The organism is Streptomyces lasiicapitis, from assembly GCF_014646335.1.
Lineage (GTDB): Bacteria > Actinomycetota > Actinomycetes > Streptomycetales > Streptomycetaceae > Streptomyces > Streptomyces lasiicapitis.
The window spans coordinates 1-56,358 of record NZ_BMNG01000024.1 but is presented as its reverse complement, the minus strand read 5'-3'; the positions used below and the strand labels follow the sequence as shown (position 1 = coordinate 56,358).

Here is a 56,358-nt window from a genome sequence, read left to right as displayed (position 1 = left end):
GAACAGAGCCGTCACGGGAGTGAGCGCGACCCGCGGCTTGTCGCTGAGGAGTTCGACGGGTACCACCCCCCAGCGCTCGAAGTAGGCCCGCTGCGCGGCGATGAGCGCGTCGCCGGTGCCGTAGGCCGGGTTGAGCCCCGAGCCGGGGGAGATCAGGAAGACCACGCAGCACGCGACGATCAGCGCGTACGTCACCGGAGCCGCCTGTTGCCTGACCTTCCGGGCCGCCGCCGGGACCCACGCAGTGATCATGGACAGAGCATGACGTAACGACGGCGGTCGGCCCGGACCGCCTCGCCCGCTGGTGTGCGTACGGAGCCCCTTACCCAGGCCTTAGGGTTACGGGCAATACGCACCACGGTTCCCGAAGGAAAGCGAACGTCACGATGCCGGTTCCCCTGCCGACCGACACCACCCGATGGCGCTGCGCCCTCTGTGGCAACCTCACGCGCTTCGACGTGACCCGTTCGTCGAAGGTCGTGGAGTACGTGCATCTCGACCTGGCCGGAGCGCCCAAGGTCGAGGAACGCGAGGTGGTGAGTGAGACCATCGAGTCGGTCCGCTGCCGCTGGTGCAACGCGGTGGACCAGGTGGAACTCGTGGACAGGCCCGGGGCCGACTCCTGAAGGGGAGCGGCCCCGCACAGCTAGTGGGGTGACCGATGGTGGAGAGCGCGGGCGGAGCGCCGGAGGACGGCGCCGCTGAGGTGCTCGACCGTCCGCTGCCCGACGGCGTGCGGCGGGCGGTCGTGCAGATCGTGTCGGACGGCTTCGGCGGCCTCACGGTCGCGGAACTGCCGCCGCAGTTGCGCCAGTACGCGCGCTTCACCCCCAGCAGGCGGGTGAAGTTCGCGGCCAACGCCATGGCCGCCGCCCTGGAGAGCGACCCCCTCTTCCGCCAGCGCATCGGCGAACGCCTCCGCGAGGCTCAGCCCGAGCTGGCCGGGGCCCTCGACGCCGGCACCCCGCCGCCCGCCGCCGACCCCCTCGACGTGGCGGCAGCCGCCTATGTGCTGCGCCCGCTCGGCTGGGTGAAGCTGGTCACCGCGGCCGGCGAGGAGGCCCAGCGCGCGGACGCCGAGCGGGCCGACGAGGAGACCCGGGCCGAACTGGAGCGCCTGCGCGCCGAACTGACCGCGGCCCGCGGCCACACCAAGGCCGAGACCGAGCGCCTGCGCGCCGAGCTGGAAACGGCGAAGAAGGAGGCCGAGTCGGCGCACCGCAAGCTGCGCGGCGCCCTCAGCGACATCAAGCGCGGCGAGGCGGCGCTGCGCAAGGCCGCCGCCGAGAGCGAGGCCGCGCGCGCCGAGAGCCAGGCCCAGCTCTCCGCCGCCGACAGCGAGGCACGCCGCCTCAAGGCCCGGCTCGGGGAGGCCGAGGCCGCCCTGGAGGCCACCCGCAGGGCCGCCCGCGAGGGCCGCAGCGTCGAGGACATGCGGGTGCGCCTGCTGCTCGACACGGTGCTCGAGGCCGCCCAGGGGCTGCGCCGCGAACTCGCCCTGCCGCCGGTGTCGGTGCGGCCCGCCGAGACCGTCGACGCGGTCGAGCCGGGGCGGATGACGCCGAAGGACATCGCCGCCCGCGCGCTGTCGGAGAACGATCCGGCCATTCTCGACCAGTTGCTCGCGCTGCCGCAGGCCCATCTGGTCGTGGACGGCTACAACGTCACCAAGACCGGCTATCCCACGATGCCCCTGGAGAAGCAGCGGCTGCGGCTCCTCGGCTCGCTCTCGCAGCTCGCGCTGCAGACCGGGGCCGAGGTGACGTGTGTCTTCGACGGCGCCGAGCTGGCCGCGCCGGTGCTGCTCGCGCCGCCGCGCGGGGTCCGGGTGCTGTTCTCCAAGGCCGGTGTGACGGCGGACGAACTGATCCGTCAGCTGGTGCGCGCCGAGCCGCCGGGCCGCCCCGTCATCGTCGTGTCGACCGACCGCGAGGTGGCCGACGGGATCGCGAAGGCGGGGGCGCGTCCGGTGGCGTCCGCGGTGCTCCTGAAGCGGCTTTCGCGGGGCTGAGCGCCGCTCCGACCCCATCCGTAACTCCCGTACCGTATGCCCGAATTAGGTCATGCGTGCGCGGGACGGAGCGTCAATTGACCGCTACCGCGCGTCGATTCTTCGTAAAGAAAACGCTTGGCGGCCGACTTTTTCATGGTCAGGATTTGATCTGATCATCGGCAGGTCACTAGGGTCACGCCCAGACCTCCGCTCTGTTGATCACTCATCGAAGGAGCCGCCTTCGTGGCGTCACACCGTCGACCCAAGCAGCCGGGCCGTGCCCGTGTGACCGTGCTGACCGCGACCGCCGCCGCGGCCGTCGCGCTCACCTCACAGGCCGCGAACGCCGCGCCGAGCGAGAAGCCGAGCAAGGACGAGGTCAAGTCCAAGGTCGACAAGCTCTACGAAGAGGCCGAGAAGGCGACCGAGAAGTACAACGGCGCCAAGGAGAAGCAGCAGAAGCTGGAGAAGCAGGTCGACACCCTGCAGGACAAGGTCGCCCGCGGCCAGGACGACCTCAACGAGCTGCGCAGCGGCGTCGGTTCGCTCGCCAGCGCGCAGTACCGCTCCGGCGGCATCGACCCCTCGCTGCAGCTCTTCCTCTCCTCCGACCCGGACAACTACCTCGACAAGGCCTCCGCGCTCGACCAGTTGAGCACTAAGCAGGCCGAGTCCCTGAAGAAGATCCAGGCCAAGCAGCGCACGCTCGCCCAGCAGCGCAAGGAGGCCGCGGACAAGCTCGACGACCTGGCCACCACGCGCACGGAGCTCGGCAAGAAGAAGCGCGAGGTGCAGGGCAAGCTCGGTGAGGCGCAGCGCCTCCTGAACTCCCTCTCCGCCAAGGAGCGCGCCGCCCTGAAGGCCAAGGAGGACCGCGCCTCGCGCGCCTCCGAGCGCCAGGCCCTCGACAAGTCGGACAAGCCCGACACCTCGACGGGCACCGCCCCCAAGGGTTCGGGCCGCTCCACGTCCGCGTACGCCGCCGCGCAGAGCAAGATCGGCTCGCCGTACGTCTACGGCGCCACGGGCCCGAGCTCCTTCGACTGCTCCGGCCTCACCTCCTGGGCCTACGCCCAGGCCGGCATGACCATCCCGCGCACCTCGCAGGCCCAGGCCAACGCGGGCACGCGGATCTCCTCGCAGAGCGACCTGCGCGTCGGCGACCTCGTCATCTTCTACGGCGACCTGCACCACGTCGGCTTCTACGCGGGCAACGGCCAGGTCCTGCACGCCCCGCGCAGCGGCACCGTCGTCCGCTACGAGTCGATCAACAACATGCCGTTCCAGTTCGGCGTCCGCATCTGACCCGAGTGGCGTCCGCCGCACCGTCCGATCGGGCGAATTCCAGTAACTTCCGCTGACCCCGCGCCCCGCCGATGACCTGCGTCAGAGGCGGGGCGTCACCGTGCGTAGGCGCCGAGGGTCTTTGGCCGCGACGTGATCACGCCGCTACTGTCGCGCGCGTTCCCCGACATCCGGGGAGCGGCCCCCGCCCGTTCGCGGGGGACCGGCAGTCCTCCGCCTCGCGCGGGGGTCACGTTCCAGCGGAAGGGAGAGCGGCTTCCCGTGGGATCCCATCGCCGTCCCGCAGCACCCACCGGTCCCGACCGGTGCGTACGCACCGCCACCATCACCGTCCTGTCCGCCGCGGCCACCGCGGCCGCCCTGGCCGCGGCGCCCGCGGGCGCCGCCCCGCAGGAACCGCGGGCCGACACCAAGGCCAAGGTGGACCGCCTGTACGAGCAGGCCGAGCAGGCAACGGAGGCGTACAACAAGGCGGATGAACGCGCGGACACCCTGCGCGGCCAGGTCGACCGGGCCAAGGACAGGGTCGCCCGCGGCCAGGAGCGCATCAACACCATGCGCGGCGCCCTCGGTTCGCTGGCCGGAGCCCAGTACCGCGCGGGCGGCATCGACCCCGCGCTCGCCCTGATGCTGTCCTCCGACCCGGACGGCTACCTCGACAAGGCCTCGGCCCTGAGCCGCCTCAGCGCCCGGCAGAGCGGCGAACTCACCAAGCTGCAGCAGGCCCAGCGCGCCCTCGCCCAGGAACGCGCGGAGGCCACCCGCAAGCTCACCGAGCTGGAGAAGAGCCGCAAGACCGTCGCCCGGCACAAGCGCACCGTCGAGAGCAAGCTCGCCAAGGCCCGGCAACTGCTCAACTCGCTGCCGGAGGAGGAGCGCGACGCGGACGGCAGGTCCTCGCGCTCCGGCCGGGGCGAGCTGCCCGACCTCGCGGGCGCGGGCGCCCCGGCGTCGTCCCGCGCGGCGGCCGCGATCGCCGCGGCCCGCTCGGCGGTCGGCAAGCCGTACGTGTGGGGCGCCAACGGGCCCTCCGGGTTCGACTGTTCGGGCCTGACCCAGTGGTCGTACTCCCGCGCGGGCGTCGGTCTGCCGCGCACCTCCCAGGCGCAGGCGGGCGCGGGCCGGCAGGTGCCGCTCTCCCAGGCCCAGCCCGGCGACCTCGTCGCCTACCGCGACGACGCCAGCCACATCGGGATGTACGTCGGCAACGGCCAGGTGGTGCACGCGCCCTACCCCGGCGCCGCCGTGCGCTACGACCCGGTGGGGATGATGCCGGTGTCGTCGGTGACGCGGGTCTGACGGACGCCCGCGCCGTCCTGCCCCCGTACGATCGTCGATGTGGCTGGTCGAGGGCAGGGGCGCGGGCGTGACGGACGGGTGGCGGCGGTGGGCGCGGCGGTGTGCCTCGCGGTGCTCGCGCCCGTGGCGCTCGCCGGCTGCGTCGACGGGGACCGGGCGGACGCCGCGCCCGGCGACGTACGACGGCTGCTCGAACGGCGCGCGGAGGCCGTCCTGGAGCGCGACGCGCGGGCGTACCGGGCGACCGGCGGACCCCGCGCGGGCTACGACAACCTGCGCGACGTCCCCCTGAAGTCCTGGACGTACCGCCTCAAGGACTTCGACCGCGACGGCACGCGGGCCACCGCGACCGCCGACCTCGACTACCGCGTCGCGGGCTACGACCGCGCGCCCCTGACCGCCGAGCGGTCGCTGTCGCTGCAACGGCGCGACGGGCGCTGGTACGTCACCGCCGAGGGCCCCGCGGAGAAGGCCGCCGAACAGCTCTGGGACCAGGGCCGCGTCGACGCCGTGCGCGGCACCCACAGCCTGGTGCTCGGCGTCGGCCGTGAACGCGCGGACCTGCGCCGGTACGCCGAACTCGCCGACCGCGCGGTGCCCGCCGTGCGGGACGCCTGGCGCGCCCCGTGGCCGGGCAAGGTCGTCGTCCTGGTCCCGAAGTCCCTGGACGGCATGGCGGATCTGCTCGGCGCGCCCGCGTCCGGCTACCAGGGCATCGCCGCGGTGACCACGGGCGAGGCGGGCGGCTCCGGCAAGGCGCCCGCGGACCGCATCGTCATCAACCCCGAGGCGTACGGCGTCCTCGGCGAGCTGGGCAAGCAGGTCGTCCTCACCCACGAGACGACCCACGTCGCCACCCGCGCCGTCACCTCACGGGCGACCCCGCTGTGGCTCTCCGAGGGCTTCGCGGACTGGGTCGGCTACCGCGGCACGGACCGTGCCCCCGAGCAGGCCGCCCCGGAGCTGCGCCGCGCGGTCCTGGAGGGCCGCCTGCCCGCGACGCTGCCCGAGGACGACGACTTCGGCTTCAGCGGCGACGCCGGGGGCCTGGCGCGGGCGTACGAGGGCGCGTGGCTGGCCTGCCGGATGATCGCGGAGGACCGGGGCGAGGGGAAGCTCAGGGAGTTCTACGAGTCCGTGGGGCGGCACGGGCGCCGGGCGGGCGCGGTCGAGGGCGCGCTGCGGGACGTACTCGGCACGACGGAGGAGGAGTTCACGGCGCGGTGGCGGCAGTATCTGCGGGACGAGCTGATGTGAGCGGCGCGGGCGAGTCCGGGCCCGTCGCGGCCTTCGCCACGGTCTCGGTGACCGTCTGCCGCCACAGCACACGGCACGCGAGCACGGTGGCGGCGACGAGCAGGCCGTTGCGTACGACGAGGAGCGCCACCCCCAGCGGGTCACTCGCCACCACCTGCGCGAACCACACCGGGAACTCGAGGAACGTGACGAATGTGGCCGCGAGGACGAGCCAGGCCGGCCACACCATCAGGCTGCCGCGATAGGCAACGCACACCGCGGCCACCCCGACCAGCCACACCATGTACTGCGGGCTGATCACCCGGCTCGTCGTGGTGAACAGGAGCACCGCCGCGAACGCCGCGTCCGCGGGCGTCGTCGCCGCCCAGGCGCGGGCCCGCACCCGCCACAGCACGAGCCACCCGAAGGCGGCCACCGAAAGCGCCTGCGCCACCGCGCTCACCAGCGGGACGTACGGCCCGAGGAACTCCACCGAGCCGTAGTTGAGCCGCACCGTCCCCGACCAGCCGAGATGGCGTGCCGCATGGAAGACGAGCGCGCCCAGCGACTCGACCTCCGTGCCCCGGTCCCGCTGGAAGGTGAGGAACGCGAGCGCCCCCGGCATCGCCGCCACGAACAGCAGTGTCACGGCGCCCGCCGTCACCGCCGCCGCGCCCCACGAACGCCGCGTCGCCCGCGCCCGCGGCGTGCCCACGAGCAGCAGCACCGGCCACACCTTCACCACCGCGCCGAACCCCGCGAGCACCCCCATCGCACGCGCGCGCCCCGCCCCGGCCAGCAGCGCGGCGACGGCGAGCGCCGTCACCATCAGGTCGTAGCGGGCGTACGCGGTCGGCCCGAGCAGCGCCACCCCCGCCGTCCACACCCAGGCCCCCCGCACGGTCCGGCCCGGCCGCCCGCCCGCGTACAGCAGCAGCCCCGTCACCACCGCGTCGGCCAGGAACGACAGCAGGAAGAACGCGGCGGGGTAGCTCAGGAACGGCAGCGCGGCCGGGCCGAGGACGGCGAGCGCGGCGGCGGGCGGGTACTGCCAGGTGACGTCGTCGAGCGGGAACGTGCCGGTGCGCAGGACCTCGTACCAGCCCTGGTAGATGTCCGAGACGTCGTTGGTGACGTCCGGGCCGGGGATGACGACGACGTGGAAGACGCAGAGGAGGAGCAGGGCGCGGGTGGGGGCCCAGAGGGCGAGGAGGCGGAGCTCGGGCGGGGTGGAGGTCCTGGCGGGTGGCGTGCGCGTGCCGGTGCCCGCTTCTGCCTCCGCGGCCGTGTCCGTCATGTGCACCTCGCCTGTTATGTACGTATTTGAGTGGAGTTCGGAAAGTCATGATGCCGGGAGGGGCTGCGTGAGGGGACGAGGCGGGGCCGGTACTGTCTGCGGCGATGCACAAGACCCTGGTCGTCACGAACGACTTTCCGCCCAGGCCCGGAGGCATCCAGGCGTTCCTGCACAACATGGCGCTGCGCCTGGACCCGTCCGAGATCGTCGTCTACGCCTCGACCTGGAAGCGCGGCGCCGAAGGCGCCGAGGCCACCGCCGCCTTCGACGCCGAGCAGCCTTATCCGGTCGTCCGCGACCCCACCACGATGCTGCTCCCCACGCCCCGCGTCACCCGCCGCGCCGTCTCACTCCTTCGCGAACACGGCTGTACGTCCGTGTGGTTCGGGGCGGCCGCGCCGCTCGGCCTCATGGCGCCCGCGCTGCGCAGGGCCGGGGCACGGCGGCTCGTGGCGACCACGCACGGGCACGAGGCCGGGTGGGCCCAGTTGCCCGCGTCCCGCCAACTCCTGCGCAGGATCGGCGAGTCGACCGACACGATCACCTATCTCGGTGAGTACACGCGGTCCCGCATCGCCGCCGCGCTCACGCCCGCCGCGGCCGGGCGCATGGTCCAACTTCCGCCCGGGGTCGACGAGAAGACCTTCCACCCCGGCTCCGGCGGCGACGCCGTACGGGCCAGGCTCGGGCTCACCGACCGGCCGGTGATCGTGTGCGTCTCGCGGCTCGTGCCGCGCAAGGGGCAGGACACGCTCATCCTCGCCATGCCGCGGATTCTGGCTCGGGAGCCTGACGCGGTGCTGCTCGTCGTGGGGGGCGGGCCCTACGAGAAGGAGCTGCGCAGGCTCGCCGCGGAGACGCGTGTCGCTGACTCCGTGGTGTTCACCGGGGCCGTGCCGTGGGCCGAGTTGCCCGCCCATTACGGGGCCGGGGACGTCTTCGCCATGCCTTGCCGTACGCGGCGTGGCGGGCTCGACGTCGAGGGGCTCGGCATCGTCTACCTGGAGGCTTCCGCCACCGGGTTGCCCGTCGTCGCCGGGGACTCCGGCGGCGCCCCGGATGCCGTCCTCGACGGGGAGACCGGGTGGGTCGTGCGGGGTGGCTCCGCGGAGGATTCCGCCGACCGGATTCTCGCTCTGCTCGGTGATGCCGAGTTGCGGGAGCGGATGGGGGAGCGGGGGCGGTTGTGGGTGGAGGAGCGGTGGCGGTGGGACTTGCTGGCGGAGAGGCTGCGGGAGCTGTTGTAGGCCGCGTGGGTACGCCCCGGTCCCGCCCCTTCCCGTAACCAGGGGCTGCCGCCCCTGGACCCCGCTATCGGCGCTTCGCGCCTCGTCCTCAAACGCCGGACGGGCTGGATCTGGCTGGGTACAGCCCCTCCGGCGTTTGAGGAGCGGGGGTCTGGGGGCAGGGCCCCCAGTTTCGGGAAGGGGTGCCCGCGCGCGGAGCGCGCTATTGGACGCAGCGGGGAGCCCCCGGCAGGGAACCGACCTCAGCCCCGGTAAAGCGCCTCGATCTCGTCCGCATAGTCCTTGGCGACCACGTTCCGCTTCAGCTTCAGCGAAGGCGTAAGGTGCCCCGACTCCTCGGTGAACTGGGCGGGCAGCACACGGAACTTGCGGACGGACTCGGCCTTGGAGACCGCCGCGTTCCCGTCGTCGACAGCCTGCTGCACGGCGGCGAGAAGGTCGGCGTCCTCCCGCAGGGAGGCGGCGGAGGCCCCGGCCGGCTTCCCGTGCTCGGCGGCCCACCGCACGAGGAACTCCTCGTCGATGGTGACGAGCGCCCCGACGAACGGCCGCCCGTCCCCGACGACCATGCACTCGGCGACGAGCGCGTGCGCGCGGATGCGGTCCTCGATGACGGCGGGAGCGACGTTCTTGCCGCCCGCCGTCACGATGATCTCCTTCTTGCGGCCGGTGATCCGCAGATACCCGTCCTCGTCGAGGGTGCCGATGTCCCCGGTGTGGAACCACCCGTCGGCGAGGGCCTCCTCGGTGGCGCCCTCGTTGTTCCAGTACTCCTTGAACAGGTGCTCGCCGTGCAGCAGCACCTCGCCGTCGTCGGCGATGCGGACGACGGAGCCGGGCAGCGGCTGTCCGACGGTGCCGATCTTCTGCCGGTCCCAGGGGTTGAAGGCGGTGGCGGCGCAGGACTCGGTCAGGCCGTAGCCCTCGAGGACGGTGAAGCCGATGCCGCGGAAGAAGTGGCCGAGGCGCTCGCCGAGCGGCGCGCCGCCGGAGATGGCGTACTCGCCGCGCCCGCCGAGGACGGCGCGCAGCTTGCTGAAGACCAGCTTGTCGAAGACCTTGTGCTTGACGCGCAGGCCGATCGAGGGACCGCCCGGGGAGTCGAGGGCGCGGCTGTACGCGATCGCCGTGTCCGCGGCCTTGTCGAAGATCTTGCCCTTGCCGTCGGCCTGCGCCTTGGCGCGCGCCCCGTTGTAGACCTTCTCGAAGACGCGCGGCACACCGAGGATCAACGTCGGCCGGAACGCGGCCAGTTCGTCCGTCAGGTGCTTGATGTCGGGCGCGTGGCCGAGCTTGATGGGGGCCATCAGGGCGGCCACCTCCACCAGGCGGCCGAAGACGTGCGCGACGGGCAGGAAGAGCAGGACCGAGCACTCGCCGGTGCGGAACAGCGGCTTCAGGCGCTCCACCACGTTGCCGCACTCCGCGAAGAAGCTGCGGTGGGTGAGGACACAGCCCTTGGGGCGGCCCGTGGTGCCCGAGGTGTAGACGATCGTCGCCGGGTCGTCGGCGCCCGCGACCCCGCCGCGCTCGTCCACGGTCGCGTCGGAGACCTCGGCGCCCGCCAGGTTCAGCTCCTCGACGCCGCCCTTGTCGATCTGCCACACATGGGTGAGGGCCGGCAGGCGGTCGCGCACCGACTCGACGGCCGCGGCGTGCGCGTCGGACTCCACGACGCAGGCCACCGCGCCGGAGTCGCCCAGGATCCACTGGATCTGCTCGGCCGAGCTGGTCTCGTACACGGGCACGCTCACCGCGCCCGCGCTCCAGATCGCGAAGTCGAACAGCGTCCACTCGTAGCGCGTACGCGACATCAGACCCACCCGGTCGCCCGGCTGGACGCCCGCCGCGATCAGGCCCTTCGCGGCGGCGCGCACCTCGGCGAGGAACGCCGTCGCCGTGACGTCCTGCCAACTGCCGTTCACCTTGCGGCCGATGACCGCCACATCCGGATGCTGCGCGGCGTTTCTGCGGACGATGTCGGTCAGATTGCCGTCCGCGGGGACCTCGTACAGGGCCGGAAGGCTGAACTCGCGCAAGACTGCTGCTCCTACATAGGGCGCCGACGCCACGACGTTGTGCGATGCGACGGTGCGGTCCAAGGTCGGGCAGGTGCTCAGTCGGGGGGTTCGGGGGATCCTCAGGGTTTCGTTGAGGGGCTGAGCACTACTGGACTGCCCGGACGTTACCCATCGGTATGGCTGGTTCGGTAGGGGGGCCGGGCCAGATGTTCTGTGCGTCACACGACGTTGTGGTCTGAACCGCACAGTACGCCACGCCCTTCCTGACTCGGAAGTAACCGCGGACGTCTGTGCAGGTCCACGTCCCGCACCCGACCGGGCCCGCCCGATCACCCCGCCCTGGTCGGCCCGGGGCCCGCCGTCTTAAGGTGACCGGCATGCGAGGTTTCCGGGTCCATGTGGTCAGTGACGTGCACGGCAACGCCAAGGACCTGGCCCGCGCGGGCGACGGCGCCGACGCCTTGATCTGCCTGGGTGACCTGGTGCTCTTCCTCGACTACGCGGATCACGCGCGCGGCATCTTCCCCGATCTGTTCGGCAAGGAGAACGCCACCCGGCTCGTCGAACTGCGCACCGCCCGCCGCTTCGAGGAGGCCCGCGCCTTCGGCGCCTCGCTCTGGGCCGGCCTGGACCGCGGCCCCGCGGTGGAGAGCGCGGTCCGCAAGCAGTACGCCGAGCTGTTCGCCGCCTTCCCCACCCCTACGTACGCCACGTACGGCAATGTCGACATGCCGGACCTCTGGCGTGAATACGCCGGTGCGGGCACGACCGTCCTCGACGGCGAGCGCGTCGAGATCGGCGGCCGCGTCTTCGGCTTCGTCGGCGGCGGCCTCAGGACCCCGATGCGTACGCCGTACGAGATCAGCGACGAGGAGTACGCCGCCAAGATCGAGGCCGTCGGCGAGGTCGACGTGCTGTGCACGCACATCCCGCCGGAGGTGCCGGACCTCGTGTACGACACCGTGGCGCGCCGCTTCGAGCGGGGCAGCCGCGCGCTGCTCGACGCGATCCGGCGCACCCGGCCGCGGTACGCCCTCTTCGGGCATGTGCACCAGCCCCTTGTGAGCCGGATGCGGATCGGGTCGACCGAGTGCGTGAACGTCGGGCACTTCGCGGGGTCGGGGCGGCCCTTCGCGCTGGAGTGGACGAGCGCGGCGCCTGGGGAGAGCGCGGGGGTGAGGACGGGGTGAGTGGCGCAGGTCGCGTGCGCGGTAGCCTTCAGCGGGCACGCACAAGCGCCCGCACCGGACCGCATCTGGAGGAGCCACCGCGATGGCGGAATACACCAGCTCGAGCATCACGATCGAGGCGGCACCGGCCGACGTCATGGACGTGATCGCCGACTTCGCCCGCTATCCGCAGTGGACCGGCGAGGTCAAGGAGGCCGAGGTCCTCGCGACCGACGACGCCGGCCGCGCCGAACAGGTCCGGCTCGTCATGGACGCCGGGGCGATCAAGGACGACCAGACCCTCGCGTACACCTGGAGCGGCGAGCACGAGGTGTCCTGGACCCTCGTCAAGTCCCAGATGCTGCGCTCCCTGGACGGCTCCTACCTCCTGAAGCCGTCCGGCACCGGCACCGAGGTCACCTACCAGCTCACGGTCGACGTCAAGATCCCCATGCTCGGCATGATCAAGCGCAAGGCGGAGAAGGTCATCATCGACCGCGCCCTGGCAGGCCTCAAGAAGCGAGTCGAGACCGACCCCAAGGCCTGAGCCCGCCCCAGGAAGGCCTGAGCTCGCCCCTCAAGGCAGCCCAGTCCGGCGAGGGCCCCGCATCCGCCCCCAACGTAGAGTCCACCCGCATGCGCACCCTCCTCGTCACCGGCCCCGGCGGAGCCGGCCGCACCACCCTCGCGGCGGCCACCGCCCTCACCGCCGCCCGCGAGGGCACCCGCACCCTGCTGATCTCGGCCGACCGCCAGGACACCCTCGGCGCCGCCCTCGGCACCCCCACGGGCCCCCGCCCGAAAGAGGTGGAGCCGGGCCTGACGGCCGTGCGCCCCGACCCGGACACCGGCTTCCGCACCGGCCTGCTCGCCCTCCAGGAGCACGCCCGCCCGGCCCTGGACCTGCTGGGCGCGGGCCGCCTCGACGACGAGGAACTCACCCCTCTCCCGGGAGCCGACGACCTCGCCCTCCTGGGCGCCATCGGCGCGGCCGCGCACACGCAGACGTACGACACCGTCGTCGTCGACCTCCCCGCCGCCCCCGGCGCCCTCGCCCTCCTCGCCCTGCCCGGACAACTCCGCCGCTACCTGCGCCGCCTGCTGCCCCCGGAACGCCAGGCGGCCCGCGCCCTGCGCCCCGTCCTCGGCCGCCTCGCGGGCGTCCCCGTCCCGGCCGGTTCGCTGTACGAGGCCGCCGCCCGCTGGGAGGAGCGGCTCGCCGCCGCGCAGGCCGTGATCGAGGCCCCGGGCACCAGCGTCCGCCTGGTCGCCGAGCCGGGACCGGCGGGCGCCGACGCCGTCGCCCGCACCGCCACCGGCCTCGCCCTGGGCGCCCTCGCCCTCGACGCCGTCGTCGCCAACCGCGTCCTGCCGACGCCCCACGACGACACCCCCTGGCTCGCCGCGCTCCGCGCCCAGCAGCACAAGACCCTCGCCGAGTGGACGCAGACGTACCCCACCCACGAGGTCACCCACCGCGGCCAGGACCCCCGCGGCACCGACGACCTCGCCGCCCTCCGCGCACCGGCGCCGGGACGGGCGCCGGACCCCGTCGACTGGCCCGTCACCGACACCCTCGCCACGGACTCCCTGCTGATCTGGTCCGTCCCGCTGCCCGGCGTCGTACGCGAGGACCTGGACCTGATCCGGCGCGGCGACGAACTGGTCGTCACCGCGGGCCCGTTCCGGCGGATCGTCACGCTGCCCTCCGCGCTGCGCCGCTGCGCCGTCACGGGTGCGGGCCTGCGCGAGGGCACCCTGCGGATCCGCTTCGCGCCGGACCCCGACCTCTGGCCGCAGAACCGCTGAGGCCCGGCCACAGGACCGCTCAGGTCCGGCCACAGAGCCGCCGGACCGGAGGCCGCGCCTCCCACGGGGCCCGGAGACCCGGTGAACGGTCTGCCGCCATTCGGGTAACGTCGAGAGTACGAATTCATCGGCCCTGCGCAGGAGTCAGCCCTCATGAGCGATGCCATCGAGCGCGACGCGTCCGAGCCGGATCGCGACAGGTCCGAGCCGGAGCCCGCCGCCCGCCCCGAACCCGCAGCGACGGACGCCGACGCGTGGGCCACGGCCTGCGCCGAGGACCTCGCGGCGGAGAAGGCCCGCCGCCGTGCCGAGTACGGGCCGCCGCCCGGCTCCGCGGCCGAGGAGCTGCGCAAACTCGTCGACGCGGTCTCGGACAAGCTCGCGGGACTGCAGTCGCCGCTGCTCGGCGCGGTCGCCCAGGGCGCTGTGCAGGAGACGGTGCAGCAGGTCGTCCGGCAGGCGAAGGCCGCCGTCGAGCCCGTCATCGAGCGCAACCCGGACGTCTTCGACCACCTCGCGGCGGCCGGCTCCGAACTGCTCGCCGCCTACCGCAGCGCGGTCACCCGGCAGGAGGGCCGCTGGACGCGCGACGACGCCGGACCCACCCCTGCGAGCGGCTCCGATCCCCGCGACGAGGGCCCCGAACCGGGGGAACGCATCGATCTGGACTGACCCCCCTCGGGTACGGTGGGCCGTAGCGGGGCTCGATCGAACTGAGGGATTCATGGGACTCACCATCGGCGTCGACATCGGCGGCACGAAGATCGCGGCCGGAGTGGTCGACGAGGACGGTCACATCCTGTCGACGTTCAAGGTGCCCACCCCCGGCACCTCCGAGGCCATCGTCGACGCGATCGCCTCCGCGGTGGAGGGGGCACGGGCCGGGCACGAGATCGTCGGCGTCGGCATCGGCGCCGCCGGGTACGTCAACCGGCAGCGCTCCACGGTGTACTTCGCACCGAACATCGACTGGCGCCAGGAGCCGCTGAAGGACGAGGTCGAGCGGCGCGTGGGCCTGCCGGTCGTCGTCGAGAACGACGCCAACGCGGCCGCCTGGGGCGAGTACAAGTTCGGCGGCGGCAAGGGCCACCGCAACGCCATCTGCATCACGCTCGGCACCGGCCTCGGCGGCGGCATCATCATCGGCAACAAGCTGCGCCGCGGCCACTTCGGCGTCGCCGCCGAGTTCGGCCACATCCGGATGGTCCCGGACGGCCTGCTGTGCGGCTGCGGCAGCCAGGGCTGCTGGGAGCAGTACGCGTCGGGGCGCGCCCTCGTGCGGTACGCCAAGCAGCGCGCCAACGCCACGCCGGAGAACGCCGATTACCTGCTCTCGCTGGGCGACGGCACCCCCGACGGCATCGAGGGCAAGCACATCTCCATGGCCGCCCGCCAGGGCGACCTCGTGGCCGTGGACTCCTACCGCGAGCTGGCCCGCTGGGTCGGCGCCGGACTCGCCGACCTGGCCTCGCTGTTCGACCCGTCGGCGTTCATCGTCGGCGGCGGCCTTTCGGACGAGGGCGAGCTCGTGCTCGACCCGATCCGCAAGTCCTTCAAACGGTGGCTCGTCGGGGCGCAGTGGCGGCCCCAGGCGGAAGTGATCGCCGCGCAGCTGGGCAACAAGGCGGGCATGGTCGGCGCGGCCGACCTGGCCCGGGAGCCCGACCCCATCATGTGAGCCAGGTGCACACGTGACCCCCGGCGCAGGGGGGAAACCCCGGGCGGGCTGGAATTCTCCAGCCCGCCCGGGGTTTCCCGTATCTTGATCGCCATGTCGACCGACCCGACGCGTACGCTGCCCAACTCCCGCACCGAACCCGACGGTTCGGCCGTCGTCCGGGTGCTCAGCTACAACATCCGCTCGATGCGCGACGACAACGACGCGCTCGCCCGCGTCATCGCCGCGTGTGCGCCCGATCTCGTCCTCGTGCAGGAGGCGCCGCGGTTCTTCCGCTGGCGCAAGAAGCTGGCGCGCCTCGCCCGCGCGGCCGATCTGGTGATGCTCTCCGGCGGCGGTACGGCGGCCGGGCCCGCGCTGCTCTGCTCGCTCAGGGCGACCGTGGAGCGCACCGAGGACGTGCTGCTCCCGCTGACGCCCGGACAGCACCGGCGCGGCTTCGCTACGGCCGTGGTGCGCTTCGGCGGCGCCCGGCTCGGCGTACTGAGCTGCCACTTGAGCCTGCAGAACCGGGAGCGGTACGAGCAGGGCGGGATGCTGCTCGACCGGCTCGCCGCGATGGACGTGCCGCACGCGGTCGCGGGCGGCGACCTCAACGACCGCCCCGACGGGCGTACGTTCCGCCGCGTCGCGGGCGGACTCCAGGACTGCTGGGCCACCGAGCCCTGGGGCGGCGAGTACACGTCGACCCCCGCGAACCCGCACCAGCGCATCGACGGCATCTTCGCCACCGAGGGCGTCGAAGTCCTCGGCTGCGGCGTCCCGTTGGACTGTCCGGGCGTGACGGACAGCGACCTGCGGGCGGCCACGGACCACCTGCCGGTGCTGGCGGCGGTCCGCGTACCCGCGTAAGGCGAAGGTCAGACGACGGCCCCGCGCCCGGGGTCGTCGTCCTCCTCGTCGTCCCCCTTCATGCGGACGACCAGCGTCGCGAACCCGCCCAGGAAGCCGCCGATGCCGAGCGTCGTCAGCCACCACGTCATCTGCCAGCCGAGCAGCACCGCGAGCAGCAGCAGCACGGGGCCGCCGATGACGGCGAGCCAGGCGAACCTGGCGGTGACGTCGCCGTCCGGCAGGGGCGGCGGCTCGGGCGGCACGAAGTGGCCCTCGTCGCCCTCGTCGAAGTCGTCCTCGGAGGCCTCGGCCGCGCCGTAGTCACGCGGGCCCGCGCCGCCCACGCCCGGCGCGAAGGACACGGAGCTGCCGAGCGGCTTCGCCGGGGCGTCGCCGTCGGACGGCTTGCCGTCGCGGTCGGCCTTGGCGCCCTTGTCCGTCAGGGTGTCGCCCGCGTCGCCGTCGGCCGGGCCGTTGGTCTCCGTCTCGAGCAGCGCCAGATCCTCGACGGACTTGAACGGCTTGGCGCCCGGCGGGTCCGCGGGCTCCTCGCCGTACCCGGCGACGATGGCGCGCCACGCGGCGTCCTCGTCGATCGGAACGGCCTGCTCCGCCGACTCGGGACCGCCGTCGTCGCGAGACTCCTCGCGGTCGGGCTCCGACTTGTCCTGCTGCTCAGCCACCGGTGGTCGTCCCTTCCTTGCCTGCGCTGGGGGCGAGCCGGCCGATGAACGCGAGGCTCTCGTCGAAGATCCGGTCCGCGTCGTGGTCCAACGTCGCGACGTGGTAGCTCTGTTCCAGGAGGATCTCCGTGACGTCCGTGGACGACACCCGGCCGAGCACACGGGCGGAGTCGACGGGCGGCACCACGTGGTCCTGCGGGCTGTGCAGGACCAGGAGCGGCTGCGTGACCTGCGGCAGCTCGGCGTCGACGAGACGGAAGAACTGGCGCAGCGAGTGCGCCGCGTGCAGCGGCACCCTGTCGTACCCGAGCTCGGCGGAGCCCGGCTTGGCGATGTCGCTGGCGATGCCCTTGGTGGAGGGCACCAGGAAGCGGGCCACGGGCAGGGCGAACGCCGCCCGGTCGTGCATCTTGTTCGCGGGGTTGACCACGACCACGCCGCGCACCGCGTCGCCGTACCGCGCCGCGAGCCGCAGCGCGAGGGCGCCGCCCATGGACAGGCCGAAGACGAACACCTCCGTGCAGCGCTCGGTGAGGGCGCGCAGCTCGCGGTCCACCTCCGCGTACCAGTCCTGCCAGCCCGTGACCTGCATGTCCTGCCAGCGTGTGCCGTGGCCGGGCAGCAGCGGCAGCGAGACCGTCAGGCCGTGCTCCGCCAGGCGCTCGGCCCAGGGGCGCAGCGACTGCGGGGATCCGGTGAAGCCGTGACAGAGCAGGACGCCGACCTCGCCGCCCTCGTGGCGGTACGGCTCGGCTCCGGAGAGGACCGGCACCTTCGGTCTCCTTCGTGGGATGAGTACTTCGGGTGGGACGAGTACTTCGGGTACGGGGGGTACTTCACCGTACGCGACCGGACTGACACCGACCAGGGCCGTCACCCATACCGGACGGGGCCCGCGACGGCCGCGGGCGGGGGCCGCCGGCCCAGCTCCGGAAGGAGCGCGGGCCCCGCTCGGGTTATGGTCTGATCCACAGACACAGGAGGCACTCGGTTTGATCTACGGCGCAATGAAGCTTTCCATCGGAGGGCCCCTGAAGCTCGCCTTCAGGCCCTGGGTGGAAGGCCTCGAGAACATTCCCGCCGAGGGCCCCGCCATCCTGGCCAGCAACCACCTGTCCTTCTCGGACTCCTTCTTCCTGCCCGCGGTCCTCGACCGCAAGGTCACCTTCATCGCCAAGGCCGAGTACTTCACGACGCCCGGCGTGAAGGGCCGCATGACGGCCGCCTTCTTCAAGGGCGTCGGCCAGCTCCCGGTGGACCGTTCGGGCGCGCGCGGCGCGGGTGAGGCCGCCGTCAAGAGCGGCATCGACGTCCTGGAGCGCGGCGAGCTGTTCGGCATCTATCCCGAGGGCACGCGCTCTCCCGACGGGCGGCTCTACCGGGGCAAGCCCGGCGGCCTCGCGCGCGTGGCGCTCGCCACCGGCGCGCCCGTCATCCCCGTCGCGATGATCGACACCGAGAAGATCCAGCCGCCCGGCAAGGTGATGCCGAAGCTGATGCGTCCCGGCATCCGCATCGGCAAGCCCCTGGACTTCTCCCGCTACCAGGGCATGGAGCACGACCGTTTCGTGCTGCGGGCGGTGACCGACGAGGTCATGTACGAAATCATGAAGCTCTCCGGCCAGGAGTACGTCGACATCTACGCGACCGCCGCGAAGCGCCAGCTCACCGAGGCGGCCAAGGCGGAGAAGGAAGCCGCGAAGGAGGCGGCGAAGAAGGAAGAGGCGGCCAAGAAGGAAGCGGCCGCCAAGCAGGCCGCCGCGGCCGCCAGGGGGATGGTCGAGGGCGGCACCGTCCCGGACGGCAAGCTGGACGACGACGAGCGGGACGACGCGGCGGACGCCGACCGCCCCGGCAAGGAACGGTCCGGCTCCTAGCCGCGTCGGTGTGAGAGGGGCGCACGAGCGCGCCCTGTGGGGTGGGGTTCGTGGCTAAGCGCGAGAGAGTCATGCGGATGTCGGTCGAGCAGCCGCTCTGGCGTGCCCTCACCGCGTATCGCCTCCTGACCATGCTGTACGCCATCGGCCTCTTCGTGGCCGCGTACGAAACCTTCGCCCGTCCCTGGCTCGCCATCGGCTACTACGCGGTGCTCGCCGCCTGGACCCTCGCCACCCTGCCCAAGGTCGCGGGCGCCGTGAGCTGCACCAAGCGGTTCCTCGCGGTCGACCTCGGGGTCGCGCTCACCGGCATCCTCCTGACGCCGGTCGCGGTCGAGCACTGGCGGGTCGTCGACGGCGGGCCGACGCTGCCGTCCATATGGACGGCCGGTTCGGTGCTCGCCTTCGCGATCAAGGGCGGCTGGCGCTGGGCGGCCTTCGCCTCGCTGCTCGTGGGCGTCGCGAACGTGGTGCAGCGCGGCGCGTTCAGCCGCGACACCGTCCACAACGTCCTGCTCGTGTGCATCGCCTCCATCGCCATCGGATACGTCGTGGAGGTCGCCCGCGCCTCGGAGCGCACCCTCGCCCGCGCCCTGGAGATCGAGGCCGCGACCCGCGAGCGGGAGCGCCTGGCCCGCGACATCCACGACAGCGTCCTCCAGGTCCTCGCCATGGTGCAGCGGCGCGGCACCGCCATCGGCGGCGAGGCGGCCGAGCTCGGCCGGATGGCGGGCGAGCAGGAGGTCGCCCTGCGCACCCTGGTCGCCGGCGGCCTGGTCCGCACCTCGTACGCGTCCGAGGACGTCTCCCAGGGCGCCGTCGTCCGCGCCGTCGAGGAAGCCGACGACCCCGACCTGACCGGGAGCGCGACGTGCGACCTGCGCGCCCTGCTCGCGCCGTACGCCGGGGCGCTCGTCACCCTGTCGGAGCCCGGCGCCGTGGTGTCGGTCGCGCCGCGCGCGGCCAGGGAGCTCACGGCCGCCGTCGGCGCCGCCCTGGACAATGTCCGCAGGCACGCCGGGGCGGAGGCGCGGGCGTGGATCCTGGTCGAGGACGAGCCGGACGCCGTCATCGTGACGGTGCGTGACGACGGCCCCGGCATTCCGGAGGGGCGGCTCGCGCAGGCCGAGGGCGAGGGGCGGCTCGGTGTCGCGCTGTCCATCCGGGGCCGGCTCCGGGACATCGGGGGCACGGCCGAGCTGATCTCGGTGCCGGGCCAGGGCACGGAAGTGGAACTGAGAGTGCCGCGCGCCGCGCGGGACGTACGGGGGAAGGCGGAAGCGGACCGATGAGTAGCGAGCGCAGCCAGCGCAGCGAACGCAACGAACAGAGCGCGGCGGGACCGGACGGGTCGACAGGCGATGCCGCCGCCGCGCCCCTCAAGGTGATGGTCGTCGACGACCACCCGATGTGGCGCGACGCCGTCGCCCGGGACCTGGCCGAGTCCGGCTTCGACGTGGTGGCGACCGCGGGCGACGGCGAGCAGGCGGTGCGCCGCGCGCAGGCCGCCGCCCCGGACGTCCTCGTCCTGGACCTCAACCTGCCGCTGAAGCCCGGCGTGCAGGTCTGCAAGGAACTCGTCGGCGCCAACCCCGCGCTGCGCGTCCTCGTCCTGTCGGCCAGCGGCGAGCACGCGGACGTCCTGGAGGCGGTCAAGTCCGGCGCCACCGGGTACCTCCTGAAGTCCGCGTCCACCGCCGAGCTGATCGACGCCGTGGGCCGCACGGCCGTCGGCGACGCCGTCTTCACGCCCGGACTCGCGGGCCTGGTCCTCGGCGAGTTCCGGCGCCTGGCCTCCGAGCCCGCGCCCGCGACCCCCGACGAGCCGGGCGCCCCGCGCCTGACCGACCGCGAGACCGAGGTGCTCCGCCTGGTCGCGAAGGGCCTCAGCTACAAGCAGATCGCCGAGCGCCTGGTCATCTCGCACCGCACGGTGCAGAACCACGTCCAGAACACCCTCGGCAAGCTCCAGTTGCACAACCGCGTCGAGCTCGTGCGGTACGCGATCGAGCGCGGCCTCGACACCGACGAGACCGCCGGGGCGTGATCCTGCGGGCCTTCGCGCGGCCCGGGGCGTGACCTCCTTCGGGTGAACCGGACCCGCCCTCTCCACTACAACTCCCTCACCGCGTCCCGGAATTCACGGTTCGTCCCATGCCGGAGTGACGCGGATCACCATTAGCGTGGCCCGCGTCAGGCAACTGTGGCGAAGGGACTTTTCCATGCGGGTCGGAGTACTGACCGGAGGCGGCGACTGCCCCGGGCTCAACGCCGTCATCCGGGGCGTCGTCCGCAAGGGCGTACAGGAGTACGCGTACGACTTCGTGGGCTTCCGCGACGGCTGGCGCGGACCGCTCGAAGGTGACACCGTCCAGCTCGACATTCCGGCCGTCCGCGGCATCCTGCCCCGCGGCGGCACCATCCTCGGCTCCTCGCGCACCAACCCCCTCAAGGTTGAGAACGGCATCCGGCGCATCAAGGAGAACCTCGCCAAACTGGAGGTCGAGGCGCTCATCGCCATCGGTGGCGAGGACACCCTCGGCGTCGCCGCGCGCCTTACCGACGAGTACGGCGTGCCCGTCGTCGGCGTACCGAAGACCATCGACAACGACCTGTCCGCCACGGACTACACCTTCGGCTTCGACACCGCCGTCGGCATCGCCACGGAGGCCATCGACCGCCTCCACACCACCGCCGAGTCGCACATGCGCGTCCTCGTCGTCGAGGTCATGGGCCGCCACGCCGGGTGGATCGCGCTGCACTCCGGGCTCGCCGGCGGCGCCAACGTCATCCTCATCCCGGAGCAGCGCTTCGACGTCGAGCAGGTGTGCGCCTGGGTCACCTCGCGCTTCAAGGCCTCGTACGCGCCCATCGTCGTCGTCGCCGAAGGGGCGATGCCCAAGGACGGCGAGATGGTCCTCAAGGACGGCACGCTCGACTCCTTCGGGCATGTGCGGCTTTCCGGGGTGGGGGAGTGGCTGGCCAAGGAGGTCGAGCGGCGCACCGGCAAGGAGGCGCGTACGACCGTCCTCGGTCACGTCCAGCGCGGTGGCACCCCCAGCGCCTTCGACCGCTGGCTCGCCACGCGCTTCGGCCTGCACGCGATCGAGGCCGTCCGGGACGGCGACTTCGGCAAGATGGTCGCCCTGCGTGGCACGGACATCGTCCGCGTCCCCATCGCCGACGCCACCGCGAGGCTCAAGACGGTCGACCCCGCGCTCTACAAGGAGGTGGGCGTCTTCTTCGGCTGACCCGCGCTCTTCGGCCGACCCGCGCGGCCGGCGCCTTCGCCGGTCACTTGCCGTCCCGCGCCGTCGGGCGGCGGGTACGGCGGCGGGACCGTATATTCGGCGGCGCGGGGGCAACGTACGCGAGACCGGGAGCAGACCGTGGAGATCCTCGCCTTCGGCGTCCAGGCGGACGAGCGCCCCCTCGTGGAGAAGGCCTTCGCCCCGCACCACGACGTCCGCTGCCTGGACGTCTTCCTGAGCGAGGACACCGCCCCCATCGCCGCCGGCTACGAGATCATCTCGACCAGCGTCAACGCCAGCCTGAACAACCGCGTCCTGCAGACCCTCGCCGCCGGCGGCACCCAGATGATCGCCCAGCGCTCCACCGGCTTCAACAACATCGACCTCCAGGTGGCCGAGCGCCTGGGCCTGACGGTCGCCCGGGTCTCCTACTACTCGCCGTACTCCGTCGCCGAGTTCGCCTGGACCCTGGCGATGGCCGTCAACCGCCGCATCGTCCGCGCCAGCAACCGCACCCGCGACTTCGACTTCCGCCTCGACGGCCTGATGGGCCGCGACCTGCGCGGCCGCACCGCCGGCGTCCTCGGCACCGGCAAGATCGGCGAGGCCTTCACCCGCATCGCGCACGGCTTCGGGATGAACCTCCTCGGCTGGGACGTCGCCGAGAACCCCGAGTGCGTCGCGCTCGGCATGAAGTACGTGGACAAGGACCGGCTGTTCGCCGAGTCCGACCTGATCAGCCTGCACGTACCGCTGCTCCCCGCGACCCAGCACATCATCGACGAGAGCGCCCTGCGCGCCATGAAGGACGACGCGATCCTGGTGAACTCCAGCCGCGGCGGCCTGATCGACACCGACGCGCTCGTCCGCGAACTGCGCGCGGGCCGCTTCACGGGCGTCGGCCTCGACGTGTACGAGGCCGAGGCCGGGCTGTTCTTCCTCGACAAGTCCCTGGAGGTCGTCGAGGACGACACCCTGGCCCGGCTCGTCACCTTCCCGAACGTCGTGGTCACCTCCCACCAGGCGTACTACACCGTCGACGCCGTCAGCCAGATCATCGAGACCACCGTCCAGAACGTCCTCGACTATCAGGCGGGCCGCCGCTCCGAGAACGTCCTGGTCCCCGCCGCCCCCGCCAGCTGACCGAGCAGCTCGCGCACGATCCCCGCCCCGCGCAGCGAGAGCACCGACTCCGGGTGGAACTGCACTCCGGAGAAGCCAGGCCCCCGCAACGCGTGCACCTCACCCGTCACCCGGTCCCGGCTCACCTCGATCCCGTGCGCCGCCAGCTCCCGCTCCGCCTCGTCGTCGCAGCGCGCCACGAAACTGTTGTAGAAGCCGACGGTCTCCGTCCGCCCGAAGAGATCGACGTCCGTCTGCGCGCCTTGGTACGGGACCTCCTTGCGTACGATCTCCAGGCCCAGCTCGGCCGCGATCAGCTCGTGGCCCAGGCACACCCCGAGCACCGGGTGCCGATGCCCGCGGATCAGCTCCGCCGCGAGCGCCCGCAGGAACCGCATCTTCGCGTCGCCGGTGTCCGAGGGGTCGCCGGGGCCGGGGCCGAGCACGATCGGGCCCTCGTGCCCCAACGCCGCGTCCGCGAGCCCCACTTCGTCGTACCGCCGCACGCTCACGGTCAGACCCGACGAGCGCAGCACATGCGCGAGCATCGCCGTGAACGTGTCCTCCCCGTCGATCACGAGCGCGTGCCCGGACAGCTCGTCCGCCTGCTCCTGCATCCGCAGCCAGAACGGCGCGAGCCCGGCCCGCCGCCCGTCCAGGGCCGCCCGCACCCGCGGATCGTCGGCGAGCGCCGGCCGCGCGCTCTCGTGCCGCGGGCGGCCGGGCCGGGCACCGAGCGCGGCGAGGACGCCCGCCGCCTTCGCGTGCGTCTCCGCCACCTCGCCGGCCGGGTCCGAGCCGCGCACCAGCGTCGCCCCGACCGGCACCCGCAGTCCGCCGTGCGCGTCGATGTCGGCGGTGCGGATCAGGATGGGCGAGTCGAGGGTCTGTACACCTGCCGCGTCCCGGCCGATCAGTGCCAGCGCGCCCGCGTAGTAGCCACGCCCACCCGACTCGTGGCGCCGGATGACCCGGCACGCGTTCTGCACCGGCGAGCCGGTCACGGTCGCCGCGAACATCGTCTCCTTCAGGACCTCCCGCACATCCAGGGTCGAACGGCCCCGCAACTCGTACTCGGTGTGCGCGAGATGGGCCATCTCCTTCAGCCGGGGCCCGACGACCACCCCACCCCGGTCGCCGACGGTGCACATCATCTTCAGTTCCTCGTCGACGACCATCGACAGCTCCTCTGTCTCCTTGCCGTCGGCCAGGAAGGACAGCAGACCGTCGGCCGTGGGGCCCTCGGGCGGATAGCGGTACGTCCCGCTGATCGGGTTCATCACGACCGTCCCGCCGGACATCCGCACATGCACCTCGGGACTCGCGCCTACCAGCGTCCGGTCCCCGGTGTGCACGACGAACGTCCAGTACGCCCCCCGCTCACCGACGAGCAGCCGCCGGAACAGCGCGAGCGCGTCCGCCCTGCCGAATCCGGGGATCCGGCCCTCGTACGTCCGCCGGATCACGAAGTTCGCGCCCTCGCCGCTGCCGATCTCCTCCCGCAGCACCCGGCCGACGGTCCGCGCGTACTCCTCGTCGCTCACGTCGAAGCCGCCGTCCGCCACCCGCACGTCGTGGCCGGGCAGCGCCGACAGGGCCTCGGCGAGCGGCAGTTCGTACGACTCCTCGGGGGTGAGGACGCTGAGCGGCGTGCCGTCGTCCGTCACCTCGAAGCCGCGCTCCCTGATCTGCCGGAAGGGCACGAGCGCGAGCCCCTCGGGGAGGTCGGCGAGGCGGTCGTACGTCGCCACCGGTCCGATCAGGACCTCCACCGTGTCGTGGTCGCGGCCGGGGGTGCGGCGGCGCAGCAGGGCGAAGGGGCGGTCGTCGGTCAGCAGATCTCGCAGGTCCATGGGGCTGTTCCTTCTCCGTGAGCGGATGTGAGAGGAACGGCCCGGCCTGTGCGCTTCCGGCAAGTGCCCGGAAACCGGAAAACACTGAAGGCCGCCCCTCGGGCGGCCTTCGCGGTACGTGGGTACGCGCAGTCAGTGGGCCGCCGGAAGAGCGGGCCACCACCAGGTACGGGTCGAATGCGCGAACATGCCCCGCACCCTAACGCATGCGGACGTCAGCGCCGCATGAGTACGTCCAGCGCCTCGTCCAGATACGCGCCGAACTCGTCCTCGCCCGGCAGCACCGACGGCGCCGCGTGCCCGAGCTGGGCGTGGCCCAGATAGACCGTGTACGCGAGAAGGCCGCGGCGGCGCGCCTCGGCCGCCGGGAAGCCGAGGTCGGCGAAGAGCCCGGCGACGTACGCCACCCGGCGCTCGGTGACCTGCCGCATCGCCGCCTCGACCTTGGGGTGCGAGGCCGTCGCGAGCAGCGTGACCTCCAGGGGGTCCGAGGACGCGGAGCTGATGGCCTCGGCGAACAGCAGCCGGACGCGCTTGCGGATGTCCGGCTCCGCCTCGACCTCGCTGATGATCCCCTCGGTGTTGATCTCCGCCCAGCGCGCGAGGGCGGCCTCGATCAGGGCGTCACGGTTCGCGAAGTGCCAGTAGAAGCTGCCCTTGGTGGTGCCGAGCCGGACCGCGAGCGGCTCCACGGCGACGGCCGCGAGCCCGCCCTCGCCGATGGCCGCGAGCGCGGCGTCGGCCCAGTCCTGGGCGGAGAGCCGGGGCTTCGCCGAGGTCTTCCGCCCGCCCGCGGCCGCCGTCTTCGTCTGCCGTTGCGCCATGACCGTACGGTACCGTACGGTTGACCATACGCCAGCGTATGGAGGTGTGTCGTGAGTGTCGTACGCAATGAACACGAGCGAGTGATCGAGGCCCCGGCGGCGGCCGTCGGGGCGCTGCTCGACCGGCTCTCCGCCCCGGACGACCCGCTCTTCCCGACCCCGGCCTGGGACGCCATGATCTTCGACCGGCCGCTCGCGGTCGGCGCCGTCGGCGGCCACGGCCCGGTGCGGTACTCGGTGACGGAGTACGAACCGGGCCGCCGCGTCCGCTTCGACTTCACCGCACCGGACAACGGCTTCCACGAGATCTCCGTCGAGCCCCTGGGGGAGCGGCGCTGCCGCCTGCGGCACGTCCTGGAGACCGAGCCGCGGGGCATGGACCGGATCGTGTGGCCGACCGTCGTCCGGCCGCTGCACGACACGATCATCGAGGAGGTCTTCGACAACGCCGAGCGGGTCGCGACGGGCGGCTGCGCGCACCCCGTGCGCTGGTCACGCCGGGTGCGCCTGCTGAACGGCCTCTACTGGGACCGGACCGAGACGGTCCCCGTGCCCGAAGGCGCCCGACTGCTCCGCGCCGCCCTCGACCGGCCCGCGTACGAGGACGCGTACCGCATGCCGATGCTCCCCGGCCTGCCCCGCGATCCGCGCGCCTGGTCCCACATGCTGCGCGAGGACTTCCCCGTACTCGGCTGTGAGGACGGCGAGCTGCTGCTCCAGGTCGACATCGCGGGGCTGACCGCGCGCGCGTCCATCCTGGTCGACGACCAGCACGTCACCCTCAGCACCTTCGCCCGCCCCGACACCCCGCGCGGCCGCGCCTACTGGGCCGTGGTCCGCCTCGGCCACCCCTTCATGGCCCGCCTGATGCTCCGCCGCACCCACCGCGCCCTGGCCCTCTCGGCGCCGAACGCCGGCGAGCGGGAGGCGGAGCGGCGAGCCGGGGGGCCGGTGTCTCACCCGTCTCACTTTGTGAGCGGGTGAATGGACGGCGGCGGTGACCCCGTAGGGTTGACGCGTGACCGTGAACGCTAAGACCAGCGCGAGCGCTGGCAACACCTGGCGAGACCTGCCCGCGGCGCAGCAGCCCGAGTACCCCGATGCCGAGGCTCTGCGCGATGTGATCGCGGACCTCGAGTCGTATCCGCCGCTCGTCTTCGCGGGCGAGTGCGACCAGCTGCGCGCCCGCCTTGCGTCCGTCGCCAAGGGAGAGGCGTTCCTGCTCCAGGGCGGCGACTGCGCCGAGGCCTTCGACGCGGTGTCGGCCGATCACATCCGGAACAAGCTCAAGACCCTGCTCCAGATGGGCGCCGTCCTCACGTACGCCGCCTCCGTGCCGGTCGTGAAGATCGGCCGGATCGCCGGCCAGTACTCGAAGCCGCGCTCCAAGCCGACCGAGACCCGCGACGGCGTGACGCTGCCGACGTACCGAGGCGACTCGGTGAACGGCTTCGACTTCACCGAGGCGGCCCGCATCCCGGACCCCGAGCGCCTGAAGCGGATGTACAACGCCTCCGCCTCGACGCTCAACCTCGTGCGCGCCTTCACCACCGGCGGCTACGCGGACCTGCGCCAGGTGCACGCCTGGAACCAGGACTTCGTGAAGTCCTCCCCGTCCGGCCAGCGCTACGAGCAGCTCGCCCGCGAGATCGACAACGCGCTCAACTTCATGCGGGCCTGCGGCACGGACCCCGAGGAGTTCAAGACCGTCGAGTTCTACGCCTCGCACGAGGCGCTGCTCCTCGACTACGAGTCGGCGCTGACCCGCGTGGACTCGCGCACGGGCGATCTGTACGACGTCTCAGGACACATGGTCTGGATCGGCGAGCGCACCCGTCAACTGGACGGCGCGCACATCGAGTTCGCCTCGCGCATCCGCAACCCGATCGGCATCAAGCTCGGCCCGACGACGACGGCCGAGGAGGCGCTGCAGTACATCGACCGCCTCGACCCGGACCGCGAGCCCGGCCGCCTGACCTTCATCGCCCGGATGGGCGCGGACAAGGTCCGCGACAAGCTCCCCGAGCTGGTCGAGAAGGTCACCGCGTCCGGCGCGACCGTGGCCTGGATCACCGACCCGATGCACGGCAACACCTACGAGGCGGCCTCCGGCCACAAGACCCGCCGCTTCGACGACGTGCTCGACGAGGTCAAGGGCTTCTTCGAGGTGCACAAGGCGCTCGGTACGCACCCGGGCGGCATCCACGTCGAGCTGACCGGCGACGACGTCACGGAGTGCGTGGGCGGCGGCGACGAGATCTTCGTCGACGACCTGCACCAGCGCTACGAGACGGCGTGCGACCCCCGGCTCAACCGCAGCCAGTCGCTCGACCTGGCGTTCCTGGTGGCGGAGATGTACCGGGACCAGTGATCACCTGACCTGGGTATTCCCCGGTTGCGCAGCTGTGGGGCGCGGATCCATGTGATCCGCGCCCCACGTGCGTATCCCGGGCTTTTGCGCAGCCGGAGGCGCGGGTAAGGTTAGGTTAGCCTCACCGATTAATCGGGACGGGCGCCACTTGTCAGCCTGTCCTCGGGAGGTGAACCGCGTGTACGTCTGCAACTGCTTCGGGATCACCGAAGACCAGGTGAAGAAGCACGCGGAGGCCGGTGCCTGCACCCCCCGCCAGATCGCCTCCGCCTCCAAGGCGGGCACGGACTGCGGGTCCTGCGTGCGCCGCATCCAGTCGCTGCTCGGCCGGGGGGCCTGCCCGCGGCGTGAGCTGGTGGACCAGGGTGAGCCGACCATGGCGCTGGTCCCCGAGGCGGAGCTGCCCAAGATTCCCGGGATTCCCGAACGGGAAGAGCTCCCGGAGGCCGCCTAGCTCTCCGGCTGCTCGATGAGCTGCGAGATGTACAGCGGCTCGCCGAGCTTCTCGACCAGCTCCAGCTGGGTGTCGAGATAGTCGATGTGGTGCTCCTCGTCCTCGAGGATCGACTCGAAGATGTTCGCGGACGTGATGTCGCCCTTGGCGCGCATCACCTCGATCCCGCGCTTGAGGCGGTCGATCGCCTCCACCTCGATCTGGCGGTCCGCCTTGAACATCTCCGTCACGGTCTGGCCCACGCGTACGTGGAACAGCCGCTGGTAGTTGGGCAGACCGTCGAGGAACAGGATCCGGTCGGTCAGCACCTCCGCGTGCTTCATCTCGTCGATCGACTCGGACCGGGTGAACTTGGCGAGCTTCGTCCAGCCGAAGTTCTCCTGCATCTTCGCGTGCAGGAAGTACTGGTTGATCGCGGTCAGCTCGGCGGTCAGCTGCTCGTTGAGAAATTCGATGACCTCGGGGTCGCCCTGCATCGCAGAGGCTCCTTCCAAGCGGGTGACTGGGCAGGTCCGCGCATCTTTGCACCGGCATCCTGGGGCGTCCAGTAAGTGCACGCTTAGTAGGAGTTGCCCGAATCCACGTATACCTGGTCACGTCCACCTCCCGCGGTCTGTCAGGATGGAGACATGGGTCAGCCGGTGGGTCGCACATCTCGAGACGTGGCGGAACCGGAGCTTCCGCCGGGGCAGCGACTGCAGCGCGGCTGGCCGGTCACGCACTACGGCCCGGTGCCCAAGTTCCGCCCCGAGCGCTGGGAGTTCAGGGTCTTCGGCGCCACCGCCGACGGCGAGAAGCACTGCTGGACCCACGAGGAGTTCTCGGCCCTGCCGTACGCCTCGGTGGTGGCCGATCTGCACTGCGTCACGAAGTTCAGCATGCTGGGCGCCGAATGGGGCGGCGTGCTCGCGCGCGACCTGCTCGCGCTCGCCCCGCCCGCCCCGCAGGCCACCCACGTCATGGTGTGGGCCGAGTACGGCTTCAGCTCGAACCTGCGGATGGACGACTTCGCCTCCGACCGCACGATTTTCGCCACGCACAAGGGCGGTGAACTGCTCACCGCGGAGCACGGTTTCCCGCTCCGTCTCGTGGTGCCGCACCTGTACGCCTGGAAGGGCCCGAAGTGGGTCCGCGGCGTCGAGTACATGACGGCGGACCGCCGCGGCTTCTGGGAGGAGCGCGGCTACCACAACGTGGGCGACCCGTGGCGGGAGCAGCGCTACTCGTACCAGGAGGAGCCGGGGGACGGCCCGGAGCTGTAGCGGCCCCGGGAAAAGGGATCAGGCGTCCCTGAGCTCCTTCAGGAGGGCGATGTCGGCCGCGTGGCCCTCCTTGCCGCCGGGCGTCTCGATGATCAGCGGTACGCCGTCGGCCGCCGGGTGGGTCAGGAGCTCGCGGAAGGGTTCGGCGCCGATGTGCCCGGAGCCGATGTTCTCGTGGCGGTCCTTGTGGGCGTCGACGACGTCCTTGGAGTCGTTGGCGTGCACCAGCTTGAGGCGGCCCTCGCCGACCGTGTCGACGAGCAGGTCGAGGGTCTGCTTCATGCCGCCCGGCCCGGCCAGGTCGTGCCCGGCCGCGAAGATGTGGCAGGTGTCCAGGCAGACGCCGAGCTTCGGGTGGGCGTCCAGGGCCTCGAAGTACGGCCCGAAGTCCCAGGTGCGCGAGCACAGCGACGCGCCCTGCCCGGCCGTGGACTCGAGCAGCAGGAACGGGTCGTCGTCGTGCGTCAGCTCGTCCAGGAGCGGCAGCATCCGCTCGCGCACCTGGTGCAGCGCCACCCCGCGCTCCCGGCCGCCCGTCGCGGAACCTGTGTGCACGACGACCCCGAGCGCGCCGATCTCACGGCCCCGGCGCAGCGAGTGCCGCAGCGACTCCACGGACTTCTCCACGGTCGCCTCGGTGTGCGAGCCGAAGTTGATCAGGTAGGGCGCGTGGACGTACGCCGGGATGCCCTCGTCCGCGCAGGCGGCGCGGAAGGCCTCGTCCTGCTTCGGGTTGCCGGGCGGTGTCGCCCAGCCGCGCGGGTTGGCGGCGAAGACCTGCACGGTCTCGGCGCCGATGTCGCGTGCGTACGCGAGCCCGACGGAGGCGAGCCCGCCGGCGACGGGGACGTGGCTGCCGATGGGGGACTTCTTGGTGCTCATTCGGCCCAGGATATGGCCCCTGCCGGCTGGGTATAGCCCCTCCGGCGTTTGAGGAGCGGGGGTCTGGGGGCAGAGCCCCCCACGCGGCGGAGCCGCAAATCGATACAGCCGGGAAAGGGGCGGGTCCGGGGCGCCTCCCGCGAGGGCCCCCGACCTCAGCGAATCTCGATGGTGATCGTCGACCCCTTGGGGGCTTCGTCCCCGGGATCCACGGACTGGTCCTTGACGGTGTCCCCGAAGATCCCGAGCAGCCCCCGGTCCTCCTTGACGTCGAACCCGGCCCCCTCCAACGCGTCCTTGGCCTCGCCGACCTTCATCCCCTCCACGTCCGGGACCTCGACCATCGGCGGCCCCTTGGAGATCGTCAGCGTGACCACGGTCCCCTCGGGAACGTCCTTGCCCTCCTCGTCGGGGGACTGCTTGACGACGTCGCCCTTGTCCTCGTCGGAGGTGACCCGGCCCGGTGCGATCTTCACCTTCAGGCCGGCTTCCTCCAACTCGGCGCGGGCGTCTTCCTCGGACTCGCCGGTCACGTCGGGCAGCTCCACCGCGCGGCCCTTGCTGACGACGAGCGCGACGGCCGAGCCTGCCCTGCGGACCTTGCCCGCCTGCGGGTCGGTGCTGATCACGGCGTTCTTCGGGACGTCCTCACTGAAGGCCCTGGTGACCATGCCCGCCCCGAGCCCCACGTCGTCGAGCTTGTCCTTCGCCTCCGGCAGCGGCGTGCCCTCCAGGTCCGGCACCTTCACGGTCTCCGGGCCGAGGGAGACGGTCAGCGTCACCTTGCCGTTGTGCCGGATGCGCTCGCCGACGCCGGGGTCGGTCGCGATGACCGTGCCCCGCTTGTCGGTGTCGCTGTAGGCGCGCTTGACCTTGCGTACGTCGAGACCGGCGCCGTCGAGTCGCTCGCGGGCCTGGGCCTCCGTCTTCGCGAGGAGCGCCGGGACCTTCGTGAACTGGCCCGAGTTGATGTACCAGACGCCCGCGCCCAGGCCGAGGACCAGCAGCACCGCGGCTATCGTCGCGGATATCCCGCGACGGGTGTTGAGCCGCTGGCGCAGGCGGGCCGCGGTCGACTTCGGAGCCGACGCGGGCGCGGTCGCGGGCGGCGGCGTGCGCAGGACGCTGGTGTGGTTGAGCCCGTCCTGCCGGCTCTCGCGAAGCTCCCGCAGGGCCCGCAGCTCCTGGGGCTCCTGCGCGTGCTGGGAGTCCTGCGCGGTGGTGGGCAGGGGGAGTTGTACGCCTCGGGTCGCGCGCGGGATGACGCTCGTGCGCTCGTCGGAGCCGGTGGAACTGTCTGCGGCATCCCGCTCCGTGCCGCGCGCCTGCGGCGGGACGGCGTCCAACTGCCCGTCCGTGAGCGCGAACCGGGCCTCGCGGAGCTGCGCGAGCAGGGCCACGGCGTCGTACGGACGCAGGTCCGGGTTGCGGGCGGTGGCCGACGCGACCAGCTCGTCGAGCTCGTAGGCGAGGCCGGGCACGGCCGCTGAGGGCGGCGGCACGTCCTCGTTGAGGTGCTGGAACAGCACCTGGGCGGGGGATTCGCCGCCGTGCGGCTTGGCGCCGGTCAGCATCTCGTACAGCACGACCCCGGAGGCGTACACATCCACGCGGGTGTCCGCCGTGCCGTGCTCGATCTGCTCCGGCGCGAGATAGGACACCGTGCCGAGGACCGTGCCGGTCGTGTTCGTCACGGAATCCACTGCTCGTACGAGGCCGAAGTCGGCGACCTTCACGCGGCCGTCGTCCCCTATCAGGACGTTCTCCGGCTTCATGTCGCGGTGCACGAACCCGGCGCGGTGCGCGGCGCCGAGGGCGGCGAGCACGGGCTCCAGGATGTCCAGGGCCGCGCGGGGGCGCAGGGCGCCGCGCTCGCGCAGGACGTCGCGGAGGGTGCAGCCCGCGATGTACTCCATCGCGAGATAGACGTACGCGCCGTCCGTGCCCTGGTCGAAGACCCCGACCACGTTCGGATGCGCCAGGCGGGCCACCGACTTGGCCTCGCGGATGAAACGCTCGACGAACGAGGTGTCGGCCGCGAGCGTGGGGTGCATCACCTTCAGCGCGAGCACGCGGTCGAGGCGGGTGTCCACGGCCCGGTAGACCGTGGCCATCCCGCCGACCGCGATCCGCCCGTCCACGCGATAACGGCCGTCGAGCACCTGCCCGACGAGGGGGTCCTTGAGGGTCGTGTCCACGGAGGGAGTCTACGAGGCCGCACCGACACCCCGGCCCCCTCGCCCGCCGGCCCTACGAGACTGCAGCGCAGCTGTGACCGTCCGGTGCCCTATGCCGGGCGGGGCGGCCGCGGGGACGGTTGCCGCGACCGCGGAACGTCAGAACGCCGGTCGTTCCGGGTCCAGGGCCGCCCGTCCCTCCGCGGGAGACGACGCCTCGGCGAAGTGGCGGCGGGGGATGCGGCCGCCCAAGTGGGCGAGGCGCCCCGCCAGGACGCCGTGGCGCATGGCCTCGGCCATGAGGACCGGCTCCTGGGCGCGCGTCACGGCCGACGCGAGCATCACGCCGGCGCAGCCCAGTTCCATGGCCTGCGCGGCGTCCGACGCGGTGCCGGCGCCGGCGTCCAGGATCACCGGCACGCGCGCGTGCTCCACGATGAGCTGGAAGTTGTGCGGGTTGCGGATGCCGAGCCCGGAGCCGATGGGGGAGCCGAGCGGCATGACGGCCGCGCAGCCCACGTCCTCCAGCTTCCGGGCGAGCACGGGATCGTCGTTGGTGTACGGCAGCACGGTGAAGCCGTCGTCGACGAGGGTCTCCGCGGCGTCGAGGAGCTCCACGGGATCGGGCAGCAGCGTGCGCTCGTCCGCGATGACCTCCAGCTTCACCAGGTCCGTGCCCAGCGCCTCGCGGGCCAGCCGCGCGGTCAGCACGGCCTCGCCCGCCGTGAAGCACCCGGCCGTGTTCGGCAGCACCCGGATGCCGAGCCGCTCCAGGACGGACAGCACGGACCCCCGCACACCGGGGTCGAGCCGCCGCATGGCGACGGTGGTCAGCTCCGTACCGGAGGCGACGAGGGACCGTTCCAGGATGTCCAGGCTCGGCGCACCCCCCGTACCCATGATCAGTCGCGACGACAGCGTGAGGCCGCCGATGACGAAAGGATCGTCCGCCATGTGCGTCAGCCTCCCTGGACGGCGGTGAGGATCTCGACGCGGTCGCCGTCGCCGAGCGCGGTGGTGGCCCACTGCGCGCGCGGGACGACGGTTTCGTTCAGCGCGGCGGCGACTCCGGAGGGCGCGGCGGTCAGTTGGGCGACGACGGTGTCGAGCGTGGTCCCGGCGGCCACGTCTCGTACCTCTCCGTTGACGGAGACGGCGAATACGGCGAAGGGCGTGGTCATGCGGACAGCTCCGTGAGGTGCTTCGAGGAGTTCAAGTGGGCTGACGTGAAGCGGCGTGGGGTGAACGCGGCCGCCTCGTCCGGCAGTTCGCCGGTGGTCAGGGCGTGCGCCATGACGTCCCCGGTGACGGGGGTCAGGAGGATGCCGTTGCGGTGGTGCCCGGTGGCGAGGTGCAGTCCGGCAAGGGCGGTCGGCCCGAGCAGCGGCGCGTTGTCGGGGGACCCGGGCCGCAGCCCGGCGCGCGTCTCCGTGAGGGGCAGCTCCGTGATGCCGGGTACGAGTTCGTGGGCGTCGCGAAGCAGCTCGTACACGCCGCCCGCGGTGACCGTCGTGTCCCAGCCCAGCTCCTCGCTGGTCGCGCCGACGACGAGCTCACCGCTGACCCGCGGCACCAGATAGACGTGGCTGCCGCGCACGACGGCCCGCACGGTGCGGCTCAGGAACGGCGCGTACCGTCGCGGCACCGTCAGCCGCAGCACCTGCCCCTTCACGGGCCTGACCGGCGCGGTCACCTCCTCGGGAACCCCCGCCAGCCGCCCGCTGAGGCTGCCCCCGGCGAGCACGGTCTGCCCGGCGGCCAGCGCGGTGCCGTCGGCGAGGACGACACCGGTGGCCCGGTCACGTACGACCGAAAGAGCCTGCGCCCACGCGCGCGTGAACCGCACCCCGGCCCGCTCGCAGGCCACGACGAGGGCGGCCGCGAGCCTGCGCGGGTCGACCTGGTGGTCGCCGTCGACGCGCAGTCCGCCACGTACCCCCGGAGCGAGCATCGGCTCGAGACGCCGGCACTCGCGGCCGTTCAGCCACTCCGAAGTGAGCCCCGAACGCACCTGGAGGGCGTGCAGATCGCGCAGATGCGCGCGGTCGTCGGCGTCGAGGGCGACGGCGAGCGTGCCGCACGCGCGGTAGCCGATGTCCTGGCCGCTCGCCTCCGTCAGCTCGGCGGCGAAGTCGGGATAGCGGCGCGCGGAGGCCAGGTTCAGGCCGAGCAGGGTCTGCTCGCCGTAGTGCAGCTCGGTGACGGCGGCCAGCATGCCCGCCGCGACCTGCGCGGCGCCGCCCCCCGGCTCGGGGTCCACGACGGTGACGGCGAGCCCCCGCTGCGCCGCCCGCCACGCGGTGACGAGCCCGATGACGCCGCCACCGACGACGAGAACGTCACAAGGCGGACCTTCTGGGGACCCTGCTGGGGACCCTTCCAGGGACGACGGTGCCGCTTCTGTCTTGCCATTCGTACGGGAACGCATGGGCGTCCAGCCCCTCCCTTCGCCGGCATGACCCGGATCAGGTTCGTACGGTCGGAGGCCGTCCAGCCTCCCTCTCAGCCCGGTGCGTCCGGGCTCCCGCGAGTGCTCTGCACCGTCAGCCTAGCCCGTCGCCCGGTGGCGAGTTAAGCCCGTCGTGCCCGCTGTCGGGGGCGCCGCCCTAGAGTTGATCGGGTGAGCGACGAGCAGAAGAGGGTGGCGGCGGGGCGGCGCGTGGTGATCGTCGGCGCCGGGATGGCCGGGGTGCAGTCCGCCGTGGCGCTGCGCGAGCAGGGGTTCATGGGCACGGTCACGCTGATCGGCGCGGAGCCCCATCAGCCGTACGACAGGCCGCCGCTGTCCAAGGCGGTGCTGCTCGGCAAGGCGGAGGGCTCGGCCTTCGACATCGACTTCGAGGCGCTCGGCATCGAACTGCGACTGGGTCTGGACGTCACCGGCGTCCGCCCCGCCGACCACGAACTGGACACCGAGGCGGGCCCGGTCGGGTACGAAAGCCTGGTCCTCGCGACCGGTGCCGAACCGATTCGGCTGCCCGGCTCCGACGGCGTCCCCGGCGTGCACCTGCTGCGCACCCTCGACGACGCCGAGCGGCTGCGCCCCGTCCTCGCCGAGCGGCACGACGTGGTGGTCGTCGGCGCGGGCTGGATCGGCGCGGAGTTCGCCACGGCGGCCCGGGACGCGGGCTGCTCCGTGACCGTGGTGGAGGCCGCCGACCGCCCGCTCGCGGGCGCGCTGCCCGCCGAGGTCGCGGCCCCGATGGCGGCCTGGTACGCGGACGCCGGGGCCGAACTGCGCACCCACGCGCGCGTGGAGCGCGTCGAGCCGGGCGCGGTGTTCCTCGACGACGGCACGCGGCTGCCCGCGGGCGCCGTCGTCGTCGGCATCGGCGCGCGGCCCGCGACGGCGTGGCTCGCGGGCTCCGGCATCGCGCTCGGCGCCCACCGCGAGGTCCTCGCCGACGAGCGGCTGCGCACGTCCGCGCCGGATGTGTACGCGGTCGGCGACTGCGCGTCCTTCCCTTCGGGGCGGTACGCGGAGCGGCTGCTCGTGCACCACTGGGACAACGCGGTCCAGGGTCCGCGCACGGTGGCGGCGAACATCATCGGCGAGAGCCCGGCGGTGTACGACCCCGTCCCGTACTTCTGGTCCGAGCAGTTCGGCCGCTTCGTCCAGTACGCGGGCCACCACGCACCCGGCGACGAACTGATCTGGCGCGGCGACCCCACGACCCCCGCCTGGACGGTCTGCTGGCTCCGTGACGGCGCCCTCACCGCCCTCCTGGCGGTGGGCCGCCCCCGCGACCTGGCCCAGTCCCGCAAACTCATCGAGTCCGCGACGCGCCTGGACCCGACGCTGACGGCGGACCCGGCGATCCCCCTGAAGCGCGCGGTCGCCGGCTGACCCTCCACCGCGTGGCGGCGGATGTTCCGGCTCACACCCCGGTTCCGGCCACCCCAAGGACCACAGGGGCCCACGTACCCCCCGGGGGCACAGAGGGGCGCACCGGCCCCCCACCCCGGCTTCCGGCCCCCGGCCAGAAATGGCACGCTTGATCCGTGACCGAGATTGACGCAAAGACCGATGCTCTCGTCCCCGCCTGGCTGCACCTCCCCGACATCGCAGAGATGCTCGACGTGGAGGTGACGCGCGTGCGCCAGCTGGTCAAGGAGGGCCAGCTCATCGCCGTGCGCCGCGGTGAGAACCGCACGCTCCAGGTGCCCGCCGCCTTCATCGACGGCGACAAGGTGGTCAAGGGCCTCGCAGGCACCCTGACGCTCCTCAGGGACGATGGTTTCACCGATGAAGAAGCGCTCGAGTGGCTCTTCACCCCTGACCCGACCCTGCCCGGCACCCCCGCGCAGGCCCTGAGCGAGAATCGCGGGACGGAGGTGAAGCGCCGCGCGCAGGCGCTCGCCGTCTGACCTGAAACAACCGTCCGGCGTACGGGCCGCACCCGCGGCCCGTACGCCACCGACACGGGGGGACCTCTCCATGGCCACCGACACGGCGGGCGCGTCCGCGCGCGCCCGGCTCGCCGACGCCCGCCTCTACCTGTGCGTGGACGCCCGCAAGCGCCAGGGGGACCTCCCGCAGTTCCTGGACGCCGTCCTCGCGGGCGGCGTCGACATCGTGCAGCTCCGTGACAAGGGCATGGAGGCCGCCGAGGAGCTGGCGCACCTGGAGGTCTTCGCCGAGGCCGCACGCCGGCACGGCAAGCTCCTCGCGGTGAACGACCGCGCCGACGTGGCCCACGCCGTCGGCGCCGACGTGCTGCACCTGGGCCAGGGCGACCTGCCCGTGCCCGCGGCCCGCGCCATCCTCGGCGCCACCAGCGAAGACGTCCTGGTCGGCCGCTCCACGCACGCCGAGCACGAGGTCGCGGCGGCCGCCGTCCAGGACGGCGTGGACTACTTCTGCACCGGCCCCTGCTGGCCGACGCCCACCAAGCCCGGCCGGCACGCCCCGGGCCTCGACCTGGTGCGTTACACGGCCTCCCTCGGCACCGACCGCCCCTGGTTCGCCATCGGCGGCATCGACGCGGGCAACCTGGACGAGGTCCTGGAAGCCGGCGCACGCCGGGTGGTCGTGGTCCGCGCACTCACCGAGGCGGACGACCCGGGCGCCGCCGCCGAGGACCTCGCCAAGCGGCTGCGTACGGCCTGACGGGCCCGCAGTCGGATACGTACACCCGTTTGAGCAACACCCCCATGGTGTCCGATGCGTGGACAACAAACCGACTAACGGGACAAATGACCAACGTGCGGTTGGGGGACCGCGCCAGCCTGGCTAACCTGCCGGTATGGCCCTAGGCACTGCTTCCACCAGGACTGACCGCGCACGGACCGTGCGCGACATGCTCGCGAGCGGCAAGACCACGTACTCCTTCGAGTTCTCGGCGCCGAAGACCCCCAAGGGCGAGCGGATCCTGTGGAACTCGCTGCGCAGGGTCGAGGCCGTCGCACCCAGCTTCGTCTCCGTGACGTACGGTGCCGGCGGCTCCACGCGCGCGGGCACGGTGCGCGAGACCGAGCAGATCGTCGCCGACTCGACGCTCACGCCGGTCGCCCACCTCACCGCCGTCGACCACTCCGTCGCCGAACTGCGCAACATCATCGGGCAGTACGCCGACGCCGGGATCCGCAACATGCTCGCGCTGCGCGGCGACCCGCCCGGCGACCCGATGGGCGAGTGGGTCAAACACCCCGAGGGGCTGACCTACGCCGCCGAATTGGTGCGGCTCATCAAGGAATCGGGCGACTTCTGCGTGGGCGTGGCCGCGTTCCCGGCGATGCATCCGCGCTCGTCGGACTGGGAGTCCGACGTCCAGCACTTCGTCGACAAGTGCCGCGCGGGCGCCGACTACGCGATCACCCAGATGTTCTTCCACGCGGAGGAGTACCTGCGCCTTCGCGACCGCGTCGAGGCGGCCGGCTGCGAGACGCCGATCATCCCGGAGATCATGCCGGTGACAAATGTGCGCCAGTTGGAGCGATTGCCGCAGCTCAGCAACGCGGACTTCCCGCCCGAACTGAAAGAGCGGATCCTCTCGGTCAAAGACGATCCCGCCGCTGTACGCTCCATTGGCATCGAGTTCGCGACGGAGTTCTGCGCGCGACTGCTCGCCGAGGGAGTGCCGGGGCTGCACTTCATCACCTTGAACAACTCCACGGCGACGCTGGAGATCTACGAAAATCTGGGCCTGCACCACCAGCAGGCCTGACCGGTCGTACCCCTGGGGCCGCGGCCGCAGGGGAGAGGGGCGTACATGGGCTGGACGGTCCTCTACATCGCGTTCGGCATCGTCGCGCTGTGGCTGCTCGGCGAGGTGCTGCTGCAGTACAAGGCGCGGCTGCGCTGGCGGCTGCTCGCCTTCGTCGGCTTCCTCGTGGTCGTCGTCGGTGTCCTGATGCCGTCGGTGGTGGTCATCGCCGTCGGCGCGATCGCGTTCGCGACGGGACAGACGTATGTGACGCTCTCGTTCCGGCGCGGCTTCTCCACGGGCTGGGCGCTCGGCGGTCAGCCGGGCGAGAGCAGGCGCCGCAAGGGCGCCCGCGGCGCGGCCCCTGACCCGACGCTCCAGGTCTCCGACCTCGAGTACGACGCGGCGCCCGAGCCGGGAGCGCCGCCCGTCCCGGACATCCTCGACCAGCACCACACCGGTCCCGGTGTGTACGCGCCCGAGCCCATGCCCGACGACACCGGGCAGTACGGCGTCTACAGCGACGCCGCGCACGCCGCGCCCCCCGCCGGTGACGGCTACGGCTTCGACAGCTACGCCGCGTACGACCCGCAGGACGGGCAGGCCCGGCAGGAGCAGCAGGACCCGCTGCACTTCGCCTACGGCGAGACCGGCGAGCAGCGGTACGCCGCCTACTCCGACCCGTACATCGGCACGCAGACCTATGGCGCGCAGCCCGGCTACGACACCTACGCCGATCCGTCGCCGTACGCGCCCTACGGGGGCGACACGTACGGCGGCGGCTACCAGGACACCCCGCCCGGCGGCGTCTGGGTCCCGCAGCAGCGCACGACGGACGCGGCGCCTCCGTACGGCGGCGATCTGCCGGGGGAACTCCCGCCCGAGCAGCCCGGCTATCCGCCGTTCCCGACCGGCGAGGTGCCGCAGCAGCCGGGGGACTCGTTCGGCTATGAGCCCGGGTTCAACGGGGAGCAGCAGTACCGGTATTGAGTCGGCGGTAGGGGCACGTCGTCATCGGGTGGGCGGGAGCCCTCCGGCTCATTGCGAGCCCTGGAACTCCGGTCCCTCCACGATGAGCCCCGCGACCAGCGCGCCGGACATGCCCGCGTGCGGCAGCCCGCCGCCGGGGTGCGACCAGCCGCCGACCGTGAACAGGCCCTCCACGCGCGCGCTGTTGCCCGGGTGCAGCCGTCGGCCGTCGGCCGCCGCGAGGGACGGCGCGGGCACGCTGCCGCCGTCGGCGCCGGTGGCCTCCGCGATGTCGGCGGGAGCGCGGACCTCGTGCCACAGGAGGCGGTCACGGAGGTCGGGTATCGCGCGCTCGGCGTGGGTGATCAGGCTTTCGGCCTGTACGGCCAAGGCCTCGCGTGATGCCTCGTCCGGGCTGTCGGGAGCCGCGGGCACGGTGGCGGTCAGCGTGACCGCTTCGTGGTCGGCGTCCGGCCTCGACGTGCTGTCGTCGGGCCGTGTCACCGTCACCGTGGCCGCCGAGGTGGGCCGCGTCGGCGTGGCGGGGCGGTCGCCGAACAGGCTGTCCAACTCCCTCGCGCGGTCCGTCGCGTGCACCACCGTCCTGTGCGGCGCTTCCTTGGGTCGCGCACCGCGCAGGGCGAGCAGGACGGTGAGGCGGCTTGGCAGGCCGGACTGCGGGGGGACCTCGTCCGCGCCGCGTGTGCCCGCTCCGGGCAGCAGGCGGGCCAGTACGTCCGGCGCGACACCCGCCACCACGAAGTCGGCGTCCACGACGGTCCCGTCCGCGAGCTCGACGCCCGCCGCGCGGCCGTCCTTCTCCACGATCCGTACGACCGCCGACGCGAACGCGAACTCGACCTTGCGCGCCAGGCACCGCTCGTACACCGCCGTCGCGAGGGCCCGCATGCCGCCGTGCGCCGCCCAGGTGCCGAACGTCTGCTCCATGTACGGCAGGACGGCGGCGCTTGCCGGGGCCGTGCGCGGGTCCAGGCCGCGGGCCAGCGCGAAGTGCTCCAGGAGTGCGGTCAGCCGGGGCTCGCCGCCCAGCTCGAAGGCGGCGATCTCGGCGAGCGTGGTCGCGCGGCGCTCGCGGCGCAGCAGGCGCTTCTCGGCGACCGAGGGGTAGGGCTCGCGCTCGGCGAGCACCCGCCAGTTCGGCCACAGGGGCTCTTCCAGGAGGGGGCGGCGGGTGCGGTCCCAGGCCTCCCGCGCGCGGTTCATGAACGCCGACCAGCGGGCGCCCGCGCCGGCGCCGAGCGTGGCGTCCAGGGCCTCGCCTACGCCCCCGCGCGAGGCGTTCGGCAGGTCCGTCGTCGTGCCGTCCGCGAAGACGTGGCGCACGGCAGGCTCGATCTGGGACAGCTCGACGCAGTCCTCCAGGGGCTGCTTGCCCGTCTTCACGAACAGATCGCGGTACACCGCGGGCAGGTGCAGCACGGACGGGCCCGTGTCGAAGCCGAAGCCGTCGCGCTCCACGCGGCCGAGCACGCCGCCGTACGTCGCCGCGCGCTCGTGCACCACCACCCGGTGGCCCGCGACGGCCAGCCGGGCGGCGGCCGTCATGGCGCCCATCCCGGCGCCGATCACCACAATCCGTGCCATGCCAGGGACTTTATCGGCCGCCACTGACAACGCCGTGGGTGCCCAGGTCAGAGCGGTGGACGGCCGGTTCTCGGTCCGGTTGCCGCCCGGCTCTCAGTCCGGTGGTCGTCCGCTTCTCGGTCCGGTTGCCGCCGCGAGCCGTCGTTCCTCCCTGCGCTGTGCCCTGCGCCGCAGGAACCGCCGGATCCGGTGCGCGAGGAACAGCAGCAGGACAAGGCCGCCGACCAGCAGCACCGCCGCGATGATCGCCGCGGCCTCGGGGTTGAACATCGCGAAGCTGACGATCCCGCCGACCCCGAGGTCCTCGGCGGTGCTCAGGACGAGGTTGCTGAACGGCTCGGGGGAGGTGTTGACCGCCATCCGCGTCCCGGCCTTCACGGCGTGGCTCGCGAGGGCCGTCGACCCGCCGACCGCGCCCGCCGCCACGTCCGACAGCGAACCGCTCTGCCCGGCGAGCAGCGCGCCCACCACGGCCCCCGACACCGGCCGGATGACGGTGTGCACGGCGTCCCACACCGAATCGACGTAAGGGATCTTGTCGGCGACCGCCTCACAGGCGAAGAGCACGCCCGCGGCGATCAGCACGCCGGGGCTCTGCAGCGACTCGGGGACCTCGTCGGACAGTCCCGTGGCCCCGAAGACACCGAGCAGCAGGATCACCGCGTAGGCGTTGATCCCGCTGGCCCAGCCACTGGTGAACACCAGGGGGAGTACGGACACGGAAGTGAGCGTAACCAGCGGGGACCATCGCGGCCTGGGCACCAGCGTCCAGATCGGTCGGCCCGGGGGTGAGCACTCAGGTCTGAGTATCCGTACCTAGAGACGGAGATGAGTACGCGCGCGGATGGGCCACGACGTGCGGGGACGACAGAGTTGGGGGCACGGAGAAGGGCGCGGCACCGGCACCGCCGACACGGGGCGGCGGAGCGGGGCGGCGCCCTTGGCCGCTCCTCCCGCCTGCCCGTGGCGGGAGCGAGGAACGGGGGCGACCGGGGGAAGACCACGGGGTCGCGCGGGGGAATGCAACAAGCGCCGGTCCGGCGGCCTGGAATCCCAGGCCGCCGGACCGGCGCCGCGCGGTGACCGTGAATCGGGTGCCGTGCGATGACCGCGAACATGCGGCCGCGCGGTGACTGCGAACGGGTGAACGGGTCCGGCCGGGTGGCCGGATCACTGCCTCTCGCCGCTCACCCTCCCCTGGAGCAGCCGCGACAGTGCCGCGTGCACGTCGTCCAGCGAGCGCTCCGGCTGGAAAGCCTGCCAGTCGAGCGCCGCCACCAGGACCATCCCGACGAGCGCGGCCGCCGTCAGCGGAATGTCGATGTCCTCGCTCAGCTCGCCGTTCGTCACGCCCGCGCGCAGGACGTCCTCGACGACCGCGACGGCCTGCTGGCGCACGACCATGAGCGTGGACTGCCAGGCACGGTTCGTGCGCCACAGCTCGGCCACGTACAGCTGGGTGAAGGCCGGGTAGCGGTCGATGAAGACGAGGCCCGCGCGGATCATCGCGTCCAGCGCGTCTACCTGGCGGCCGCCCTCCAGGGCGGCCTTGTCCGCGGCCTCCTTGAGGGAGGCGGTGAGCAGTCCCACGCCGTGCCGCAACAGCTCTTCGAAGAGGACTGATTTGCTGGCGAAGTTGTAGTAGACCGTGCCTTTCGCGACCCCCGCCCGCTCGGCGATCTCGTCAACTGTCGTGGCGGAGAACCCCTGTTCCGCGATGAGGGTGACGGCGGCTTCGTAGAGCTTCTGCCGGGTGGCCTCGCGCCGCGTGCTGCTCGAGCTGCTTTCCATGCTCTTGATTTTCACAGGTTCCGATCCGTTCACAGGCTCAGCTCCGGGTGCAGCCGGTCCAGAGTCCACACCTGCTTGCGGCGCGCGGAGACGGCGGTGAGCGCCAGCGCGCCCGCGGTGAACGCGAGCAGGACCGCGCACGCCGTCCACACCGGGCCGAGACCGCCGCCCGTGATGAGCCTGCGGAGGGCGTCGACGACGTAACTCATCGGCAGGTAGGGGTGGATCGCCTCGAAGAACTTCGGGCTCGTCTGCACCGGATACGTGCCGCCCGCCGACGTGAGCTGGAGCATCAGGACGGCGAGTACCAGGATCCGTCCGGCCGCCCCGAAGCGCGCGTTGAGCCACTGCACGATCGCCGCGAAGCATCCGGTCACCAGGACGAGGAAGCCGATCGTCCCGGCCGCCCGCTCCATCTGCAGCCCCAGACGCCAGTGCAGGACCGACATGAGCGCCCCCACCTGCAGCGCGCCGAGCGCGGCCACCGGAAGCCAGCCCGCGAGCGCGATCCGCCAGGCGGGGGCGCCCGCGGCGAGCGCGCGCCGGTTGAGCGGCTGGATCAGCATGTACGCCACCATCGCGCCGACCCACAGGGACAGCGGGATGAAGTACGGGGCGAAACCGGTGCCGTAGTTGGGCGCCTTGTGCAGCGACTGGGAGGCGAGCTGTACGGGGTCGGCCATGACGTCGGTGCGGCGGTCTCGGTCCTGCTTGTCGTAGTCGGGGATCTTCTTGACGCCGTCGTGCAGTCCGCCCGCCAACTCCTGGGAGCCGTCGGCCAGTTTGAACATGCCGCCGTCGAGGTCGTCGGCGCCCGTCTTCAGCTTGCCGACGCCGCTGTCCAGGTCCGTGGCGCCGGTCTGGGCCGTGCCGAGGCCCGTGTGCAGCTTCTTGGCGCCCGTGGCGACTTTCCCCGCGCCCTTGTTGAGCGCGTTGACGTCCCTGACGGTCTTCTCCAGGTTCTCGTCCAGGTGCGGGGCGCGGTCGGCGAGGCCGTCGGCCTTCTTCTGAAGGGTGGCGAGGTGCGTGTCGAGGCTCTTCAGGTCGCCGTTCTGGTCCTTGACGAGGGTGTCGACGTCCGTGGAGATGGCCGAGACGTCGGCCGCGACCTCCTTGGCCTTCTTCAGCTTCGGGCACAAGGCGGCGGGGGCGGCGGGGTCGGGGGTCCCTTGGCACTGCTCTTCGTAGAACGCGTTCAGGGCGGCCGATGCCTCCTTGGCCTCTGTGGCCGCCTTGGGGGCCCTCTTCACGAGGGTGGCCAGGTTGTGCCGTACCGCCCGGGAGGAGTCGGCGACGAGCCGGGCGGTGTCGCCGAGCACCTTGCCGTTGTCCTTCAGGTACGGCCGTACCTTGGCCGCGTCGCCGTTCACGCGGTCGGCCAGCTTCTGGGTGCCGTCCGCGACGCGGCGCGAGCCGTCCTCCAGGTCACCGGCGCCGGTGTGCAGCTTCTTGACGCCGGAGGCGAGGTCCCCGCTGCCGTCCTTGGCGTCCTTCAGGCCGTCGACGAGCTGCTTGGAGCCCTTCTTCGCCTTCCCGATGCCGCCTTCGAGCCGGTCCGCGCCCTTGGCGGCCTTCTGGGTCTTGCCGTGGATGTCGGAGAACGAGATGAAGATCTTGTCGAGCATGTTCCGCGACGCCTTCGTGGAGGCGGCCGTGCGCACCTCGGAGAAGACCGTCCGCGAGATCTGCCCGACGATGTAGTTGTTGGCGTCGTTCGTGCGCACCCGCAGGGCGCCCGTCTCCGGAGCGTCGCCCGAACTGGAGCCCACCCGCTGGCTGAAGTCGGACGGCATCGTCAGCGACAGGTAGTACGTGCCGTCCTCGACGCCCTCGCGGGCCTCGGCGGAGCTCACCTCGTGCCAGTCGAAGGTCTTGCTGTCGAGCAGCCGCTCGGCGATGCCGTCGCCCGCCGTGAGCTTCTTGCCGTCGACGGTCGCGCCCTTGTCGTCGTTCACGAGGGCCACGGGGATCTTGTCCAGGCGGCCGTACGGATCCCAGAAGGACCACAGGTACAGGGCGCCGTACAGCAGGGGCAGCAGCAGGAGCGCCACCAGGGCCGCGCGGGGCAGCCTGCCCCTGCCGAAACGCTTGAGCTCAAGCGCGGCGAGCTTCGGCGACCGCATCCGGCGTCTCCTTGTCGTCGTTTTCGTCTTCTTTGTTTTCGTCTTCTTCGGCGAGCCCGGCTGGCTCGGTGGGTTCGGCAGGCTCAGAGGGCTCGGCGGGTTCGCGGCTCTCGGAGACTCCTCCGGTGCGTACGACGACCGCCCCCTCAGGGGCCTCGCTGCACACGGCCACCACGGTGGTCCCGCGCTCGGCGACGGACCGCAACAGGGCCCAGGCCTCGTCCCGTTCGGCGTCCGAGAGCTTCAGGTCGGTGTCGTCGACGCCGAGGAGGCGTGGCCGGCCGATCAGTGCGAGCGCCACGGACAGCCGCAGCGCCTCGAGCCGGTCCAGGTCGCGCACCGAGGTCCGGGAGCCCTTGGGCAGCGCCTCGATGTCGAGCCCGGCGGCCCGCACCGCGGTGTCGACGCGCAGCCGGGACTCGGCGGCCCGCTCGGACCGCGGCCGCAGCAGCGCGCGCAGCGCGCCCTCGAACCGCCGCTCCAGGAGCGCGCGTTCGCGCAGGTGCTCGGCGACGGTCAGCGCGGGGTCCAGGTCGGTGACGCCGGGCACGGGCCCGAGCGCGCTGATGCCGCGCACCGCCGCGAGCTGCTTGGGCAGCCGGAAGCGGCCCACGGACGCCGTGCCCTCGGTGGCGCGCATGCGTCCCGTGAGCGCGAGCAGCAGACAGGTGCGGCCGGAGCCCGACGGGCCTTCGAGCGCGACGAGCGCGCCCGGCTCCGCCGTGATCCCGACCCCGCGGAACGCCCAGCCCCGCGGTCCCTTGAGGCCGAAGCCCGCCGCGCTGACGGCGGCGCCGTGCGGACCGTCCACGGTCCCCCCTCGTGTGGCGTCGCGGCGCGTCGTGTCGCGACGGTTTTTGAACTGACTGGTCAGTGCAAAAACTATCTCGAACCTTCGATCGAGGCAAAGGAGCAGGTCAGGGCCGATTGTCAGTGGCGTACTCCACGATGGGCACATACGGCCACTGCGCCGTCACACAGACGACAGGAGGTTCGTCATGGCCAGTACTCACGCCGCAGCCGCTCGCCGGCGCCGCGCCCCCGGCCCTGCCCCCTCACCGACCGGCCCCGCGAGCGACGTCCACCCGGTCATCCGCCGGGCCTCGGCCCCTCCCGCCGCCCTCGAACTGCTCGCCCAGGCCCGCGCCGGACTCGACGAGGCGGCGCACCTGGACACTCCGAACGAGCGCTACGCCACCGCCCACCTGGCCGCCCTGCGCACCGCCGCCGCGGTCCTCGCCGCCCGCGGCCGCCCCGAGCTCAGCCCACGCCGCAGGCAGCGCATCCGGAGCGCCTGGGAAGTGCTCCCCGAGATAGCCCCCGAACTGACCGAGTGGAGCGCCCTGTTCGCCTCCGGCGCCGCCCGCAGGGCCCGCGCCGAAGCGGGCATCGAGGGCGCCGCCAGCCTCCGTGACGCCGACGACCTGCTGCGCGACGTGGCGATGTTCCTGCGCCTGGTCGAGCGCATGCTCGTCCTCCAACCCGTGCTGCCCCAGCCGAGAAGGGAGCCGCCGGACGCGGGCTGACACCCGAGGGCCGACGCGCGCCCGGCCGGGGCCCCCGGCCGGCGCCCTCGGCCGGGGCGGAGGGATGACGGGGCACGGCCGTGAAGGCAATAAGGTGGGAGCGCCCGCACCCGAACAGCCCGCCGCAGATCAGGCGGAGCCGCGCCGAGGAGTCAACTGCCGTGTCGGACCCGATGCGCCCACGCGCTTCTCTCCGTACCGCCGTGGTCTGGGATGTCCTGAAAGACGCCCTGGATCGTCGAGTCAAGGCCACGGGACAGGAGCCCGAGGCCGCACCCGACGGCGGCGGTCTCGACGTGCTCGACACCGGCGGCGGCAGCGGCAACTTCGCCGTGCCCGTCGCCCGCCTCGGCCACCGCGTCACCGTCGTCGACCCCAGCCCGAACGCGCTGTTCGCGCTGGAGCGCCGCGCCGCCGAGGCCGGCGTCGCCGACCGCGTGCGCGGCGTGCAGGGCGACGTGCACGGCCTCTTCGACGTCGTCGAGCGCGGTGGGTACGACGCGGTGCTGTGCCACGGCGTCCTGGAGTACGTGGACGACCCGGCCGAAGGCATGCGGAACGTCGTCAGCGCGCTGCGTCCCGGCGGAGTCGTGAGCCTGCTCGCCGCGGGCCTCGGCGGCGCCGTCCTGGCCCGCGCCCTCGCCGGGCACTTCAGCGAGGCCCACCGGGCCCTCGACGACCCGGCCGGGCGCTGGGGCGAGGGCGACCCCGTGCCGCGCCGCTTCACGGCCGAGCAGCTCACCGAGCTGGCCCAGGACGCGGGCCTGCGCGTCGGCGCCGTGCACGGCGTGCGGGTCTTCGCCGACCTGGTCCCCGGCGTCCTCGTGGACACCGAGCCGGGCGCTCTGGAGGCGCTGCTCAAGCTGGAGGCCGCCGCCGCCGAGCTGTCCGCCTTCCACTCCGTGGCCACACAGCTGCACGTGCTCGGTGAGACGTCCGGGACGGCAGAGGGCACCGCGACCGCCGAGGCCTGAGCGCCGGCGGACCCGTGGGACGCGTGTGGCAGGTGGGACCGGCTCGCTGATCAGGGACGCAGCCGCACATGGAGTACGCCACAGGCCCCCCGAACGGGCTACCGGCGCCGTATGATCGAGGGACACCGTCCGGCATGACGGACCGGCCGCTGGGGAATGCAGGCTTCAGCGAGCCGGAGCGACCTGGCGGTCCGGTTTGGCGAAGTTGGCGCAGAGGGGCGGGTTTCACGGGGGCGATTCCCTGCCTATCCTGAAGGGGACCCCCCGGTCGCCCCGGCGACTGCACGATGAGGAGGACTCCGTGCCGCTCTCGGAGCACGAGCAGCGCATGCTCGAGCAGATGGAGCGAGCGCTGTACGCCGAAGATCCCAAGTTCGCGACAGCGCTTGAGGGAAGCGGGCTGCGTACGTACACCCGGAAGCGGGTCTACCAAGCGGTCGCGGGCTTCCTGGTGGGCATTGCCCTTCTCATGGCCGGAATGGTCGCCCAGCTGATCTGGGTGAGCGTGGTGGGCTTCCTCGTCATGCTGGGGTGTGCGGTGCTCGCAGTCACTGGTTGGCGCAAAGCGCCCAAGCCGGGTGAGCAGGCCCCCGGCACCGCCGCGGCCACGGCTCCCGGCGCGCCACCCGGCCGTCGGCATCAGGCCCGGCAGCGGCGCTCCATGATGGACCGCATCGAAGAGCGCTGGCAGCGCCGCAGGGACGAGCAGCAGGGCGGCCAGTAGCCCGTTCGGCCGCCGCGCCCCGTGCCCGACGCCTGGTGCCTCCGCGCCCGACGCCGGACGTCCGGGGAGCCCGGGATGTGACGCCCACGCACGCCCACGCACACGTACCCATGCGAGTGGGGGGTGACCGCCTCAGCGGTCACCCCCCACTCGCATGTCCGGCTCCGGCTCGCATGTCCGGGACGCCTGTGTCCGGGACCCACATCTCGGGAGACCCGCATCTCCGGGGACCCGAATATCCGGGTTTCCGGGGGACCCGAATATCCGGGCCCGCCCCAGGGCGGGCCCGGCCCTCAGCTCTCCTGCCGAGCCGGCCTCCGCAGTGCCGCCCACCGCTTGGCCGCCCACTGCGACCAGCGCGTGCTCAACGCCGACCAGCGGTCCGACACCGCCCACACCACCCGGGCGGCCGAACGCGGCGCGACGGTCGCCCGCAGCCGCGCCGAACGGCCGGCGGAGGCGCGCAGCCCGTCCCGCAGCCGACGCACATCGTCCCCCAGGCCCTGCGTGGGCTGCGGCCGTGGCGCGTAAAGGACCTGCTCCACCGCCGCCGCCACCCGGTGGACCGACTCCGCGGGGCCGGGACCGAGCTGCCCGACCCGGACGATCCTGGCGGCCGCCTTGCGCGGTGTCTGCGACTCGTCCGGCTCGATGCCGTGGTCCCAGGCGGTATCGGTGACTTCCAGCCACGCCGCCAGGGTCCGCGCCGCCGCGTCCGCCTGCGTGCGCCCGCCGCTCCCGAGCCGCACCGCGCGCACCCGCGCCCGCCACAGCATCGGCAACGACGGCACCAGCAGGACCACGAGCGCGAGCAGCGCCCCGCCGACGATCCAGCCGATCGGCGGACCGTCGTCGCCGGAACCGCCCGCGAGCTGCGGCATCGCACTCGCGCAGCCACCCTGCTGCTGCAGGTCGCGCGGGCAGTCCGAGGACTGCGAGGGTGTCGGCGACGGCGCCGACGACGAGGACGGCTCGGGCACGGCCGACTCTTCGGAGTCCTCGGACGGGGACTCCTCACGGGTGTAGTCGGGCACCGAGCCACGGTTCGGCGTCGGCTCGAAACGGGTCCAGCCCACACCCTCGAAGTACAGCTCGGGCCACGCGTGGGCGTCCCGCAGCCCCACCGACATCGTGCCGTTGGACTGCGCGGAACCCGGCGTGAAGCCCACCGCCACGCGCGCCGGAATCCCCAGCGTGCGGGCCATCGACGCCATCGCGAAGGAGAAGTGGACGCAGAAGCCCTCCTTCTGCTCCAGGAAGCGGGCGATCGCCGACGGACCGCTGCCCGCGCGGACCTGCGTGTTGTACGTGAAGCCGCCGTCGGAGGCGAACCAGTCCTGGAGCTTCACCGCGCGTTCGTAGTCGTTCGCCGCGCCCTCGGTTACCTCGCGCGCCGTGGACGACACCACCGACGGCAGCGAGTCCGGCACCTTGGTGAACTCACGGGCCAGCCCCGACGGCGCGGCGGGCGCGGCCGCGAGCTGCTCCGCGGTCGGCTCCACCACCAGGCTGTTCACGCTGTACTGCGCGCCGCGCGTGGTCTGGCCGCGGTCACCGACGACCGCGCGGCCCACCGGCTCGTACCGCCAGCGGCCGTCGATGCGGACCTGGCTGGCCGGATACGGCATCGGCAGCCAGTTCTGCGCGTAGCGGTCGTCCGCCGAGATGTTCGTCTGGATCTCCGTCCTGCGGACGGTCGGGGACAGGCCCGGCGGGTCCGGCAGGCGCGCGGGGACGTCGGTGATGTCCCGGACCGTGGTCTTCCAGGTGGTGCCGTCGAACTGGTCGAGCGAGACGATCCGCAGGTACATGTCCTGGGTGTTCTTGGCGTTCGTGCGGTACGAGATGACCTCGCGGTCCTCCGGCTGGTTCAGGCTGTCCTGGAGCGCGACCAGCGGGTTCACCGCGGAGATCGTGCCGCCCCCGTCGCCGTCGCCGCCCCCGGGCCCGCCCGAGCCGTCGAGCAGACCGCCGTCGAGCGCGGGCAGCGCGAGCGGCACCACCAGGGCGATGCCCAGGGCGACGGCGCCGATGCGGCGGCCCGTACGGACCGGGGCGATGGCGCCGCCGTCCGTCTCCAGGCCGCCCGACACAGGGCCGGGAGCGCGCGCCGCGCCGCCGAACACCCGGCCCCACTGCGAGAGCCGGTCCCTGCCCTCCGCGAGGAGCAGCAGCAGATAGCCCGCCGCGGCCAGCAGGAACCACAGCCACCCGGCGCCGTCCCCCGACAGGCCCGCCGCGACCGAGTACAGCGCGAGCAGCGGAAGCCCGGCCGGGGCCGCCGTACGGAACGTCACCGCGAGCGCGTCCACGACGAGGCCCACCACGAGCACGCCGCCGACCACCATCAGGCGGATGCCGTCGGTGAGCGGCGCCGGAATCGCGTACCGCCCGACGTCGTCGCCGCCCGCCTCCAGCAGCACGCTGAAGTGCCGGAAGACCTCCGGCCCCGGAAGCACACCGGCGAGCGCCTGCTCGCGCGCGAACACCAGCGTCAGGAGCAGCAGCGACACCAGGGCCTGCGCGGCCACCGTCACCGGCCGCGCCAGCGGCACCCGCCGCGCGAGCCCGCCCACCCCGCTCTGCAGCGCGAGCAGGATCGCCGCCTGGACGATCCAGCCCGACGTCTCGACGAGCGGCAGCAGCGCGCCCGACGCCATCAGCGTGGCACCGGCGGCACACAGCGCAAGCCGCGTACGCCCACTCATGAAGAACCCCCCGGGCTCACCGCGAAACGTCCCCTCAAGCCCCTCAAGCCCTTCATGCCCCTCATGACCAGCCCCCGGTCGTCGTCCCCGCCGTCGGCGCCGGCCCCGCGCTGGTGCGCAGGTGGTCCGCCTGCCGCCACAGGTCGACGAGCGCGACCCCCGGAGGGACCCCGACCGCCGTCCAGCCCGCCTCGTTCAACAGTCGCAGATGGTGCTCCGCGGCCGGGGACGTAGGAGTGCCCGGCCCTTGTGCCCAGGCCGCGCTGTCCAGGACGAAGGCGACCGCGGCACCGCTGCGCTGGCGCATCTTGGCGATGACTGTGGCCTGCTCGTCGTCCAGGTCGCCGAGGAAGGCCACCAGGAGGCCTTCGTTCCCGCCGCGCAGGACGTCGTACGCGCGTGAGAGCCCCGCGCTGTCCGAGTGGTCGATCACGGCGAGCGTGTCCATCATGAGCCCGGCGGCGTCCGCCGACTCCTGGCCGGCGCCCGCGAATCCGTCGCCGCCCTCACCGGGCAGCGAGTTGCCGGTGTCCGTCAACAGCCGTACCGAGAAGCCCCGTTCGAGCATGTGCACCAGCGCGGACGCCGTGCCCGACACGGCCCACTCGAAGGCCGAGTCCGGGCCCGCGCCCTGGAAGGCCACGGCCCTGGTGTCCAGGAGCACCGTGCAGCGCGAGCGCTGGGGCTGCTCCTCGCGGCGCACCATCAGCTCGCCGTAGCGCGCGGTGGAGCGCCAGTGGACGCGGCGCAGGTCGTCGCCGTAGCGGTAGCCGCGCGGGATCACGTCGTCCTCGCCGGCCAGGGCCAGCGAGCGGTGCCGTCCGTCGCCGTACCCCTTGGCCTCGCCCGTCAGCCGCACCGGCGGCAGCGCCTCCACGCGCGGGATGACGGTCAGGGTGTCGTACGTCGAGAAGGAGCGGGTCAGCTCGCACATGCCGAACGGGTCGGTCAGACGGAGCTGGAGCGGTCCCAGCGGGTAGCGGCCGCGCAGGTCCGAGCGCACGCGGTACGACACCTCGCGGCGGCCGCCCGCCTCGACCCGGTCGAGCACGAAGCGGGGGCGCGGACCGAGCACGTACGGCACCCGGTCCTGGAGCATCAGCAGGCCCGTGGGCAGCCGCGAGACGTTGTCCATCCGCAGGTGCACGCGGGCCTCCGAACCGGCGGGCACGCGCGCGGGGGAGAGCCGGCGGCTGCCCGCGACGCGATAGCGCGTGCGGTAGAGCACGGCCGCGCACACCAGCGGGAGCACCGCCAGGAGCAGGCCGACCCGGAGCAGGTCGCCCTGCCCGAGGACGTAGGCGCAGACGGCGGCGGCGATGCCCGCCGCGAAGAAGGACCGCCCCCGGGTGGTGAGGCCGGCGAGTGCCGTGCGCAGGCCGCCCCTGTCGTCCTCGCCGTCCGCCGGCGGCCCGCCCCCGGCCGCCATCACAGCCTCCGGGCGCCGGGCGGCTGCTGGCCGAAGAAGCCGCCGCCGGGCTGCTGGGCCGCCGGGACGGGGGTGCGCTGGAGGATCTCCAGGACGACCGACTCCGCCGTACGCCGGTTCAGCTGGGCCTGGGCCGTGGGCAGCAGGCGGTGCGCGAGGACCGCGACGGCCAAGGCCTGCACGTCGTCGGGCAGGGCGAAGTCACGGCCGCTCAGGGCGGCGGAGGCCTTGGCGGCGCGCAGCAGGTGCAGCGTCGCGCGCGGGGAGGCGCCCAGTCTCAGGTCCGGGTGGCTGCGGGTCGCCCCCACCAGATCGACCGCGTATCTACGCACTGCCTCGGCGACGTGGACCGTACGGACCGCGTCTATGAGCTTCACCATGTCGTGCGCGTGCGCCACCGGCTGGAGGTCGTCGAGCGGCGAGGCGCCACCGTGCACGTCCAGCATCTGCAGCTCGGCCTCCGGGCCCGGATAGCCGATCGAGACGCGGGCCATGAAGCGGTCGCGCTGTGCCTCGGGCAGCGGATACGTGCCCTCCATCTCCACCGGGTTCTGCGTGGCCACCACCATGAAGGGGCTGGGCAGTTCGTACGTCTGCCCGTCGATGGTGACCTGGCGCTCCTCCATGGACTCCAGGAGCGCGGACTGCGTCTTCGGAGACGCGCGGTTGATCTCGTCGCCGATCACGATCTGCGCGAAGATCGCTCCCGGCTTGAACTCGAAGTCACGGCGCTGCTGGTCCCAGATGGACACACCGGTGATGTCCGACGGCAGCAGGTCCGGCGTGAACTGGATACGCCGCACCGAGCAGTCGATGGACCGCGCCAGCGCCTTGGCGAGCATGGTCTTGCCCACGCCCGGCACATCCTCGATGAGCAGGTGCCCCTCCGCCAGGAGCACGGTCAGCGAAAGCCGTACGACCTCCGGCTTGCCCTCGATCACACCCTCGATCGACCTGCGGACACGCTCCGCGGTCGTGGTCAGATCTGTGAGGCTCGCTCGATCGTCATAGGTCGTCACCCGGCCCTCCTCGGCCCTTCCCCACGCTCGGCAAGGAGCACAGGTTCTTTCATTTCCCGGGCCGACGCTCGCGTGCGGACCGGCCCACCCCGAAACACGGACACCACGCGTGAATGGTTCAGCGCGACGCCACACACGCATTCTTGTTGGGCTTACCGGTTCGTGTCACTCGCCTGTGGATAACTGGCGGCGCTATGTCAGGTCTTGCCGCCTTTTGGGTACCGGAGATTGTCCGGTGCCCCGTATCCGGCGGTCACGCAGGGTCGATCTCCCGCAGGAGTCCCGTCTTCACGTCGAAGACGAAACCGCGGACGTCACCGGTCTCCACCAGGAAGGGGGAGGTCCGCACGCGCTGCATGGACTGGCGCACGTCCTGGTCGACGTCGCGGAACGACTCCACCGCCCACGTCGGCCGCTGCCCGACCTCGTCCTCCAGGTCCTGCCGGAACTCCTCGGTGAGGGACTCCAGGCCGCAGCCGGTGTGGTGGATGAGGACGACGCTGCGGGTGCCGAGCGCCCGCTGGCTGATGGTCAGGGAGCGGATCACGTCGTCGGTGACCACGCCGCCCGCGTTGCGGATCGTGTGGCAGTCGCCCAGCTCGAGGCCGAGGGCGTCGTGCAGGTCGAGACGGGCGTCCATGCATGCCACCACGGCGACGCGCAAGACGGGGCGGGCGTCCATGCCCGGATCGGTGAAGTCGGCGGCGTAACGCTCATTGGCGTCGACGAGACGGTCGGTGACCGTACCGCCCTCGCGCGCGCCGCCGGTGCGTATGGCGCCTTCGGGACCTGTGGGGAGTGATGCGGAAGTCGTCATGACTATGAAGGTAGTGGTCACGGGCTGTACGGGCCTGCTGTGAGAGCGGACAAAGAACGTCATTGGGTGTTGTTGTGAGCTAACCCACAGGAGTGGCCGAGGCGCGTCCGAACAGGTGATGACGCGCGGACGACGCATGCCTGAAGGGCCGGGCCGCGCCGCGCAGGCCGGTTGATTGACCGCGAGACAGCGTGGACTAAAGTGACGCGAAGCGGGAGAGGAGTCCGCTTCCCGCTGGACCGTTCCGGAGATTTGGGATTTTCCCTAAGTCCCCCCACGTGCGCGACGCGTACGTACGGCTCGGCCTCCTCCCGCTCCCGGTCGGCCGACGCCCCTTCCCCGGCGCCGGCGGGTCGGATTCCCCTTCTTGAGCGGGCGGGGACCCGGCTGTGTGTACGTGGGCCGCGCCGGACCCTGAGAGGGTGCAGTGAGCTCTGCCCGACATGTCCCGGTGATGCTCCAGCGGTGCCTGGACCTGTTGGCCCCGGCGCTCGCGGAGCCGGGGGCGGTGGTCGTCGACTGCACCCTCGGGCTCGGCGGCCACAGCGAGGCACTGCTCGCCGCCTTCCCCTCGGCCCGCCTGATCGCCCTCGACCGCGACAAGGAAGCGCTGCGCCTGTCCGGCGAGCGGCTCGCCCCCTACGGCGACCGCGCCACCCTGGTGCACGCGGTCTACGACGAGCTGCCCGACGTACTGGAGCGGCTCGGCGTCCCGCGCGTGCAGGGCGTCCTGTTCGACCTCGGCGTCTCCTCCATGCAGCTCGACGAGGCCGACCGCGGCTTCGCCTACGCCCAGGACGCCCCTCTGGACATGCGCATGGACCAGACGACCGGGATGAGCGCCGCCGAGGTCCTCAACACCTACCCGGCCGGCGAACTGGTGCGGATCCTGCGGCAGTACGGCGAGGAGAAGCAGGCCAAGCGGATCGTGTCCGCCGTCGTGCGCGAGCGCGACAAGGAGCCGTTCAGCAACAGCGCCCGGCTCGTCGAGCTGATCCGCGACGCCCTCCCGCAGGCCGCCAAGCGCACCGGCGGCAACCCGGCCAAGCGCACCTTCCAGGCCCTGCGCATCGAGGTCAACGGCGAGCTGAGCGTCCTGGAGCGGGCCGTCCCGGCCGCAGTGAAGACGCTTGCCGTGGGCGGCCGCATCGCCGTCCTGTCGTACCACTCGCTGGAGGACCGCCTGGTCAAGCAGGTCCTCGCGGCGGGCGCCGCCACCACTGCGCCCCCCGGCCTGCCCGTCGTGCCCGAGCAGTACCAGCCGCGCCTCAAGCTCCTCACGCGCGGCGCCGAGCTGCCCACCGAGGAAGAGATCGCCGAGAACCGCCGGGCCGCCCCGGCACGGCTGCGAGGTGCGCAGCGCATTCGCGAGGAAGCCCTGTGAGGGGCGTCGTCCGGCAGGAAGCCACGTGAGCGGTCTCCCCGGAGAGGCCCCATGAGCCGCGTCCGCGAGGAGGCCGCATGAGCAAGAAGCCCGAGCTGCGGGGGAGGGCCGCGCGCCTCGCGCGGCTGCTGCCCGCGGGCCCGAGCCAAGCCGCACGCACCCCCTTCGTGCTCCTGGTCGTCCTGCTCCTGGGCGGTGGCCTGATCACGCTCCTGATCCTCAACTCCTCGCTCAACGAGGGCTCCTTCCAGCTCAGCAAGCTGAAGAAGGAGACACAGGAGCTGACCGACGAGGAGCAGCAGCTCCAGAAGGACGTCGACGAGTACGCCGCCCCGGACGCCCTGCAGCGCCGCGCCCGCGAACTCGGCATGGTCCCCGGCGGCGACCCCGCCTTCCTCAACCCCGACGGCACCGTCCGCGGCGTCCCCGGCGCCGCCCCCGGCAGCTTCACCGTCCGCCAGTCCGCGGCGCGCCCGCCCGCCCCCGCACCGACGGTCCC

Annotated in this window: 54 protein-coding genes and 1 riboswitch (1 of these 55 only partly in view); of the genes, 31 read left to right on the top strand and 23 right to left on the bottom strand. The window is 72.5% G+C overall.

Annotation, left to right across the window (positions count from 1 at the left end; translation table 11 throughout):
* Positions 1-252, bottom strand: the beginning of a protein-coding gene (locus tag IEY91_RS38315) for a rhomboid family intramembrane serine protease (RefSeq protein ID WP_189177436.1). It extends 480 nt beyond the left edge of the window; only the first 252 of its 732 coding nucleotides appear in the window; the start codon lies at positions 250-252; the stop codon falls past the left edge of the window.
* A gap of 134 nt (positions 253-386) precedes the next feature.
* Here IEY91_RS38315 and IEY91_RS38310 point away from each other — a divergent pair, with 134 nt between their 5' ends.
* The 5 genes from IEY91_RS38310 to IEY91_RS38290 all read left to right on the top strand — a co-directional run bounded on the left by IEY91_RS38310 (position 387) and on the right by IEY91_RS38290 (position 5,854).
* On the top strand, positions 387-626 hold the full coding sequence (locus IEY91_RS38310; protein WP_164325754.1) for a hypothetical protein: 240 nt from the start codon (positions 387-389) through the stop codon (positions 624-626).
* 35 nt (positions 627-661) lie between these two features.
* On the top strand, positions 662-2,011 hold the full coding sequence (locus IEY91_RS38305) for an NYN domain-containing protein (protein WP_164325755.1): 1,350 nt from the start codon (positions 662-664) through the stop codon (positions 2,009-2,011).
* A 225-nt stretch (positions 2,012-2,236) separates the two neighbouring features.
* A complete protein-coding gene (locus IEY91_RS38300) occupies positions 2,237-3,298 on the top strand; it encodes a C40 family peptidase (RefSeq protein WP_164325756.1) in 1,062 nt (353 codons plus the stop codon).
* Positions 3,299-3,559: 261 nt separating this feature from the next.
* Positions 3,560-4,597, top strand: coding sequence for a C40 family peptidase (locus IEY91_RS38295; RefSeq protein WP_189177435.1), 1,038 nt, complete (start codon positions 3,560-3,562; stop codon positions 4,595-4,597).
* Between the two features lie 39 nt (positions 4,598-4,636).
* On the top strand, positions 4,637-5,854 hold the full coding sequence (locus IEY91_RS38290) for a hypothetical protein (protein WP_373288115.1): 1,218 nt from the start codon (positions 4,637-4,639) through the stop codon (positions 5,852-5,854).
* Here the strand turns inward: IEY91_RS38290 and IEY91_RS38285 are convergent.
* Positions 5,811-7,130 (bottom strand): glycosyltransferase 87 family protein, encoded by a 1,320-nt coding sequence (locus IEY91_RS38285; protein WP_229697517.1) that lies wholly within the window; start codon positions 7,128-7,130, stop codon positions 5,811-5,813. The genes IEY91_RS38290 and IEY91_RS38285 overlap by 44 nt on opposite strands.
* A 104-nt stretch (positions 7,131-7,234) precedes the next feature.
* Between IEY91_RS38285 and IEY91_RS38280 the strand changes: the two genes are divergently transcribed.
* Entirely contained in the window at positions 7,235-8,377 is a 1,143-nt protein-coding gene (locus tag IEY91_RS38280; RefSeq protein WP_189177434.1) for a glycosyltransferase family 4 protein, read from the top strand.
* A gap of 242 nt (positions 8,378-8,619) precedes the next feature.
* On the opposite strand, the gene IEY91_RS38275 is transcribed toward IEY91_RS38280, so the two are convergent.
* Positions 8,620-10,416, bottom strand: a complete 1,797-nt coding sequence (locus IEY91_RS38275; RefSeq protein WP_164325759.1) for an AMP-dependent synthetase/ligase — start codon at positions 10,414-10,416, stop codon at positions 8,620-8,622.
* Between the two features lie 359 nt (positions 10,417-10,775).
* On the opposite strand from IEY91_RS38275, the gene IEY91_RS38270 reads away from it, so the two are divergent.
* The 6 genes from IEY91_RS38270 (at position 10,776) to IEY91_RS38245 (ending at position 15,906) form a co-directional block, all read left to right on the top strand.
* Positions 10,776-11,588: a metallophosphoesterase family protein gene (locus IEY91_RS38270; protein ID WP_189177433.1), complete on the top strand. Its 813-nt coding sequence runs from the start codon at positions 10,776-10,778 to the stop codon at positions 11,586-11,588.
* A gap of 82 nt (positions 11,589-11,670) precedes the next feature.
* Positions 11,671-12,114, top strand: a complete 444-nt coding sequence (locus IEY91_RS38265; RefSeq protein ID WP_164325761.1) for an SRPBCC family protein — start codon at positions 11,671-11,673, stop codon at positions 12,112-12,114.
* A gap of 89 nt (positions 12,115-12,203) precedes the next feature.
* Positions 12,204-13,376 carry an ArsA family ATPase gene (locus IEY91_RS38260; protein WP_189177432.1) on the top strand — a complete coding sequence of 391 codons (1,173 nt, stop codon included), beginning with the start codon at positions 12,204-12,206 and terminating at the stop codon, positions 13,374-13,376.
* A 153-nt stretch (positions 13,377-13,529) separates the two neighbouring features.
* Complete coding sequence (locus tag IEY91_RS38255) at positions 13,530-14,048, top strand: DUF5304 domain-containing protein (RefSeq protein WP_164325763.1); 519 nt, start codon at positions 13,530-13,532, stop codon at positions 14,046-14,048.
* 52 nt (positions 14,049-14,100) lie between these two features.
* Positions 14,101-15,054 carry an ROK family glucokinase gene (locus IEY91_RS38250; protein ID WP_164325764.1) on the top strand — a complete coding sequence of 318 codons (954 nt, stop codon included), beginning with the start codon at positions 14,101-14,103 and terminating at the stop codon, positions 15,052-15,054.
* A gap of 93 nt (positions 15,055-15,147) precedes the next feature.
* Positions 15,148-15,906, top strand: coding sequence for an endonuclease/exonuclease/phosphatase family protein (locus tag IEY91_RS38245; protein WP_189177431.1), 759 nt, complete (start codon positions 15,148-15,150; stop codon positions 15,904-15,906).
* 8 nt (positions 15,907-15,914) lie between these two features.
* On the opposite strand, the gene IEY91_RS38240 is transcribed toward IEY91_RS38245, so the two are convergent.
* Together IEY91_RS38240 and IEY91_RS38235 are read right to left on the bottom strand one after the other, a co-directional pair.
* Positions 15,915-16,571: a hypothetical protein gene (locus IEY91_RS38240; protein WP_164325766.1), complete on the bottom strand. Its 657-nt coding sequence runs from the start codon at positions 16,569-16,571 to the stop codon at positions 15,915-15,917.
* Entirely contained in the window at positions 16,564-17,343 is a 780-nt protein-coding gene (locus tag IEY91_RS38235) for an alpha/beta hydrolase (protein WP_164325767.1), read from the bottom strand. Before IEY91_RS38235 ends, IEY91_RS38240 begins: the two co-directional genes overlap by 8 nt.
* A gap of 235 nt (positions 17,344-17,578) precedes the next feature.
* Here IEY91_RS38235 and IEY91_RS38230 point away from each other — a divergent pair, with 235 nt between their 5' ends.
* The 5 genes from IEY91_RS38230 to IEY91_RS38210 all read left to right on the top strand — a co-directional run bounded on the left by IEY91_RS38230 (position 17,579) and on the right by IEY91_RS38210 (position 22,842).
* Positions 17,579-18,448, top strand: coding sequence for a lysophospholipid acyltransferase family protein (locus IEY91_RS38230; RefSeq protein ID WP_164325768.1), 870 nt, complete (start codon positions 17,579-17,581; stop codon positions 18,446-18,448).
* Between the two features lie 50 nt (positions 18,449-18,498).
* Positions 18,499-19,740 (top strand): MacS family sensor histidine kinase, encoded by a 1,242-nt coding sequence (gene macS / locus IEY91_RS38225; RefSeq protein ID WP_189177430.1) that lies wholly within the window; start codon positions 18,499-18,501, stop codon positions 19,738-19,740.
* A 95-nt stretch (positions 19,741-19,835) separates the two neighbouring features.
* Positions 19,836-20,495: a response regulator gene (locus IEY91_RS38220; protein ID WP_164328613.1), complete on the top strand. Its 660-nt coding sequence runs from the start codon at positions 19,836-19,838 to the stop codon at positions 20,493-20,495.
* A 175-nt stretch (positions 20,496-20,670) separates the two neighbouring features.
* Positions 20,671-21,699, top strand: a complete 1,029-nt coding sequence (locus IEY91_RS38215) for a 6-phosphofructokinase (protein ID WP_164325770.1) — start codon at positions 20,671-20,673, stop codon at positions 21,697-21,699.
* A 138-nt stretch (positions 21,700-21,837) separates the two neighbouring features.
* Complete coding sequence (locus tag IEY91_RS38210; protein WP_164325771.1) at positions 21,838-22,842, top strand: 2-hydroxyacid dehydrogenase; 1,005 nt, start codon at positions 21,838-21,840, stop codon at positions 22,840-22,842.
* On the opposite strand, the gene IEY91_RS38205 is transcribed toward IEY91_RS38210, so the two are convergent.
* The 3 genes from IEY91_RS38205 to IEY91_RS38195 all read right to left on the bottom strand — a co-directional run bounded on the left by IEY91_RS38205 (position 22,788) and on the right by IEY91_RS38195 (position 25,498).
* The gene (locus IEY91_RS38205; RefSeq protein WP_189177429.1) at positions 22,788-24,674 is read right to left on the bottom strand and encodes an anthranilate synthase family protein; all 1,887 of its coding nucleotides are present in this window, start codon (positions 24,672-24,674) and stop codon (positions 22,788-22,790) included. The two genes, IEY91_RS38210 and IEY91_RS38205, sit on opposite strands and share 55 nt — an antisense overlap.
* A gap of 132 nt (positions 24,675-24,806) precedes the next feature.
* Complete coding sequence (locus IEY91_RS42725) at positions 24,807-24,863, bottom strand: trp operon leader peptide (RefSeq protein ID WP_106968013.1); 57 nt, start codon at positions 24,861-24,863, stop codon at positions 24,807-24,809.
* A gap of 26 nt (positions 24,864-24,889) precedes the next feature.
* On the bottom strand, positions 24,890-25,498 hold the full coding sequence (locus tag IEY91_RS38195) for a TetR/AcrR family transcriptional regulator (protein WP_189177428.1): 609 nt from the start codon (positions 25,496-25,498) through the stop codon (positions 24,890-24,892).
* A 51-nt stretch (positions 25,499-25,549) separates the two neighbouring features.
* On the opposite strand from IEY91_RS38195, the gene IEY91_RS38190 reads away from it, so the two are divergent.
* The 3 genes from IEY91_RS38190 (at position 25,550) to IEY91_RS38180 (ending at position 28,323) form a co-directional block, all read left to right on the top strand.
* Entirely contained in the window at positions 25,550-26,482 is a 933-nt protein-coding gene (locus IEY91_RS38190) for an SRPBCC family protein (RefSeq protein ID WP_189177427.1), read from the top strand.
* Positions 26,483-26,516: 34 nt separating this feature from the next.
* Positions 26,517-27,869, top strand: coding sequence for a class II 3-deoxy-7-phosphoheptulonate synthase (locus tag IEY91_RS38185; protein WP_164325775.1), 1,353 nt, complete (start codon positions 26,517-26,519; stop codon positions 27,867-27,869).
* 169 nt (positions 27,870-28,038) lie between these two features.
* Positions 28,039-28,323 carry a (2Fe-2S)-binding protein gene (locus IEY91_RS38180; RefSeq protein WP_164325776.1) on the top strand — a complete coding sequence of 95 codons (285 nt, stop codon included), beginning with the start codon at positions 28,039-28,041 and terminating at the stop codon, positions 28,321-28,323.
* Here IEY91_RS38180 and bfr read toward each other — a convergent pair.
* Positions 28,320-28,799 carry a bacterioferritin gene (gene bfr / locus IEY91_RS38175; protein WP_164325777.1) on the bottom strand — a complete coding sequence of 160 codons (480 nt, stop codon included), beginning with the start codon at positions 28,797-28,799 and terminating at the stop codon, positions 28,320-28,322. The genes IEY91_RS38180 and bfr overlap by 4 nt on opposite strands.
* Positions 28,800-28,952: 153 nt before the next feature.
* Here bfr and IEY91_RS38170 point away from each other — a divergent pair, with 153 nt between their 5' ends.
* Positions 28,953-29,585 (top strand): sulfite oxidase-like oxidoreductase, encoded by a 633-nt coding sequence (locus IEY91_RS38170; protein WP_164325778.1) that lies wholly within the window; start codon positions 28,953-28,955, stop codon positions 29,583-29,585.
* A gap of 18 nt (positions 29,586-29,603) precedes the next feature.
* On the opposite strand, the gene IEY91_RS38165 is transcribed toward IEY91_RS38170, so the two are convergent.
* The 5 genes from IEY91_RS38165 to thiO form a co-directional block, all read right to left on the bottom strand.
* Positions 29,604-30,467, bottom strand: coding sequence for a deoxyribonuclease IV (locus IEY91_RS38165; protein WP_189177426.1), 864 nt, complete (start codon positions 30,465-30,467; stop codon positions 29,604-29,606).
* Positions 30,468-30,622: 155 nt separating this feature from the next.
* Positions 30,623-32,665, bottom strand: a complete 2,043-nt coding sequence (gene pknB / locus IEY91_RS38160) for a Stk1 family PASTA domain-containing Ser/Thr kinase (protein WP_189177425.1) — start codon at positions 32,663-32,665, stop codon at positions 30,623-30,625.
* A gap of 138 nt (positions 32,666-32,803) precedes the next feature.
* Positions 32,804-33,598, bottom strand: coding sequence for a thiazole synthase (locus tag IEY91_RS38155; RefSeq protein ID WP_164325781.1), 795 nt, complete (start codon positions 33,596-33,598; stop codon positions 32,804-32,806).
* 5 nt (positions 33,599-33,603) lie between these two features.
* Entirely contained in the window at positions 33,604-33,825 is a 222-nt protein-coding gene (gene thiS, locus IEY91_RS38150; protein WP_164325782.1) for a sulfur carrier protein ThiS, read from the bottom strand.
* Positions 33,822-35,072, bottom strand: coding sequence for a glycine oxidase ThiO (gene thiO, locus IEY91_RS38145; protein WP_189177424.1), 1,251 nt, complete (start codon positions 35,070-35,072; stop codon positions 33,822-33,824). Before thiO ends, thiS begins: the two co-directional genes overlap by 4 nt.
* A riboswitch (TPP riboswitch) is annotated at positions 35,070-35,182 on the bottom strand. (Overlaps the previous gene by 3 nt.)
* Positions 35,183-35,324: 142 nt before the next feature.
* On the opposite strand from thiO, the gene IEY91_RS38140 reads away from it, so the two are divergent.
* From IEY91_RS38140 to IEY91_RS38120, 5 genes are all read left to right on the top strand, one after another.
* The gene (locus IEY91_RS38140; protein WP_229697527.1) at positions 35,325-36,491 is read left to right on the top strand and encodes an NAD(P)/FAD-dependent oxidoreductase; all 1,167 of its coding nucleotides are present in this window, start codon (positions 35,325-35,327) and stop codon (positions 36,489-36,491) included.
* Positions 36,492-36,646: 155 nt separating this feature from the next.
* Positions 36,647-37,012 (top strand): Rv2175c family DNA-binding protein, encoded by a 366-nt coding sequence (locus tag IEY91_RS38135; protein ID WP_164325785.1) that lies wholly within the window; start codon positions 36,647-36,649, stop codon positions 37,010-37,012.
* A 70-nt stretch (positions 37,013-37,082) separates the two neighbouring features.
* Positions 37,083-37,754, top strand: coding sequence for a thiamine phosphate synthase (thiE, locus tag IEY91_RS38130; RefSeq protein WP_189177422.1), 672 nt, complete (start codon positions 37,083-37,085; stop codon positions 37,752-37,754).
* Positions 37,755-37,890: 136 nt separating this feature from the next.
* Positions 37,891-38,811, top strand: a complete 921-nt coding sequence (metF, locus tag IEY91_RS38125; protein WP_164325787.1) for a methylenetetrahydrofolate reductase [NAD(P)H] — start codon at positions 37,891-37,893, stop codon at positions 38,809-38,811.
* Between the two features lie 45 nt (positions 38,812-38,856).
* Positions 38,857-39,780 (top strand): hypothetical protein, encoded by a 924-nt coding sequence (locus IEY91_RS38120; protein ID WP_164325788.1) that lies wholly within the window; start codon positions 38,857-38,859, stop codon positions 39,778-39,780.
* 48 nt (positions 39,781-39,828) lie between these two features.
* Here the strand turns inward: IEY91_RS38120 and IEY91_RS38115 are convergent, their stop codons facing one another.
* The 5 genes from IEY91_RS38115 to IEY91_RS38095 form a co-directional block, all read right to left on the bottom strand.
* Positions 39,829-41,364: a phytoene desaturase family protein gene (locus IEY91_RS38115; RefSeq protein ID WP_189177421.1), complete on the bottom strand. Its 1,536-nt coding sequence runs from the start codon at positions 41,362-41,364 to the stop codon at positions 39,829-39,831.
* A gap of 93 nt (positions 41,365-41,457) precedes the next feature.
* Positions 41,458-42,084, bottom strand: a complete 627-nt coding sequence (locus IEY91_RS38110; protein WP_189177420.1) for a DUF4126 domain-containing protein — start codon at positions 42,082-42,084, stop codon at positions 41,458-41,460.
* Positions 42,085-42,534: 450 nt separating this feature from the next.
* On the bottom strand, positions 42,535-43,155 hold the full coding sequence (locus IEY91_RS38105; protein ID WP_189177419.1) for a TetR/AcrR family transcriptional regulator: 621 nt from the start codon (positions 43,153-43,155) through the stop codon (positions 42,535-42,537).
* Positions 43,156-43,184: 29 nt separating this feature from the next.
* The gene (locus tag IEY91_RS38100; RefSeq protein ID WP_164325792.1) at positions 43,185-45,278 is read right to left on the bottom strand and encodes a YhgE/Pip domain-containing protein; all 2,094 of its coding nucleotides are present in this window, start codon (positions 45,276-45,278) and stop codon (positions 43,185-43,187) included.
* Entirely contained in the window at positions 45,250-46,089 is an 840-nt protein-coding gene (locus IEY91_RS38095) for an ATP-binding cassette domain-containing protein (RefSeq protein WP_229697515.1), read from the bottom strand. The genes IEY91_RS38100 and IEY91_RS38095 overlap by 29 nt, the downstream gene beginning before the upstream one ends.
* 187 nt (positions 46,090-46,276) lie before the next feature.
* On the opposite strand from IEY91_RS38095, the gene IEY91_RS38090 reads away from it, so the two are divergent.
* The 3 genes from IEY91_RS38090 (at position 46,277) to IEY91_RS38080 (ending at position 48,502) form a co-directional block, all read left to right on the top strand.
* On the top strand, positions 46,277-46,804 hold the full coding sequence (locus IEY91_RS38090; RefSeq protein ID WP_164325794.1) for an SAV_6107 family HEPN domain-containing protein: 528 nt from the start codon (positions 46,277-46,279) through the stop codon (positions 46,802-46,804).
* Between the two features lie 161 nt (positions 46,805-46,965).
* Entirely contained in the window at positions 46,966-47,778 is an 813-nt protein-coding gene (locus tag IEY91_RS38085) for a methyltransferase (RefSeq protein WP_189177417.1), read from the top strand.
* Positions 47,779-48,079: 301 nt separating this feature from the next.
* Positions 48,080-48,502, top strand: coding sequence for an SCO2097 family morphological protein (locus IEY91_RS38080; RefSeq protein ID WP_164325796.1), 423 nt, complete (start codon positions 48,080-48,082; stop codon positions 48,500-48,502).
* Between the two features lie 293 nt (positions 48,503-48,795).
* On the opposite strand, the gene IEY91_RS38075 is transcribed toward IEY91_RS38080, so the two are convergent.
* From IEY91_RS38075 to IEY91_RS38060, 4 genes are all read right to left on the bottom strand, one after another.
* Positions 48,796-51,210 (bottom strand): transglutaminase TgpA family protein, encoded by a 2,415-nt coding sequence (locus IEY91_RS38075; protein ID WP_189177416.1) that lies wholly within the window; start codon positions 51,208-51,210, stop codon positions 48,796-48,798.
* 61 nt (positions 51,211-51,271) lie between these two features.
* A complete protein-coding gene (locus IEY91_RS38070) occupies positions 51,272-52,639 on the bottom strand; it encodes a DUF58 domain-containing protein (protein WP_164325798.1) in 1,368 nt (455 codons plus the stop codon).
* Entirely contained in the window at positions 52,639-53,658 is a 1,020-nt protein-coding gene (locus IEY91_RS38065) for an AAA family ATPase (RefSeq protein WP_164325799.1), read from the bottom strand. Before IEY91_RS38065 ends, IEY91_RS38070 begins: the two co-directional genes overlap by 1 nt.
* A gap of 253 nt (positions 53,659-53,911) precedes the next feature.
* Positions 53,912-54,475 (bottom strand): beta-class carbonic anhydrase, encoded by a 564-nt coding sequence (locus IEY91_RS38060; protein ID WP_164325800.1) that lies wholly within the window; start codon positions 54,473-54,475, stop codon positions 53,912-53,914.
* Positions 54,476-54,902: 427 nt separating this feature from the next.
* Here IEY91_RS38060 and rsmH point away from each other — a divergent pair, with 427 nt between their 5' ends.
* A complete protein-coding gene (rsmH, locus tag IEY91_RS38055; protein ID WP_164325801.1) occupies positions 54,903-55,859 on the top strand; it encodes a 16S rRNA (cytosine(1402)-N(4))-methyltransferase RsmH in 957 nt (318 codons plus the stop codon).
* A 77-nt stretch (positions 55,860-55,936) separates the two neighbouring features.
* Positions 55,937-56,358, top strand: a 422-nt coding sequence (gene ftsL / locus IEY91_RS38050) for a cell division protein FtsL (protein WP_189177415.1), incomplete at its 3' end; no start/stop codon positions are given.

Bases quoted from the DNA above. Each gene is read 5' to 3' on its own strand.
- IEY91_RS38100 (WP_164325792.1), bottom strand. From the start codon at position 45,278: ATGCGGTCGCCGAAGCTCGCCGCGCTTGAGCTCAAGCGTTTCGGCAGG.
- IEY91_RS38120 (WP_164325788.1), top strand. From the start codon at position 38,857: ATGGGCTGGACGGTCCTCTACATCGCGTTCGGCATCGTCGCGCTGTGG.
- bfr (WP_164325777.1), bottom strand. From the start codon at position 28,799: ATGCAGGGCGACCCCGAGGTCATCGAATTTCTCAACGAGCAGCTGACC.
- thiO (WP_189177424.1), bottom strand. From the start codon at position 35,072: ATGCGTTCCCGTACGAATGGCAAGACAGAAGCGGCACCGTCGTCCCTG.
- IEY91_RS38265 (WP_164325761.1), top strand. From the start codon at position 11,671: ATGGCGGAATACACCAGCTCGAGCATCACGATCGAGGCGGCACCGGCC.
- IEY91_RS38280 (WP_189177434.1), top strand. From the start codon at position 7,235: ATGCACAAGACCCTGGTCGTCACGAACGACTTTCCGCCCAGGCCCGGA.
- IEY91_RS38155 (WP_164325781.1), bottom strand. From the start codon at position 33,598: ATGGCGGACGATCCTTTCGTCATCGGCGGCCTCACGCTGTCGTCGCGA.
- IEY91_RS38070 (WP_164325798.1), bottom strand. From the start codon at position 52,639: ATGGCGGCCGGGGGCGGGCCGCCGGCGGACGGCGAGGACGACAGGGGC.
- IEY91_RS38165 (WP_189177426.1), bottom strand. From the start codon at position 30,467: ATGAGCACCAAGAAGTCCCCCATCGGCAGCCACGTCCCCGTCGCCGGC.
- IEY91_RS38270 (WP_189177433.1), top strand. From the start codon at position 10,776: ATGCGAGGTTTCCGGGTCCATGTGGTCAGTGACGTGCACGGCAACGCC.
- IEY91_RS38245 (WP_189177431.1), top strand. From the start codon at position 15,148: ATGTCGACCGACCCGACGCGTACGCTGCCCAACTCCCGCACCGAACCC.
- IEY91_RS38260 (WP_189177432.1), top strand. From the start codon at position 12,204: ATGCGCACCCTCCTCGTCACCGGCCCCGGCGGAGCCGGCCGCACCACC.
- IEY91_RS38075 (WP_189177416.1), bottom strand. From the start codon at position 51,210: ATGAGTGGGCGTACGCGGCTTGCGCTGTGTGCCGCCGGTGCCACGCTG.
- IEY91_RS38285 (WP_229697517.1), bottom strand. From the start codon at position 7,130: ATGACGGACACGGCCGCGGAGGCAGAAGCGGGCACCGGCACGCGCACG.
- thiS (WP_164325782.1), bottom strand. From the start codon at position 33,825: ATGACCACGCCCTTCGCCGTATTCGCCGTCTCCGTCAACGGAGAGGTA.
- thiE (WP_189177422.1), top strand. From the start codon at position 37,083: ATGGCCACCGACACGGCGGGCGCGTCCGCGCGCGCCCGGCTCGCCGAC.
- IEY91_RS38250 (WP_164325764.1), top strand. From the start codon at position 14,101: ATGGGACTCACCATCGGCGTCGACATCGGCGGCACGAAGATCGCGGCC.
- IEY91_RS38310 (WP_164325754.1), top strand. From the start codon at position 387: ATGCCGGTTCCCCTGCCGACCGACACCACCCGATGGCGCTGCGCCCTC.
- IEY91_RS38195 (WP_189177428.1), bottom strand. From the start codon at position 25,498: ATGGCGCAACGGCAGACGAAGACGGCGGCCGCGGGCGGGCGGAAGACC.
- IEY91_RS38220 (WP_164328613.1), top strand. From the start codon at position 19,836: ATGGTCGTCGACGACCACCCGATGTGGCGCGACGCCGTCGCCCGGGAC.
- IEY91_RS38205 (WP_189177429.1), bottom strand. From the start codon at position 24,674: ATGGACCTGCGAGATCTGCTGACCGACGACCGCCCCTTCGCCCTGCTG.
- IEY91_RS38060 (WP_164325800.1), bottom strand. From the start codon at position 54,475: ATGACGACTTCCGCATCACTCCCCACAGGTCCCGAAGGCGCCATACGC.
- metF (WP_164325787.1), top strand. From the start codon at position 37,891: ATGGCCCTAGGCACTGCTTCCACCAGGACTGACCGCGCACGGACCGTG.
- IEY91_RS38215 (WP_164325770.1), top strand. From the start codon at position 20,671: ATGCGGGTCGGAGTACTGACCGGAGGCGGCGACTGCCCCGGGCTCAAC.
- IEY91_RS38230 (WP_164325768.1), top strand. From the start codon at position 17,579: ATGAAGCTTTCCATCGGAGGGCCCCTGAAGCTCGCCTTCAGGCCCTGG.
- IEY91_RS38305 (WP_164325755.1), top strand. From the start codon at position 662: ATGGTGGAGAGCGCGGGCGGAGCGCCGGAGGACGGCGCCGCTGAGGTG.
- IEY91_RS38255 (WP_164325763.1), top strand. From the start codon at position 13,530: ATGAGCGATGCCATCGAGCGCGACGCGTCCGAGCCGGATCGCGACAGG.
- IEY91_RS38140 (WP_229697527.1), top strand. From the start codon at position 35,325: ATGGCCGGGGTGCAGTCCGCCGTGGCGCTGCGCGAGCAGGGGTTCATG.
- IEY91_RS38105 (WP_189177419.1), bottom strand. From the start codon at position 43,155: ATGGAAAGCAGCTCGAGCAGCACGCGGCGCGAGGCCACCCGGCAGAAG.
- IEY91_RS38170 (WP_164325778.1), top strand. From the start codon at position 28,953: ATGGGTCAGCCGGTGGGTCGCACATCTCGAGACGTGGCGGAACCGGAG.
- IEY91_RS38090 (WP_164325794.1), top strand. From the start codon at position 46,277: ATGGCCAGTACTCACGCCGCAGCCGCTCGCCGGCGCCGCGCCCCCGGC.
- IEY91_RS38115 (WP_189177421.1), bottom strand. From the start codon at position 41,364: ATGGCACGGATTGTGGTGATCGGCGCCGGGATGGGCGCCATGACGGCC.